This window comes from Alteriqipengyuania sp., assembly GCF_964222115.1.
Lineage (GTDB): Bacteria > Pseudomonadota > Alphaproteobacteria > Sphingomonadales > Sphingomonadaceae > Alteriqipengyuania.
In genome coordinates this window covers 1-57,154 of the sequence record NZ_CAXQBM010000006.1, presented here as the reverse complement: position 1 = coordinate 57,154, position 57,154 = coordinate 1, and the positions used below count along the sequence as shown (strand labels likewise).

General features: G+C 63.3%; 50 protein-coding genes and 2 tRNA genes (1 of these 52 cut by a window edge). 33 read left to right on the top strand and 19 right to left on the bottom strand.

Annotation, left to right across the window (positions count from 1 at the left end; genetic code table 11):
* Both ACEQXE_RS00540 and ACEQXE_RS00535 read right to left on the bottom strand, forming a co-directional pair.
* Nucleotides 1-815, bottom strand: partial view of a polysaccharide deacetylase family protein gene (locus tag ACEQXE_RS00540; protein WP_370176939.1) — the 5' portion only. It extends 175 nt beyond the left edge of the window; only the first 815 of its 990 coding nucleotides appear in the window; the start codon lies at nt 813-815; the stop codon falls past the left edge of the window.
* 39 nt (nt 816-854) lie between these two features.
* Nucleotides 855-2,723 (bottom strand): sensor histidine kinase, encoded by a 1,869-nt coding sequence (locus ACEQXE_RS00535; protein WP_370176938.1) that lies wholly within the window; start codon nt 2,721-2,723, stop codon nt 855-857.
* A gap of 254 nt (nt 2,724-2,977) precedes the next feature.
* Between ACEQXE_RS00535 and ACEQXE_RS00530 the strand changes: the two genes are divergently transcribed.
* Nucleotides 2,978-3,442 (top strand): Lrp/AsnC family transcriptional regulator, encoded by a 465-nt coding sequence (locus tag ACEQXE_RS00530; protein ID WP_370176937.1) that lies wholly within the window; start codon nt 2,978-2,980, stop codon nt 3,440-3,442.
* A 70-nt stretch (nt 3,443-3,512) separates the two neighbouring features.
* Here ACEQXE_RS00530 and ACEQXE_RS00525 read toward each other — a convergent pair whose 3' ends face one another.
* Complete coding sequence (locus tag ACEQXE_RS00525) at nt 3,513-5,696, bottom strand: TonB-dependent receptor domain-containing protein (RefSeq protein ID WP_370176936.1); 2,184 nt, start codon at nt 5,694-5,696, stop codon at nt 3,513-3,515.
* Nucleotides 5,697-6,043: 347 nt separating this feature from the next.
* Here ACEQXE_RS00525 and ACEQXE_RS00520 point away from each other — a divergent pair, with 347 nt between their 5' ends.
* Nucleotides 6,044-6,748 (top strand): class I SAM-dependent methyltransferase, encoded by a 705-nt coding sequence (locus ACEQXE_RS00520; RefSeq protein WP_370176935.1) that lies wholly within the window; start codon nt 6,044-6,046, stop codon nt 6,746-6,748.
* A gap of 115 nt (nt 6,749-6,863) precedes the next feature.
* On the opposite strand, the gene ACEQXE_RS00515 is transcribed toward ACEQXE_RS00520, so the two are convergent.
* The 4 genes from ACEQXE_RS00515 to ACEQXE_RS00500 all read right to left on the bottom strand — a co-directional run bounded on the left by ACEQXE_RS00515 (nt 6,864) and on the right by ACEQXE_RS00500 (nt 10,091).
* Entirely contained in the window at nt 6,864-7,613 is a 750-nt protein-coding gene (locus ACEQXE_RS00515) for a hypothetical protein (RefSeq protein ID WP_370176934.1), read from the bottom strand.
* A gap of 109 nt (nt 7,614-7,722) precedes the next feature.
* Nucleotides 7,723-9,078: an acetyl-CoA carboxylase biotin carboxylase subunit gene (gene accC / locus ACEQXE_RS00510; protein WP_370176933.1), complete on the bottom strand. Its 1,356-nt coding sequence runs from the start codon at nt 9,076-9,078 to the stop codon at nt 7,723-7,725.
* Between the two features lie 11 nt (nt 9,079-9,089).
* On the bottom strand, nt 9,090-9,551 hold the full coding sequence (gene accB, locus ACEQXE_RS00505) for an acetyl-CoA carboxylase biotin carboxyl carrier protein (RefSeq protein WP_370176932.1): 462 nt from the start codon (nt 9,549-9,551) through the stop codon (nt 9,090-9,092).
* Nucleotides 9,552-9,656: 105 nt separating this feature from the next.
* Nucleotides 9,657-10,091: a type II 3-dehydroquinate dehydratase gene (locus ACEQXE_RS00500; protein WP_370176931.1), complete on the bottom strand. Its 435-nt coding sequence runs from the start codon at nt 10,089-10,091 to the stop codon at nt 9,657-9,659.
* Between the two features lie 96 nt (nt 10,092-10,187).
* Here ACEQXE_RS00500 and ACEQXE_RS00495 point away from each other — a divergent pair, with 96 nt between their 5' ends.
* Both ACEQXE_RS00495 and ACEQXE_RS00490 read left to right on the top strand, forming a co-directional pair.
* Nucleotides 10,188-10,427, top strand: coding sequence for a hypothetical protein (locus ACEQXE_RS00495; protein ID WP_370183280.1), 240 nt, complete (start codon nt 10,188-10,190; stop codon nt 10,425-10,427).
* A gap of 457 nt (nt 10,428-10,884) precedes the next feature.
* Complete coding sequence (locus tag ACEQXE_RS00490) at nt 10,885-12,012, top strand: iron-containing alcohol dehydrogenase (RefSeq protein ID WP_370176929.1); 1,128 nt, start codon at nt 10,885-10,887, stop codon at nt 12,010-12,012.
* Between the two features lie 22 nt (nt 12,013-12,034).
* Here ACEQXE_RS00490 and ACEQXE_RS00485 read toward each other — a convergent pair whose 3' ends face one another.
* Together ACEQXE_RS00485 and ACEQXE_RS00480 are read right to left on the bottom strand one after the other, a co-directional pair.
* Nucleotides 12,035-12,616, bottom strand: coding sequence for a hypothetical protein (locus ACEQXE_RS00485; RefSeq protein ID WP_370176928.1), 582 nt, complete (start codon nt 12,614-12,616; stop codon nt 12,035-12,037).
* A 52-nt stretch (nt 12,617-12,668) separates the two neighbouring features.
* Nucleotides 12,669-13,082 (bottom strand): holin family protein, encoded by a 414-nt coding sequence (locus ACEQXE_RS00480; protein WP_370176927.1) that lies wholly within the window; start codon nt 13,080-13,082, stop codon nt 12,669-12,671.
* A gap of 59 nt (nt 13,083-13,141) precedes the next feature.
* Between ACEQXE_RS00480 and ACEQXE_RS00475 the strand changes: the two genes are divergently transcribed.
* From ACEQXE_RS00475 to ACEQXE_RS00420, 12 genes are all read left to right on the top strand, one after another.
* Nucleotides 13,142-13,663, top strand: coding sequence for a MaoC family dehydratase (locus tag ACEQXE_RS00475; protein ID WP_370176926.1), 522 nt, complete (start codon nt 13,142-13,144; stop codon nt 13,661-13,663).
* Nucleotides 13,664-13,831: 168 nt separating this feature from the next.
* A complete protein-coding gene (locus ACEQXE_RS00470; protein WP_370176925.1) occupies nt 13,832-14,155 on the top strand; it encodes a hypothetical protein in 324 nt (107 codons plus the stop codon).
* Nucleotides 14,156-14,360: 205 nt separating this feature from the next.
* Nucleotides 14,361-15,029, top strand: coding sequence for a lytic transglycosylase domain-containing protein (locus ACEQXE_RS00465; protein ID WP_370176924.1), 669 nt, complete (start codon nt 14,361-14,363; stop codon nt 15,027-15,029).
* 10 nt (nt 15,030-15,039) lie between these two features.
* The gene (locus ACEQXE_RS00460; protein ID WP_370176923.1) at nt 15,040-15,342 is read left to right on the top strand and encodes a TrbC/VirB2 family protein; all 303 of its coding nucleotides are present in this window, start codon (nt 15,040-15,042) and stop codon (nt 15,340-15,342) included.
* 21 nt (nt 15,343-15,363) lie between these two features.
* Nucleotides 15,364-15,648, top strand: a complete 285-nt coding sequence (locus ACEQXE_RS00455) for a type IV secretion system protein VirB3 (RefSeq protein WP_370176922.1) — start codon at nt 15,364-15,366, stop codon at nt 15,646-15,648.
* Between the two features lie 28 nt (nt 15,649-15,676).
* A complete protein-coding gene (locus ACEQXE_RS00450; protein WP_370176921.1) occupies nt 15,677-18,103 on the top strand; it encodes a VirB4 family type IV secretion/conjugal transfer ATPase in 2,427 nt (808 codons plus the stop codon).
* Complete coding sequence (locus ACEQXE_RS00445; protein WP_370176920.1) at nt 18,100-19,284, top strand: type IV secretion system protein; 1,185 nt, start codon at nt 18,100-18,102, stop codon at nt 19,282-19,284. The genes ACEQXE_RS00450 and ACEQXE_RS00445 overlap by 4 nt, the downstream gene beginning before the upstream one ends.
* On the top strand, nt 19,281-20,054 hold the full coding sequence (locus ACEQXE_RS00440; protein WP_370176919.1) for a TrbG/VirB9 family P-type conjugative transfer protein: 774 nt from the start codon (nt 19,281-19,283) through the stop codon (nt 20,052-20,054). Before ACEQXE_RS00445 ends, ACEQXE_RS00440 begins: the two co-directional genes overlap by 4 nt.
* Before the next feature lie 38 nt (nt 20,055-20,092).
* On the top strand, nt 20,093-21,247 hold the full coding sequence (locus ACEQXE_RS00435; protein WP_370176946.1) for a TrbI/VirB10 family protein: 1,155 nt from the start codon (nt 20,093-20,095) through the stop codon (nt 21,245-21,247).
* A gap of 82 nt (nt 21,248-21,329) precedes the next feature.
* Nucleotides 21,330-22,310: a P-type DNA transfer ATPase VirB11 gene (virB11, locus tag ACEQXE_RS00430; RefSeq protein WP_370176945.1), complete on the top strand. Its 981-nt coding sequence runs from the start codon at nt 21,330-21,332 to the stop codon at nt 22,308-22,310.
* 126 nt (nt 22,311-22,436) lie between these two features.
* Nucleotides 22,437-24,590, top strand: coding sequence for an RNA degradosome polyphosphate kinase (locus ACEQXE_RS00425; protein WP_370176918.1), 2,154 nt, complete (start codon nt 22,437-22,439; stop codon nt 24,588-24,590).
* Nucleotides 24,590-26,146: a Ppx/GppA family phosphatase gene (locus ACEQXE_RS00420; protein WP_370176917.1), complete on the top strand. Its 1,557-nt coding sequence runs from the start codon at nt 24,590-24,592 to the stop codon at nt 26,144-26,146. The genes ACEQXE_RS00425 and ACEQXE_RS00420 overlap by 1 nt, the downstream gene beginning before the upstream one ends.
* Here the strand turns inward: ACEQXE_RS00420 and ACEQXE_RS00415 are convergent.
* On the bottom strand, nt 26,143-26,889 hold the full coding sequence (locus tag ACEQXE_RS00415; protein ID WP_372524225.1) for a queuosine precursor transporter: 747 nt from the start codon (nt 26,887-26,889) through the stop codon (nt 26,143-26,145). The two genes, ACEQXE_RS00420 and ACEQXE_RS00415, sit on opposite strands and share 4 nt — an antisense overlap.
* 61 nt (nt 26,890-26,950) lie before the next feature.
* Here ACEQXE_RS00415 and ACEQXE_RS00410 point away from each other — a divergent pair.
* The 4 genes from ACEQXE_RS00410 (at nt 26,951) to folE (ending at nt 29,907) form a co-directional block, all read left to right on the top strand.
* Nucleotides 26,951-27,027: transfer RNA gene (locus tag ACEQXE_RS00410), tRNA-Arg, on the top strand.
* A 125-nt stretch (nt 27,028-27,152) separates the two neighbouring features.
* Complete coding sequence (locus ACEQXE_RS00405) at nt 27,153-27,746, top strand: hemerythrin domain-containing protein (protein ID WP_370176915.1); 594 nt, start codon at nt 27,153-27,155, stop codon at nt 27,744-27,746.
* Entirely contained in the window at nt 27,746-29,302 is a 1,557-nt protein-coding gene (locus tag ACEQXE_RS00400) for a phospholipase D-like domain-containing protein (RefSeq protein ID WP_370176914.1), read from the top strand. The genes ACEQXE_RS00405 and ACEQXE_RS00400 overlap by 1 nt, the downstream gene beginning before the upstream one ends.
* Entirely contained in the window at nt 29,299-29,907 is a 609-nt protein-coding gene (gene folE, locus ACEQXE_RS00395) for a GTP cyclohydrolase I FolE (protein ID WP_370176913.1), read from the top strand. The genes ACEQXE_RS00400 and folE overlap by 4 nt, the downstream gene beginning before the upstream one ends.
* Before the next feature lie 6 nt (nt 29,908-29,913).
* Here the strand turns inward: folE and ACEQXE_RS00390 are convergent, their stop codons facing one another.
* Complete coding sequence (locus tag ACEQXE_RS00390; RefSeq protein ID WP_370176912.1) at nt 29,914-30,549, bottom strand: TetR/AcrR family transcriptional regulator; 636 nt, start codon at nt 30,547-30,549, stop codon at nt 29,914-29,916.
* A gap of 111 nt (nt 30,550-30,660) precedes the next feature.
* On the opposite strand from ACEQXE_RS00390, the gene ACEQXE_RS00385 reads away from it, so the two are divergent.
* Entirely contained in the window at nt 30,661-33,093 is a 2,433-nt protein-coding gene (locus ACEQXE_RS00385) for a TonB-dependent receptor (protein WP_370176911.1), read from the top strand.
* 77 nt (nt 33,094-33,170) lie between these two features.
* Here the strand turns inward: ACEQXE_RS00385 and ACEQXE_RS00380 are convergent, their stop codons facing one another.
* On the bottom strand, nt 33,171-33,650 hold the full coding sequence (locus tag ACEQXE_RS00380) for a peroxiredoxin (RefSeq protein ID WP_370176910.1): 480 nt from the start codon (nt 33,648-33,650) through the stop codon (nt 33,171-33,173).
* 331 nt (nt 33,651-33,981) lie between these two features.
* On the opposite strand from ACEQXE_RS00380, the gene ahcY reads away from it, so the two are divergent.
* The 8 genes from ahcY to trxA all read left to right on the top strand — a co-directional run bounded on the left by ahcY (nt 33,982) and on the right by trxA (nt 46,803).
* A complete protein-coding gene (gene ahcY / locus ACEQXE_RS00375) occupies nt 33,982-35,388 on the top strand; it encodes an adenosylhomocysteinase (RefSeq protein WP_370176909.1) in 1,407 nt (468 codons plus the stop codon).
* Between the two features lie 90 nt (nt 35,389-35,478).
* Nucleotides 35,479-37,827, top strand: a complete 2,349-nt coding sequence (locus ACEQXE_RS00370; RefSeq protein WP_370176908.1) for a PAS-domain containing protein — start codon at nt 35,479-35,481, stop codon at nt 37,825-37,827.
* Nucleotides 37,809-38,270 carry a tRNA (adenosine(37)-N6)-threonylcarbamoyltransferase complex ATPase subunit type 1 TsaE gene (gene tsaE / locus ACEQXE_RS00365; protein ID WP_370176907.1) on the top strand — a complete coding sequence of 154 codons (462 nt, stop codon included), beginning with the start codon at nt 37,809-37,811 and terminating at the stop codon, nt 38,268-38,270. Before ACEQXE_RS00370 ends, tsaE begins: the two co-directional genes overlap by 19 nt.
* On the top strand, nt 38,267-39,250 hold the full coding sequence (locus ACEQXE_RS00360; RefSeq protein ID WP_370176906.1) for an aminoglycoside phosphotransferase family protein: 984 nt from the start codon (nt 38,267-38,269) through the stop codon (nt 39,248-39,250). Before tsaE ends, ACEQXE_RS00360 begins: the two co-directional genes overlap by 4 nt.
* Nucleotides 39,247-39,963 (top strand): nucleotidyltransferase family protein, encoded by a 717-nt coding sequence (locus ACEQXE_RS00355; protein ID WP_370176905.1) that lies wholly within the window; start codon nt 39,247-39,249, stop codon nt 39,961-39,963. Before ACEQXE_RS00360 ends, ACEQXE_RS00355 begins: the two co-directional genes overlap by 4 nt.
* Before the next feature lie 8 nt (nt 39,964-39,971).
* Entirely contained in the window at nt 39,972-42,956 is a 2,985-nt protein-coding gene (gene addB / locus ACEQXE_RS00350; RefSeq protein ID WP_370176904.1) for a double-strand break repair protein AddB, read from the top strand.
* On the top strand, nt 42,953-46,435 hold the full coding sequence (gene addA, locus ACEQXE_RS00345) for a double-strand break repair helicase AddA (RefSeq protein ID WP_370176903.1): 3,483 nt from the start codon (nt 42,953-42,955) through the stop codon (nt 46,433-46,435). Before addB ends, addA begins: the two co-directional genes overlap by 4 nt.
* Nucleotides 46,436-46,482: 47 nt before the next feature.
* Nucleotides 46,483-46,803 (top strand): thioredoxin, encoded by a 321-nt coding sequence (trxA, locus tag ACEQXE_RS00340; protein ID WP_370176902.1) that lies wholly within the window; start codon nt 46,483-46,485, stop codon nt 46,801-46,803.
* A 7-nt stretch (nt 46,804-46,810) separates the two neighbouring features.
* Here trxA and ACEQXE_RS00335 read toward each other — a convergent pair whose 3' ends face one another.
* Nucleotides 46,811-47,623: an inositol monophosphatase gene (locus ACEQXE_RS00335; RefSeq protein ID WP_370176901.1), complete on the bottom strand. Its 813-nt coding sequence runs from the start codon at nt 47,621-47,623 to the stop codon at nt 46,811-46,813.
* Between the two features lie 10 nt (nt 47,624-47,633).
* Complete coding sequence (gene argJ, locus ACEQXE_RS00330; protein WP_370176900.1) at nt 47,634-48,860, bottom strand: bifunctional glutamate N-acetyltransferase/amino-acid acetyltransferase ArgJ; 1,227 nt, start codon at nt 48,858-48,860, stop codon at nt 47,634-47,636.
* Between the two features lie 85 nt (nt 48,861-48,945).
* Between argJ and ACEQXE_RS00325 the strand changes: the two genes are divergently transcribed.
* The 3 genes from ACEQXE_RS00325 (at nt 48,946) to ACEQXE_RS00315 (ending at nt 52,871) form a co-directional block, all read left to right on the top strand.
* Nucleotides 48,946-49,212, top strand: coding sequence for a hypothetical protein (locus tag ACEQXE_RS00325; protein WP_370183254.1), 267 nt, complete (start codon nt 48,946-48,948; stop codon nt 49,210-49,212).
* A 99-nt stretch (nt 49,213-49,311) separates the two neighbouring features.
* Complete coding sequence (gene secA / locus ACEQXE_RS00320) at nt 49,312-52,164, top strand: preprotein translocase subunit SecA (protein ID WP_370176898.1); 2,853 nt, start codon at nt 49,312-49,314, stop codon at nt 52,162-52,164.
* Nucleotides 52,128-52,871 (top strand): sulfite exporter TauE/SafE family protein, encoded by a 744-nt coding sequence (locus ACEQXE_RS00315; RefSeq protein WP_370176944.1) that lies wholly within the window; start codon nt 52,128-52,130, stop codon nt 52,869-52,871. Before secA ends, ACEQXE_RS00315 begins: the two co-directional genes overlap by 37 nt.
* A 213-nt stretch (nt 52,872-53,084) precedes the next feature.
* Here ACEQXE_RS00315 and ACEQXE_RS00310 read toward each other — a convergent pair whose 3' ends face one another.
* From ACEQXE_RS00310 to ACEQXE_RS00295, 4 genes are all read right to left on the bottom strand, one after another.
* Nucleotides 53,085-53,423 carry a DUF6804 family protein gene (locus tag ACEQXE_RS00310; protein WP_370176897.1) on the bottom strand — a complete coding sequence of 113 codons (339 nt, stop codon included), beginning with the start codon at nt 53,421-53,423 and terminating at the stop codon, nt 53,085-53,087.
* Complete coding sequence (locus ACEQXE_RS00305; RefSeq protein WP_370176896.1) at nt 53,413-53,997, bottom strand: hypothetical protein; 585 nt, start codon at nt 53,995-53,997, stop codon at nt 53,413-53,415. The genes ACEQXE_RS00310 and ACEQXE_RS00305 overlap by 11 nt, the downstream gene beginning before the upstream one ends.
* Before the next feature lie 171 nt (nt 53,998-54,168).
* Nucleotides 54,169-54,243, bottom strand: a tRNA-Asn gene (locus ACEQXE_RS00300).
* A 68-nt stretch (nt 54,244-54,311) separates the two neighbouring features.
* Nucleotides 54,312-55,103 (bottom strand): NAD kinase, encoded by a 792-nt coding sequence (locus ACEQXE_RS00295; protein WP_370176895.1) that lies wholly within the window; start codon nt 55,101-55,103, stop codon nt 54,312-54,314.
* A gap of 132 nt (nt 55,104-55,235) precedes the next feature.
* On the opposite strand from ACEQXE_RS00295, the gene ACEQXE_RS00290 reads away from it, so the two are divergent.
* Nucleotides 55,236-56,516: an EAL domain-containing protein gene (locus ACEQXE_RS00290; protein ID WP_370176894.1), complete on the top strand. Its 1,281-nt coding sequence runs from the start codon at nt 55,236-55,238 to the stop codon at nt 56,514-56,516.
* Here ACEQXE_RS00290 and ACEQXE_RS00285 read toward each other — a convergent pair.
* On the bottom strand, nt 56,513-57,154 hold a 642-nt coding region (locus ACEQXE_RS00285), incomplete at its 5' end, for a TRCF domain-containing protein (protein ID WP_370176893.1). The two genes, ACEQXE_RS00290 and ACEQXE_RS00285, sit on opposite strands and share 4 nt — an antisense overlap.

The following is a 57,154-nucleotide window of genomic DNA, read 5'->3' as shown; positions in this document are numbered from 1 at the left end:
AGCAGCGGCAGGCCCTGCTTAAGCGCTGCATCGACCGCACGGATCGCAGCGGGCAACGGGGTGCCTTCCGGGGTGAGCGCGATCCGTTCCAGCAGGCCGGTACGGGCGGCGATTGCTCCAGCAAGGGGCAATCCATCCAGAGCAGGAAACAGCTTCGCGCCGTGGCGGGACAGCGCGCCGGTGAACACCGTCGTCAGCGGCAGTTCGAGCAAGGCCTGCTCCGCGCCGATCCAGTATGGCCGGTCGGGAAAGCGGCTGTAGTCCGGGCCATCGCCTGAAGAGTAGTCGTAGGTCGCGCGCACCGAACTATCGACGCAAACGCCCGTCTCGTTCAGCAGCGCCCTGGTCGCCGGGCCAAGGCCGTAACGGCCTGCGCGGTAGATCATCGGCGGGGTGCCGAATGCCTCCTCGATAGCATCGCGCAATGCAGTGAACTTGGCCCGCTCGAGCTCGGGCGGCAGGTTGCCCGCAAAGGAATTATGCGTGGTCACGTCCTCGTCGAACGGCGGGTTCACCCAAGGGTGCAGCTGCACGCCGACTTCGGCAGCGCCGCGCTTCACGGCATTGCCGATGATTTCCTTCGCGCGTTGCGATTGCACGATGGGCCAGTCGACAAGGTAGACAGGCGAAACGCCCAGCTCTTCGCACAAGGCCTGGAACGCGGGCAATCCATCGAGATGCGTCAGGTCGTGCTTGTCGCGGGTGAAAGGCGCGTCCCAGTCGAACCCTTCTTCGGTATCGACCGTCAGCAGCGATGCGGGCGCGAAGCCGGGCGCGAAACTGGCCGCCTGCGATGGCTTTGGCAGTGTGAGCATGCGGTCTTCGCCCCCGTCCCGAGCGCCATGCCGCACGGATCAGGCGACGTGTTCGGGCACTCCGTGGCTCTGCGTAGCGTCGGCCCGATGCGTGGTCAAAGCGGGGAGCGTGAGTATCAACCGCCGGTTTTCACGACGCAGGCTCCCACCGATGGCGCGTGCCTCCGCTCTTGCCAGCCGCAAAGCGAAGCCGGGGCCGAATGGGCCTGCGCTGATCGCGACGGAGAGCGGCTTGCCCCGCGCGGCGAAGATATCCTCGCTGCCATTGAGCGAGGCAGGCAGGTCCGCGACGAACAGCGCATTGCTGCCCTCGTGGTCCAGCGTCAGCGCAAGCTTTTCGCTGGGCGCCGCAGCCGAACCGAGCGTGGCGAGGATGCGCCAGCTGAGCAGCTCCGCCTCGTTACGCGCAAGGTCGACCCGGCAGGTTCCACCAAGCGTGGCGACAAAGCCCGCATTGCGCGGCTGCAACAGGGGGGTGAGCTGGCTGAGATGCTGGCGGAAGATCGCGGCAAGGTCCGCATCGCCGCCGGTCGGGCGCAGGCGCCCGCTTTCGAGGCGGCTGAGGCGCTCCAGATCGTCGAACCCGGCCAGCATGCGCGCACTGTCGCCTGCGATCCCGGCCGCAAGCGCGCGGTAATCGTGCGGGACCGGGCCGACGACCTGCTGCTGGATCACTTCGGCAAAACCCTGCACCGCGTTTACCGGAGTGCGCAGTTCGTGCAGCAATTGCCGCAGGCGGTCGCTCTGGTTGCCCGGTTCTTCGGCCTGCAACGGGCGGCGGAAACCGCCCGCATAGCCCAGGAAGCGGCCATCGGGGCTGGAGAAGCGCGGCTGCGCGTCGAGGATCCATTCGCCCGCGATCCCCGGCCCGCCTTCCAGCACCACCGGCAGGCTGCGCAGCGGCAGCTGGCGTTCGATCGCCCCGGTCAGGTCTTCGGGCAGGATCGTCGGGAGTGACAGGTACATGACCCGCGAGGCCGCGAAGCTGTCTGCCCAGTCGATCGTCCCGGCAGTGTCGGTGGAAAAGCCGAACCCGGTCAGTTCTTCCTGCCGTGTGCTCGAATCGGTGAAGGGCAGGGCGGGTGCGGCAGCATCGGCGGGCGGGCCTGCGGGACGTTCCTCGCGTGCTTTCTGAAACGCATCGATCCGCTGGCGCAGCGCGGCGATTTCGCTCGGCTTTTCGGCGGGCTCGGGTTCGACCTGGGGTTCGGGCTCGGCGCGGGGCGAGGTGCTGGCGGCGGCGACCCCGGCGGCAACAGCGCCGACAGTTACCGCCGCAATTGCAGGGTCGGGGCTGGTGGATGCGGGCTCAGGTTCTGGTTCCGGCTCCGGCGCGGGAGCGACATCGTCCTCCACCTCGGTATATTCGGCATCGACGATATGCTCATCCTGCCGATGGTCAGGTACAGGAGGTGCTTCGGCAGCCTGCGGCTCGGGCTCGTTCTCCACCAGCGGTTCCGGCTGCGGAGGGAGGGGCAGCGCACGGTCGCGCACGCCCAGCCGCTCCAGCAACACTTCGACACGTTCGGGCAAATCGCGGCGCAGGCGCAGGAAGCCGCGTGCACGCACGGGCAGGTCGGGGATCAGGTTCAACCACTCGGCCTCGGTCAGCCGCGCGGACGACAGGGCGGCGGAAGCAATATCCGGCTCTGCCTCTGCAAATTGCGCGACCAGCGCAGGATCGTTCAGCCGACGCCCCTGCTCGCGCACGATCTCTGCCCGCTCCCGCACGGAGATGACCTCGGCCAGCGAATCGAGTCGCAGCCGTGCGGCGGCCAGCAAGCTGGGGTCGCGCCCGGGTTGCGGACGACCGAGCAGGTCGAGCAATTGCCGATATTGCGTGCGTGCGCCCGCACTCGCACTCGCCTTGTGGCGCAGGACTGTGGCGAGGCGGTCGTCGAACTGCATGGCGAGGCGAGGGGGCGAAGCTCCGGCTAGGGCGTGGCGAGATCTGGGCTATCCGCCGTGCCATCCCGACGCGACGTGTATGGTTCATAACCCTTTACCACGGCACAGGAATGACAGTCAGTCCCCACGTTGCAAAGCGGGACATTCGCTGCCATGAACAATAATGTTAGCCGCGTCGATTATTAACCAAGGTGAACCTTTCGCGATTCGCCCACGCGGCGACAGGGATGAACGTGTGAGAGGGGACGGGCCGAATGGCCAATCTGGACGAAATTGATCGGCAATTGCTGCAGGAACTGCAGGCCGAAGGGCGTGTCACCAATGTGGAGCTGGCGCGCCGCGTCGGGCTGACGGCGCCACCGTGCCTGCGGCGCGTGCGCGCGCTGGAGGACGAGGGAGTTATCCGCGGATATCATGCGGATCTCGAACCTTCGAAACTGGGTTTCGCGATCGTGGTGTTCGCGATGGTCAGCCTGAAGAGCCAGGCCGAAGAATCGCTGCGCGAGTTCGAGGCCGCGATGCAGGACCTGGCCGAGGTGCGCGAAGTGCACATGCTCAATGGGGAGATCGACTTCATCCTCAAGATCGTCAGCCGCGACCTGCAGAGCTTCCAGGAGTTCCTGACCAGCAAGCTGACCCCTGCGCCCAACGTGGCGAGCGTGAAGACATCGCTGACCATCCGCACCAGCAAGTACACGCCGGGCGTGCCGCTGAAGTGAGCAGCGCAAGTAACGCTGCACGCTAGCGAAGGAATGGCGGCGCGTCGTTGTGACAGCCGCCACCCCCCGGTCAGAACGAGTGGCGCAGGCCCAGGACAACGCTGCGCCCGCGCAATGGCGACTGATCCTTCACGAAAGAGGTATGCACGTAGGCTAGCTCGTTGGTCAGGTTCGTGCCGCGTGCGTAGAGTTCCAGCTCGCCGCCGCCCGGTATGTCGAAGCGGTAGGCGATCGTGGCGTTGAGCATATCGTAGCCATCGGTCGGCGTCTCGTAGATCGCCACCTTGTCCTGTTCGAACGTGCGGTAGAATTCTACATCGCCCGAGAACGGGCCCCAGTTTCCTTCATAGCGCGCACCCAGCCGGCCCGGCGGAATGCGCGGCAGATTGTCTCCGGTGTTGTCGAGTGTAACGTCCACTTCCTCGCTTACCAGATCGGTGCCGACATAATCGCCAAACACCGTCAATCTCGCGGCCGGTGAGAGCTGATAGCTGATCTGTCCGTCGATCCCATAAAGCTCGGCATCGGAAGCAGTATAGATGATGTAATTATGCGGAACGCCCGTTTCGGTTTCGGTTTCGATCAGGCGTGCAAAGATGTAATCTTTCACATCCTGATAGAAGAGCCCGACCTCGAATCTGAGGGGGCCGCTTGCCTTGCGGAAGGTCAAGCCCGCACTGTCGGTGATTTCCATGACATCGAGACGCGGTTCAGGGAAGCGCGAGGATGCACGGCTGGCCTGCGTGAGGCCGAGCTCATAGCTGTTGGTGGCAAGGTTGTTGCCATAGGCATAGAGTTCGCGGACATTGGGCGCACGCTCCGTACGCGCCAGCGACAGGGCAACGGAATAGTCTTGCGAGAGGTTCCAGGTCGCCCCCAGAGCAACCGAGAGTGGCTCGTGTTCGGTGCCAGGATGGCGCTCGATATAATCAGCTATGTCCATGGCCGGCACGGCTTCCATCCAATCCGGACCGAAGAGACCTTGAAACAACGGGTCGATCAAAGGCGCCAGAGCGTCCGGGATGACGAAACGATATTCAGGCGGCGGGGCATAAAGTTCGCGCCAGTCCTTCCGGGCTGCCAACTCGACATCGACCGGCCCGAAGGAGCGCCGCTCACTGAGGAAAACGCCGATATTGCGGGTGCGGTATTCATAAGGCGGTACGAAGCCCCATTCTGCGCCCTCTGCTGCGGGTCCGTAGAGAAGCTCGAGTATGTCGAGAAGCTCTCCATTCGCGTCGCCAAAGTGCAGATCATTGATGTTCAGGCCGGTAAAGGTGCCATCGGTGTATTGCACGCCCAGCGTTCCGATGAAGCCCAGCAGTGGCTCGTGCGTCAGCTCTATGCGCCCGTCCCACACTTCATTGGTGTAGCGGCTGAACAGGGCCGGGCCGTCGATCTCGTCATGGACGTAATCGGTGTAGGAGCCGCGCAACCTGACACTGGCTACGCCCGGTAGCAGGTCCGTGAAATCCGCGCGTAGATCGGCCCGTTCGCTGCGCAGGTCGATATAGGCCGTATGATCGTCGGACGACCCGAACGGATCGTCATAGGCGCCATGCGCTGCGCAGTGCAGATCGCGGCCGTGCGTGTGGCACACGCCGTTGAGATGGCTGTGGCCGGGGAGGCCGTATTCGGCGTCCTGCCGGGTGTAGGACGCGCCGATATAGCCCTTGTCCGTTACCCAGGACGCACCGAAGGCATAGCTGGAACTGTCTCCGAAGGAATCCTTCAGCCGGTCGCTGCCATAGCTGTCCGGCACTTCGTAATCCTCGCGGTATGACAAGGAACCTTCTGCGTGGAACGCGATCGGGCCGAGCGCTGCGGTGACACGGCCAGCGGTGGACATCTCCTGGTCGGCCGTGCCGTATCGGGCCTCGTAAGCACCGGTAAACCCGCCTGAAGGAAGGGTCTTGGGAACCTTGCTGTCGATGAGATTGACCGCGCCATTTACTGCGCTTCCGCCATAGCGGATCGCCGCTGGGCCGCGCTGCACCTCGATCGCATCGAGCAACAGCGGATCGGTTACAATCGCATGGTCGGGCGAAACGCCGGATGCATCGAAGACATTTCCCCCGTCGGAGAGTATTTCGATGCGCGGCAGGGTCTGACCGCGAATGACCGGACGCGAGGCGCCTGCGCCGAAATTGTCCATATGCACCCCGGGCAGCCCGTCCAGCGTTTCACCCAGAGTGCCGCGACGCCGGTGTGCCAGCTCGTCGCCGGTGAGAACCGCAACGGGCAGCGGGGTCACGTCGTCGGGAGTGCTCAGTGATTGCCCGATGACAACCAGCGTGTCGTTGCCAGCAAGCTTGCGTTTTTCGGATTGGGAATTGTCGGGATTGGGTGTTTCTCTCGTCGCGTCCTGGGCCGTGGCTGCGGCAGCAGCGCTATGGTGGAAACGAACGAAAGCATGCAGGCCTTCGCCCGCGCTGTGTTTACGATGGTCATGAATTAACTCCGATACGATCCGGATGGGGCGGCTAGATACAATATATCATCCTGTCAAACACGGGCCGGGCATGCCAGTGCGAAGCGTGTCGATTTCCCTTTGGTTGAGGGTTGCAATCCCGGGGGCTGCCACTAATGATACATCGTATCATGAGCAAGCACACATCTTTCAGCACGGCCGGGTTCTTCAACCAGGAAATGGCCGACGCCTATGATCGGCGAAATGCCGGTCTCAAGCCGATTTCGGACTGCCTTCATTTCCTGATGGGCCTCACTCTGGAGGGAGTGCCGGATAAGGCGAGGGTGCTCTGCGTCGGTGTCGGGACGGGTGCCGAGATATTCTCGCTCGCCGCCATCCACCCCGACTGGCATTTTGTCGGCGTCGATCCGTCACCCGAGATGCTGGCGGTCGCGCAGCACCGGCTGGATGAGGTGGGGATCATGGATCGCTGCCAACTGGTCCAAGGCTATGCCGAGGATGTCGCGGAGGACGGATTCCACGTGGTCGTGAGCCTGCTTGTGGCGCACTTCATCCAGCGGGCGGAGAGGCCAGCATTCTACCGTGCGATTTATGATCGGCTCAAGCCGGGCGGGCGCTTCGTCAGTGCGGAAATTAGCGGCGATCTGTCCGCTCCGGAGTTCCCCGCGATGCTCGACGACTGGAAGCAGGTGCAGAAGCGAATGGGGGCGACCGAGGAATCGCTCGCATCTCTCGAAGAAATGCTGCGCAACATGCTGGGTGTGGTGACTCCCGCGGAGACCGAGAGCTTCTGGCGCGAAGCCGGTTTTTCGCTGCCAATTCCCTTCTTCCAGGCCTTCATGGTGCGCGGCTGGCACGCACAAAAGCCGCTATAGGCGGCGCTTCCCCTCGGGGCAGGTCATCTCCCCGGCTAGGCACGGCTCGCATTTCGCCGGGCGGTCCATGATCGCCTCACGTAGGGTGAGCATTCCCACTGCCGGACTTTAGCGCTTACTCGGCCATTGCTCCGCTGGAGACGAACATCGTCACCCGCTTGAGATAGCCGACCGTGAAGACGACACCGAGATCCCGATCGGTGTAATCGTCTTGGTAGAGTAGCGGCCGGAACTTTTTGTCCCTCGTGTAATATTGAAACCTGATCTCGGCATCGTCGGGCAGGCCACTCATTGCGCGATACGCCTTTTGCGGAATCGTGAAGGTGGTGAAATATTGCACGCCCGAGGCCGTCAGCTTGGCCCCTTCGGGCACATATCGATCGTAATCGTTCAGGGTGAGAACGATTGGCTCAATGCCCTCGACGAACATCACCAGCCCTGCAAAACCGGCGATCTGTTTCCATCCCGCCTCTTCACTGATGATCTTGTCGAACCCACCGCCAATGGCGATACCGTGCATCTGGCCCGTGCTGTCGACACCCAGAAACATTTCATAGTCGGGCCCAATCGCCGGGCCATCGATCAAGCGCTTGGAAATTGCCACCAGATCGAGTTTTGTTTGGGCGAGCCGCTGGGTGGAACTAATGACTTCCGGATCGGACTGTCGCAGCCGGTAAGAGTACCAATCGGGTCGCTCAAGCAGTGGTATGTCTGCTTCAGCTGAAGGATCGAGCATCGCCACGGGAGACATTTCCGTTCCAGCGGTCTGGGAGGCATTTGCTCCCTGCGCGCTGGCGCTCGAAACCGACGGTATAATGAGCGTCAGCGTAGCGGCACAAAGCAGCGCACCTTTCAGGAATGTCATTGATATCGCCTCACATTCGTCGGAAAAACTGTCCGAGAACCTATTTCCGACAGGCGCATCGTTCAAATGACAAACGCGGTTATGCTTGGCGAGTGCGGATAGTGCGAGGCTAGGTTTCGGCGGTGCGCCCGACGAGCCATTCCTCCAGCCACTTGATCGAATAGTCGCCGTTGAGGATGTCGGGCTCGTGCAGCAGGGCCTGGTGCAGCGGGATATTGGTCTTCACCCCCTCGACCACCATTTCCTCCAGCGCGCGGCGCAGGCGCATGATGCATCCCTCGCGCGTGCGACCGTAGACGATCAGCTTGGCGATCATCGAATCGTAATAGGGCGGGATCGAGTATCCGGCGTACAGCCCTGAATCGACGCGCACATGCATGCCGCCCGCAGCATGATAGGCCGAAACCTTTCCGGGCGAAGGCGCGAAGGTAAACGGGTCTTCGGCATTGATGCGGCACTCGATCGCATGCCCTTCGAAGCGGATATTCTCCTGCTTCACGGAGAGCGGCTTGCCTTCGGCCACGCGGATCTGTTCGCGCACCAGGTCGACGCCGGTGATCGCTTCGGTCACCGGGTGTTCCACCTGCAGGCGCGTGTTCATCTCGATGAAGAAGAACTGCCCGTCTTCCCACAGGAACTCGATCGTGCCCGCCCCGCGATAGCCCATGTCGCGCATGGCCTGCGCGCAGATTTCGCCCATCCGGTTGCGCTCTTCGGACGAGAGCACGGGGGAGGGCGCTTCCTCCAGCACCTTCTGGTGGCGGCGCTGCAGCGAACAGTCGCGCTCGCCCAGATGGACGGCGCCGCCGTTCCCGTCGCCGAACACCTGGAATTCGATATGGCGCGGATTGCCGAGGTATTTTTCAAGGTAGACCGTGTCGTCACCGAAGGCGGACTTTGCTTCGGACTTGGCCTGGCTCATCAGCGTTTCCAGCTGGTCTTCGCTGGGCACCACCTTCATGCCGCGCCCACCGCCGCCGCTGGCGGCTTTCACCAGTACCGGATAGCCGATCTCGGCGGCGATTTCCTTCGCTTCGGCCACGCTTGCGACCGCGCCGGGGCTGCCCGGGACCAGCGGCAGGCCCAATTCGCCTGCAGTGGCCTTCGCGGTCACCTTGTCGCCCATCGTGCGGATATGTTCGGGCTTGGGGCCGATCCATGCGATGTCGTGCGCTTCCACGATTTCCGCGAACTTGGCGTTTTCGCTCAAGAATCCATAGCCGGGATGGATTGCATCGGCGTGGCTGACTTCGGCCGCCGAGATGATGTTGGCGACATTGAGATAGCTTTCGCCCGCAGCAGGCGGGCCGATGCACACCGCATGGTCTGCTAGCCGCACGTGCATCGCATCGGCATCGGCAATGGAGTGCACCGCCACCGTTTCGATACCCATCTCATGAGCGGCACGGTGGATACGCAGTGCGATTTCGCCGCGGTTGGCGATCAGGATGCGGGAAATAGCCATGGCGTGCGTCCTCAGTCGATGACGACCAGCGGCTGGTCGAATTCGACCGGCTGGGCATTGTCGACCAGGATCTGGCGAACGGTGCCGCTGCGCGGCGCGGCGATCGGGTTCATCACCTTCATCGCTTCGATGATGAGCAGCGTCTGCCCTTCGGACACCTTGTCGCCCACGGCGATGAAGTCCTTCGCGCCCGGTTCGGGGGCCATGTACACCGTGCCGACCATTGGGGAGGGGACGGCATTGGCCATATCCGCTCCGCCAGATGCGGGCTGCGGGGCAGCTTCGCCCTGCGGCGCAGCAGCGGGTGCAGGTGCCGGGGGCGCGGCCTGCGGAGCCGGTGCGGCATAGGTTGCGGCCTGTATCTCGCGCGCGACGCGCAGCTTGCGGTCTCCATCCTCGACCTCGATCTCCGTCAAGCCGGTATCGGCGAGGAGTTCGGCGAGTTCGCGGACGAGTTTGATATCGACGTCCATTTTCGATTTGCGACCGGAATTGCGGCTTTGCTCTGCCATATAAGACCTTGATCGAGGGGAAGGGGAAGAGGCGCGTATGCTCCCGCCTGCACGTTCATGCAAGGTTTAGAGAGAGCTAGCCGCCTCGATGGCTTCCAGATAGGACCCTAGCCCGGCGCCCTTGAAGCACGCGACCGCAGCTTCCCCGATGAAGGATCGGTGGCGGAAATCCTCGCGCGTCTGCGGGTCCGAGAGGTGCACCTCGATCACCGGTACCGTGATCGCCTTGGCCGCGTCGAGCAGCGCGATCGAGGTGTGCGTATAGGCCGCTGCGTTGATGATGACGGCTTTCGCGCCAGCTTCCTGCGCCTCGTGCAGCCAGTCTACTAGCACGCCTTCGTGATTGGTCTGTCGGAAGTCGACGCCAACTCCATGCTTGCGCGCCTTCTCGATACACGCCGCCTCGATCTCGGCCAGCGTCGTCGTACCGTAAATCTCCGGCTCGCGCGTGCCGAGCAGGTTGAGGTTCGGGCCGTTGAGGATGAAGAGGGTGCTGGTCATGGACATCGCCTTAGCGGGGGCGACGAGGCGGTGGAAGCGCATGGCCGCCAACGACCGCTATTGCGGACAAGGGTGGCTCGTGTCACTTTCGCTACGATGCGGTTCATTCATTTCGTCCTCCTGCTTGCGGTGGGTTTCACCTGCGTGGGCTGCGCGCAGGACGACGGCGCCAATCAGGAATACGCCAATCAGAAGGCTATCCAGACCGTCGAGATGTCGGTCGAAATGCCAAGAGAAGCACATCCACTCGTCTCTTATGAACGTTACTACGCCCGGCGTGCTGATGGCACGATTATTGGCATCTATACCAATCACGATAAAGAACACCGATACTAAGTTCTGAAATATTGCCAGGGCTTGTCGGACTCGCCCTTTCCCTGTCCGGTCGGCAGCGAAGGTGTCCGACTAGTACAAGCTGGCGAGAGCCTTTGGCTCGATGACCCTCTGGACCTACCTGGCATGAGTGGCGGGGGCTGTGGTCTGGTTACCGTAGAATACGACCCTACATTTGAGCGGTTCGAGAGAGTGGAATGCAACGGATCTTATTAGACCAGTAACTGGTTTGCCCGCCCAATCTCTCTGCCATCCAGCCTCGCCCTCCACGGCAACGACCTCCGCTTGGTGGCAGGTGGCGGTGTAGCCGAAGGGGACAATGAGGATGAGAACGTACAGGCCCACTCAGCCTGACGGGTTGCGCCAGCTCATGACCAGACACCACCCCGCCAACCTTGCCAACCATGCGTGCAACGCACAGGAACATGCGCAAACCTGAGGAAGAGGATTCGCGCGCATCATGGCCACGCTGACATACCTGACCACCACGCATTTCGATTTCGGCGCGCTGGAGCAGTTGTCCAGGGAACTGAAGAAAGCGGGGGTCACGAAGCCCCTGATCGCGACCGATGCGGGGCTGGTGGGTGCAGGCATTGTCGACACGGTAACAGGCGCGCTGGAAGATGGCACGCCGTTCGCGGTGTTCGATGAAACGCCGGGCAACCCGACCGAAGAAGCGGTCAAGACAGCGCTCGACCTCTATAATTCCGAAGGCTGCGACGGTGTGATCGCGCTGGGCGGCGGTTCTTCGATGGATCTCGGCAAGGCGGTCGCGCTGCTCGCCGGGAGTGGCGGTCCGCTCGCCCAGTACGATCCGCTGCTGGGCGGGGCGAAGAATATCAAGTCCGTCGCACCCGTCATTGCAGTGCCAACCACGTCGGGCACCGGCAGCGAAGTGTCGGTCGGGTTCGTCATCATCCTGGAAGACGGGCGAAAGATGACCTTTGCGAGCCCGCTTTTCATCCCGCGCGCCGCGATCTGCGATCCAGAACTGACGATGGGCCTGCCCGCCGGGATGACCGCGGCGACCGGCATGGATGCGATCACCCATTGTATCGAGGCGTTCCTGACCCCGCAGGTCAATCCGCCGGCAGAGGGCGTGGCGCTCGATGGCCTCTGGCGCGGCTGGCAGTACCTGCCGCGCGCGGTGAAGGACGGTTCGGACCGTGATGCGCGCTGGCATATGATGATGTGCTCCACCGAAGGGGCGATGGCCTTCATCAAGGGGCTGGGCGCGGTGCATGCCATGAGCCACGCGGCAGGCCGCATTCGTCGCCTCAACCCGCATCACGGCACGCTCAACGCGGTCTTCCTGCCCGAAGTCCTGCGTTTCAACGAAGGCGCGTGCGAGGCGAAATACGTCCGCCTGCGGCAGGCCATGGGGCTGGAACCGGGCGCCGATCTTGCCAAGGCCGTGGAGGCGATGAACGCCGCAATCGGCATCCCCTCCGGCCTTGCCGAGATGGGCCTGGAGGAAAGCGATATCGCCGAACTGGTGGAATACGCCCAGAAGGACCTCTCCGCCCGTTCAAACCCGCGCCCGGTCACCGCCGAGGATTTCGAAGCAATGGTACGCGCGTCGATGTAGCGAGCCGTGGAAGTGATGGTGCTTAACTGACGCCGAGCACGATCTCTTCAATGATACGCCATTGTCCGTCAGGCCCCTTCTCGTAGGTCATGGATCCAGAGACTCCTGCAAGCCCACCTGCGTATTCGCTGACATAGATGATAGCTTTCGAGGAATTTTTGCTCACCGCTGGCATCGTTAGATTCAAGAGAACAATGGACCATTTTTCCTCTCGCGTGAGCTCGTCGATCTTATTTTCATCGAGCAAGACATCATTCCGTGCGGCCCATTTCCTTACGTTTTCGCATTCGTCTAAGACGCTAACGTCGTCTGCATTAATAGCGATCCTAACCAATTCAAACTCTCCCGGGTCATAAACGGGCGGGTTCTGAGCGGTATACAAATCGAGATCTTCTTGTGTGGGAACGAGGCCTTCCCGTCTGGAAATGACGGCCAGGCGCCGCTCCTCAAAAGGCTCAAAGTTTTCTACTTTTTCAGTGAAATGCTGTGCATAGTGAAGCGCAATCTCGCAAGCCTCCACACTATTTTGAGAGGCTTCCGATGCGCTATACGAACACGATGTCATGACCGCGTAGAGAGCAATAATCTCGTGCCGAGCTTGCATCCGCTGATTGTATCAACGTGATCGCCGATTGCTAAACGGTTTCTTCACTAGCCTACCGCTCCACGCCCTTGATCTTTCCCCACTGGCGCGCAGCGGTGTAGCCGAGGTAGCCCGTGCCGAAGAGCGCGTAGAGTTCCTCGGGCAGGCCGCGCAGGTAGGCGGTCATCCCGTTGCCGATATTCACCGCCATGCGCGGATCGAAGGCGGAGAGCACGCCCATCGGCAGCGCGAACAGGATCATCGCGTACATCACGTAGAGGAAGCTCGGCCGCGCACGGCTGGTCCACGGGTCGGCCGACTGCGCTTCGGCCACGATTGCGGACATCCTCGCTTCGATGGCCTTCAGCTCGTGTGATCCCTCGAGCGCGAGCAGTTCGAGCTTGGCTTTCGCCCGCGCTTCCTTGTCCGGGATAATCTTGTCGATGATCGAGGCGATCGGGCCGATCAGGCTTTCGATGAGGGGCATGGGGGAGACTCCTGCAAGGGGGAGCCGCATCACGTAACCAGACAGGCACGAGTAGGAAAATGGTTTTCCGGGGCGGGGGCGCTCGCTACGCCCGCACCCAAACCTATCGAGGAGAGAAGAGCATGGCCGGGATCTGGTTCGACGAAATGGAAGTGGGGCAGGTGATCGACCATCCGATCCGCCGCACGGTGACCGAAACGGACAATGTCATGTTCACCTGCATGACGCACAACCCGGCACAGCTTCACCTCGACGAGGAATACATGAAGGGTACCGAGTTCGGCACCCGGATCGTCAATTCGTGCTTCACCCTCTCGGTGATGGTGGGCATTTCTGTCAACGACACCACGCTGGGCACCGCGATCGCCAACCTGGGGTGGGACGAGGTGCGCTTCCCCAAGCCGCTGTTCCACGGCGACACCATCAACATCCAGACAGAGATCGTGGGCCTGCGCGAAAGCAAGTCCCGGCCCGAGGCGGGCATCGTCACCTTCGAGCATCGCGCCTACAACCAGCACGGCGACCTTGTGGCGAGCTGCAAGCGCAGCGGGCTCCAGCGCAAGAGGCCGGCAGAGGCCTGATAAAAGACTCTTTTGTTACAGACCTCGCGACGGCTGCTTTTCGTCGAAATGATATAAAATCAGATACTTGCGATCTCTAAATATTTCTAATTTACGACAATGTTACAGAAATGTTGCATTTGAGGGTCGGCAGGTGCATGCTGCGCTCCTGAAAAACAGGAGAGAGACATGCTGGTTCAGGGAATTTTGGCAGCGGCAATGCTGCTCCCGCCCGCGCAGGCGACCGAAGCGGTGGAGCTTCAGCCGATCGCGATGGTCGATGCGCAGGACGATCCGGCCGAACTGATCAATCTCGGCGTCGAACTGGCGCGTGCCGGTGAAACGGAGGCGGCGCGCCGCGCATTCGAGAAGGTTCGTTCGATGCGTGTCGACTATACGCTGGAAACGACTGACGGACGCTACGTCTACCCGGCCGACCTTGCGCGCAAGGGTCTCGAAATGCTCGAAAACGGCGAATTTGCGCGCGAGCGGGACGTTATCGCTTCGCGCTAATCGGGCAGTGTCTACTTTCTGTTGGCAATCGGGTGCTGGTGCATCCGATTGCGTAGTCGCCGCATACGTCTGAAATCCCGAGGAAAAATACGAGCGCTTTCGGCGGCAAGCCGTTGCAAAATCGAGACAGTCGGTGGGAACCGTTCATTCGCGTGTCACTGCGATGTCATGTATGATGCGCAATGGCGACAGGACGGAGGGCTCGATGATTCTCGGGACATCGGGTCGGCTCGCTGTTTTTGCGGTGCTGACCCTGCTTACGGCCCCGGCACGGGCCGATGTAATGGAAATTGGCGATAACGGCGCGCAATGGATTGCAGGGCCGAATGTCGGCATGCCTGCGTCGGGTCTGGAAATGACTGCCGCACAGGCATCGGTTCTCGATATTGCGACAGCCGAAATCGTTTCCCTCGATGGCGAAGAAGCGGTCGAGGGGTTGCCCGCACATGTGACTTCCAACCCGCGCCTGACCGCGCAAGCCGTCCCTGCCGCTTACCAGGCCAAGGTGGCAGAGCTTGCTGCGCGCTTCGACCTGAGCCCGAGCCTGATCGAAGCGTTGGTCTGGCAGGAAAGCCGGTGGCGCGCCAACGCGGTTTCGCCGGTGGGCGCCCGCGGTCTCGCACAGCTGATGCCGGGTACTGCCCGCGATCTCGGCGTGAACCCGGACGATCCCTTCGCCAACCTGGAAGGCGGCGCGCGGTACTTGCGCGAACAGCTAGACCGGTTCGATGGCGACCTCGAAAAGGCGCTGGCCGCTTATAACGCGGGGCCGGGCCGCGTGTTGCGCGCCAATGGCGTGCCGCGTATCCGCGAAACGCAAGTTTACGTGGCGGCCATCATGGGCCGTCTCGCCAATCACTCCCGGAACGACTAAAGGTATCCTCATGATTTCGATTTCTCGCCTTGCGGCGCTGCTCGCGCTTGTGTCGCCCTCCGCGGCGCTTGCGCAGGTGCAGCAGAACGATCCGCAAGGCTCCGGGCCCATCGTTAATGCGCTGGCATGGTTGCAGGGCACGCTGCTGGGCAATGTCGCGACGATGGTTGCGGTGATGGCTGTGGCGGCGGTCGGCTTCATGATGCTGACGGGCCGGATGAATTGGCGCTTCGGTGCGACCGTGATCATCGGTGTGTTCATCCTGTTCGGCGCGGCTTCGATCGTGTCAGGTATCCAGGCCGCCGCAGGCTAGGGCAGGGGAGCAGGGTCGCACATGGATCAGCTCGTCAGACATCCGGTGCACCGCGCGCTGACCCGCCCGCAGATGTTTGCGGGTGTGACGATGAACTACTTCATCATCAATATCGGCGTGACGACAGAGGTGTTCCTGATCACGGGCAGCTGGCTGGCGCTGCCGGTCGCCGCCGTGATGCACGGCATCGGCTATTTCGCATGCCTGCGCGAACCGCGGATTTTCGACCTGTGGATCACCAAGGTGAGCAAGTGTCCGCGCGTCAAGAACTACAAGCGGTGGGGCTGCAACAGCTACGCCGCTTGAGCACAAGCCGACCTAGGAGGGTCGCCGCATGAGCAAATGGATCGGAGCAGCCGCCTGGAGCGCGAAGGAAGCCCGCGTTGGCGACCGGCTGCCCTATGCTCGCCTCGTGGACGAGAACACGTTGCTGCTGCGTGATGGCGCGCTGTTGACTGCCATGCAGGTGCCGGGCCTGCTGTTCGAAACCGAGGATACCGACGCGCTGAACGCCCATGCGGCGACCCGCGAGGTAATGCTGCGCAGCACGCTCGATAGCCGCTTCGTGATGTACCACCACGTGATCCGTCGCCGGGTAGAGGTGGAGCTGGATGCGGAATTTTCCGATCCGCTGGCGCGCCATATCGATGCGCGGTGGAAAGAGCGGCTCGGCTCGGGTTCGCTGTTCATCAACGACCAGTTCGTCACGCTGATCCGCCGCCCCGCACGCGGCAAGGCGGGCTGGGTCGAGAAGGCGAGCAAGGCGCTCAACAAGCGCAAGAAAGACGCGGTCGAGGTCGATCCGAAAGACCTGCGCGCTCTGCGCGCTGCCGCGACCGGCCTCGTCGCCTCGCTGCAGCCCTATGGTGCTTCGCTGCTGGGCGATTACACCGGGCCCAAGGGCTTCGTGAATTCCGAAATCCTCGAGCTGCTGTCGGCGCTCTATAACGGAGAGATGCGGCCCGTGCGCCGCCCTGCCGAAGACCGCGATATTGGCCACTTCCTGCCCTATCGCCGTGCGAGCTTCGGCATCGACGCGATGGAATTGCGCGGATCTGGCGACCCCGATTTCGCCTCGATCCTGTCGCTGAAAGACTATCCCGACGCGACCAGCCCGGGGCTGCTCGATAGCCTGCTGCGACTGCCCTACGAGATGGTCGTGTCGGAAAGCTATGCGCCTTCCGAACGCACCACCGCGCGCGAGCGGATGGACCTAGCGATCCGGCGGTTGCGCTCGGTCGACGAGGAAGCACAGGCCGAACGCAACGACATGATGGCTGCGCGCGATGCGCTGGGCAATGGCGCGGTCGGTTTCGGCGATCACCACCTCAGCGTGTTGGTGCGCGAGAAGACGCTACCACGGCTCGACGATGCCACTGCGGCCTGCTCCGCTGCGCTAGCCGATACCGGCGCTATTGTCGTGCGCGAGGACACCAATCTCGAACCCGCGTTCTGGGCACAGTTTCCCGGTAACGAGCAGTATATCGTACGCCGCGCGATGATCTCTTCCGCCAACATGGCCAGCTTCGGCTCGCTGCACGGCTTTGCGCTGGGTCAGGCCGAAGGCAACCACTGGGGCGAGGCGGTGACGCTGCTGGAGACGACCAGCGCGACGCCGTTCTTCTTCAACTTCCACAATGGCGATCTCGGCAATTTCTCGGTCATCGGGCCGTCGGGTTCGGGCAAGACCGTGGTGATGAATTTCCTCGCCGCACAGGCGCAGAAATTTTCTCCGCGCACCGTGTTGTTCGACAAGGATCGCGGGGCGGAGCTGTTCGTGCGCGGGATCGGCGGGCGCTACGACCGGATCTACGCGGGCGAGCCTTCGGGCTTCAATCCGCTCTCGCTGCCCGACACCCCGGCGAACCGCGCTTTCCTGCGCGACTGGCTGGGCGTGATGCTGAAGGCCGAGGGGCCCGAGGAATTGCAGACCGTCAGCCACGCGGTCGATGCGGCGTACGAAAACGATGCGAGCTTGCGCCGGTTGCGCAATTTCCGCGAGCTGCTCAGCGGTACGCGCCGCCCCGAACCGGGCGATCTGGCAGATCGCCTGTCTGCATGGATCCACGGCGGCGAGCATGCCTGGCTGTTCGACAACGAGGCCGACGAGCTGGACCTCGAGCGCAAGACGCTCGGCTTCGATATGACCGCGCTGCTCGAAAACCCGCGGCTGCGCACGCCGACAATGATGTACCTCTTCCACCGGATCGAGGAGCGGCTCGATGGCGAGCCGACCATGATCCTGATCGACGAGGGCTGGAAGGCGCTCGACGACGAGGTGTTCGCTGCGCGCATCCGCGACTGGCTCAAGACGCTGCGTAAGCGCAATGCGCTGGTCGGTTTTGCCACGCAGTCTGCGCGCGATGCGCTGGAAAGCCGCATCTCCACCGCGCTGGTCGAACAGACCGCGACGATGGTGTTCATGCCCAACAGCCGCGCACGGCCGGAGGATTACTGCGACGGTTTCGGCCTGACGCAGCACGAACTCGCGCTCATCCGCACATTGCCTGCGCACAGCCGCTGTTTCCTTGTCCGCCAGCCCGACGCGAGCGTTGTCGTGCGGCTCGACCTGTCGGGCGCACCCGAAGTGCTCACGATCCTGTCGGGTCGCGAAAGCAGCGTGCGTAGGCTCGATCTGCTGCGCGAGGCCGTGGGCGACAATCCCGCCGACTGGTTCCCCGCGCTCACCGGCCATGCTTGGCCGGGCGGGAAAAGCGACGATGATGGTGGCGAAATTCCGTTCAAGCAGGCGGCGGAATGACACCCAATTCCACCTGCGATCTGGCAATGTCCGAAGCCGCGGGCGGTGTTGCCGCCGCTCTGGAGGCGGTCAATTGCGTTGCGGCGGAAGTGACCGGCGCCACGTTCGCGCGCCTGTTCGCGCCGGGTGGTATCCTGGTCACCGCGCTCACCATCGTCTTGACGCTGTACGTCGCGTTTTTCGCGATCAACCTGCTGACAGGTCGTTCTGTTCTGGGCGTCCGTGCGCTCACTCCGCGCATGATCACGCTGGGTCTGGTGCTGACTTTCGCGACCAGTTGGGTCGCGTACCAGTCGATCGTGTGGGGCGTATTCGTGGACGGGCCGGATTGGCTCGCGAGTGCGCTGACCGGTGACAAGGGCTCTGCCACGCAGACTTTTGCCACCAAGGTCGATGTCGTATTCGCCGCGGTCCAGCAGGCGAGCGAAGGTCAGGAAAATATCGAGACGTTCTCGCCCGCAGGGATGCTGTGGATGGGCGCGCTGCTGTTCATGCTCGGCACGGTCGGCTTGCTGGTGACCACCCGCATCGCGCTTGCTTTGCTGGTCGCGCTCGGCCCGATCTTCGTCGTGATGGCACTGTTCAACGGCACGCGCGGGCTGTTCACCGGCTGGTTGAAGGGCCTGACGATGATGGCGCTCACCCCGCTGTTCGCGGTGCTGGGCGGTTCGATCATGCTGGAAATGTCGGTCCCGATCCTCGCTGCGCTGACCGCGATTCCCGGAGAAATCCCGGCCCGCGCGGCGATGGCCTTTTTTATGATCGGGGCAGTGCATGTCGCGCTGATGGTGATGGTGTTGAAGGTGATGGGCACCATGGTGGGCGGCTGGACCGTGTTCGGGCTCGCCAATCGCGATAATGACAAGGCAGCCGACCGCGCCCCTGCGGCGGCCCCCGCGCCCGCTGCGCCTGCTGCCAACGCCTATAACAGCGCCAATGGATCGCAGCCCGCCGCGTCCAGCGCGGCGCGTCGCACGGCAGTGGTTGCGGCGACCCCGCCGGTCGCGGCCAACGATTCGGGCGGTGGTGGCAACGCGGGGGGCACCCGCGTGACCAAGGTTTACGCTACCTCTTCAGGGAATGGACAGGCCGGTGAGACTAGCAAGGCGGCATCGCGCACCAGCGGACTTGGGTCCCGCTTCAAGAGTGCGCCTGCCCGTCAAACGGAGAAAGTGAAATGATTCGCGTGGCTTTGCCAACGCTCTGCTGCCTCGCCCTGTTCGCGGCGAGCCCTTTGCTTGCCAGCGATCCGCGACTTGTCGAGCGGCTTTACGACCCTGACGAGGTCGTCGTGATCCAGGGCAAGACCAAGGTGCAGGCGACGATCCAGTTCGGCGATGGCGAGTCGATCGAGAATGTCGCGGTGGGCGATTCCGCCGCGTGGCAGATCACGCCCAACCAGCGCGCCAACCTGCTGTTCGTCAAGCCGCTGGCGCCGACCGCGCAGACCAACATGACGGTGGTCACCAATCGCCACACCTACCTGTTCGATCTCGTCGCAAGTCCGCGCGCCAAGCCCATGTATGTGCTGCGCTTTACCTACCCCGATCCTCCGCCGGAGCCTGAGGAAGAGCAGCTGGCAGCTGCTGGCGAGGTGAACGCGCTCGAACTGGCCGCGGCGAACGATCCGCTGGCGGTGATCGATCCGGCAATGCTCAACTTCAAATGGGCCGCGCAAGGCGCCACGCACCTGCTGCCGGACGAGGTCTTCGACGATGGTACGTCGACCTACCTGAAATGGGATGTCGAGCGACCCGTGCCCGCCATCCTGATCGAGAATTACGAGGGCGACGAAGGCCCCGTCAATTCGACCACGCGCGGAGATACCGTGGTCGTCGATGGTGTCCCGGCGCACATCATTCTGCGCTCGGGTCGCGAAAAAGCCACACTGGTGAATAATGGTCCGGTTCGCGCCACCGCGGCGAGCGGGCCGGTGAGCGGCGGCCGGTAGGCACGCCAGTACAGGGAAGCAGAATTATGCGCCTCGCGATGAAAATGCCCAAGAAGGGGCCCAGGTCCGGCGACAGCGATGGCAATTTCGCCAATGACGCGCGCGATGACGATCCGCGCGAGAGCGAAAGTGCGGAGATCATCGATCTCGCCAGCCGCAGTGCCTTTCCCGCGGTTGCCGCCAAGAAGGGCGGCGGCGACGCGATGGGGATGGTCGCAGGTATCGCGATAGTCGGCGCGCTTGGTCTCGTGACGCTGTGGAGCATGAGCAACGCACGCCTCGACGATGGCGAGGGTGGCGACGCAGCGAATACAGCTGCCGCTTCCACGGCAACCCCGACCAAGATCGCGACCGACCCGGCCCCGGCAGCAGCCACCGGCGGCGCATCGCCGCAACCGGTGGTGCGCGCCGATCCGGCCCCGTCGCCCATCCTTTCCAACCAGCCCGGTGCGTCGGTGGGCGTGGCGACCAATCCCTACAACAGCCCGACGATCGTATTCGATTCCTCGGGCAAGGCGGTGGCCAGCGTGCCGACAGCGGCACTTCCCGAAGGCGCTGCAGCGGCTACCGGCGCGCCGGCCTCGGTCGGCGGATCGGCAGGTGACTTCGCAGCGAAAATCGGCGGCGTTGGCGGCGGGCCTGCACAGGCCACGACTATGGCGAACCCGACGACCACGGTCACGCAGGGCACGCTGATCCCGGCGATCCTCGAGACCGCGATAGATACCGATGTTCCGGGCTACGTGCGCGCCGTGGTGAGCCAGGACGTGAAGAGCTTCGATGGCAAGAATGTGCTGATCCCGCGCTCCAGCCGGTTGATCGGCCAGTACCAGTCGGGCCTGCAGGCGGGCCAGAAGCGTGCCTACGTCATCTGGACGCGCGTGATCCGCCCCGATGGTGTCAGCGTGAACCTGCAATCGCCGGGCGTAGGTTTCGACGGGAAGACCGGCCTGCCGGGCAAGGTCGACAGCCGGTTCTTCCAGCGCTTCGGTTCGGCCATGCTCCTGTCGGTCGTCGGGGGGCTTTCCGCCATCGGCACCGGCGGCGCGTCGGTCGTGATCGGTGGTGGCGGACAGGCTGCTGCTGCCGCCGCTGCACAGCAGGATAGCCAGCTCGGCCCGGTCGTGCGGGTGCGCGCGGGTGAGCCGATCCGCGTGTTTACCGCGCGCGATCTCGATTTCTCAGGCGTCTGATCCGGGCAGCGGGGCTGACGTGGACCAGCCGGATATTAGCGCAAACCTGCAATCGGTAGATGCGGCGCAGGCTCCCGAGCCCATGCTCGGGCGTGAGCGCAGCGTCTATCTCGAAGCCTATCTCGCGCCCTTCCGCCAATGGCTGGACCGCGACACGGTGACCGAGATCATCGTCAACCGTCCCGGCGAGGTGTGGATCGAGGATGCAGCCCAGCCAGGCGGCATGCAGCGGATCGAGACCGACACGATCACCGATATCTTGGTGCAACGGCTTGCCGAGCAGGTTGCGCGGGTCAGCCATCAGGGCATCAATCGCGAACACCCGCTGCTCGGCGCGACCCTGCCAGACGGTGCGCGCGTGCAGTTCTGCGGGCCGCCTGCCAGCCGCAAGCATTGGGTGATGGCGATCCGTCGTCACCGGCGGCTGGACCTGCCGCTCGACGCTTATGACACAGGCCCACTGAAAAAGGCGGAGAAGGCGGCCATGCCCGATCCGCAGGCAGAACCGATCGCCTTCCTGCGCGAGGCGATTCTCCAGCGCCAGACGATCCTGATTTCCGGCGGCACCAGCACCGGCAAGACCACCTTCCTCAACGCGATGTTGGGCGAAATCCCAAAGGATCAGCGCGTCGTGCTGGTCGAGGATACGCCCGAACTTCGCCTTCCGGGAGAGAATGGCGTGGGGCTGGTCGCGGTGAAGGGCGAACTGGGCGAGGCAAAGGTCACTGCCAACGAATTGCTGCAGGCCGCGCTTCGCCTGCGCCCGGACAGGATCGTGCTCGGCGAACTGCGCGGGGCGGAAAGCGTCTCGTTCCTGCGCGCGATCAACACCGGCCACCCGGGCAGTTTCTCCACCGTCCATGCAAACTCGCTGCACGGAGCGCTCGAACAGCTCTCCCTTATGGTCATGCAGACCGGCATCGGTCTGACCCGGCCAGACATTATCGCCTATGCAGCCAGCGTGATCGACGTGATCGTGCAGCTCGGCCGCGGGGAAGACGGCAAGCGCGGGATCGCGGAAATCGCGCGCAGCACCGATCTGCTCAAGTCCTCCGACTGGTAGCGCGAAAGCTGCGATAAGCGGGGTGGCCTGACCCGTGCGCAAACGATACAGGCACGGCAAATCTACGCGGCCTGTGCCGTGCAGAATATGGTCAGCTGAACAGACTGAAGCGAGAGCCGAGTGCCGATGGATTCCCCGCTGAGTGCCAGTTCCGATCGTGACTCCAGTCCGCGATATTTCAATCGCGAACTCAGTTGGCTGGCTTTCAACGATCGCGTGCTGGCAGAAGCGTGCAACGCAGATTACCCACTGCTCGAGCGGCTCCGTTTCCTTTCCATCTCGGGCAGCAATCTCGACGAATTCATGATGATCCGCGTGGCGGGCCTGGTCGGCCAGGTGCAGCGCGGGATCGAGAAACCATCGGTCGACGGGCTTACCCCGGCACAGCAGCTTTCCGAGATACGCGACCGGCTCTCGCGGCTGAACGATCGCCAGCAGGAGATTTTTCGCGATCTGCGCGAAATGCTTGCCGATGCGGGCATTCACATGGCGGACGACCGGCGGATCGATCGCGAGGCTCACGAATGGCTGCGCCAGCACTTCCTCGACGAGATCATGCCGGTGATCACGCCGCAGGCGCTCGATCCCGCGCACCCTTTCCCGTTCATCGCGAACGAGGGGCTGGGGGTGCTGTTCACCGTGCGTCGTAAGGGTCAGAAGAAGAAGGCACCCGCCGAAGATCTTGTCGAAATGGTGTTGATCCCGTCCGCACTGCCCCGGTTCCTGCGTGTGCCCGGAGACGAGGCAATCTATATCGGGATCGAGAACCTGATCACGCGTTTCGCAGATCACCTCTTTCCCGGTTTCGAAATGCGCGGCAGCGGCGTGTTCCGTGTGCTGCGCGACAGCGACATCGAGATCGAGGAAGAGGCCGAGGACCTGGTCCGCACCTTCCGCAGCGCGATCCAGCGGCGGAGGCGTGGGCAGGTGATCCAGCTGGAGCTGGAAACCGATTTCAATGCAACGGCCGAGGCATTGCTGCGCGATCGGCTGGCCACGCCCGGCGCGACCTTCGTCAAGATCGACGGGATGCTCGGCATGTCTGGCCTCTCCGACATTGTGAAGGAAGACCGCCCGGACCTGAAATTCGATGCCTATACGCCGCGTTACCCAGAGCGGATTCGCGAACATGACGGGGATTGCTTCGCCGCAATCCGCGAGAAAGACATCATCATCCACCACCCTTACGAAAGCTTCGACGTGGTGGTCGATTTCATTCGCCAGGCGGCGGCAGACCCCAACGTCGTTGCCATCAAGCAGGCGCTCTACCGCGCGGGCACGCAGTCCGAAGTGATCGAGGCGCTGGTGGAGGCGGCAGAGAACGGCAAGTCGGTGACTGCTGTGGTCGAGCTGAAGGCTCGCTTCGATGAGGAGCAGAACCTCTACTGGGCGAACAAGCTGGAACGTGCAGGCGTGCAGGTGATCTACGGCTTCGTCGACTGGAAAACCCACGCCAAGGTCGCGATGGTCGTCCGGCGGGAAGACGAGGGCTTTCGGACCTACTGCCATTTCGGCACCGGCAACTATCACCCGATCACGGCCAAGATTTACACCGATCTCAGCTACTTCACAGCCGATCCCAGGCTGGGCCGCGATGCGGCCAAGCTGTTCAACTTCGTCACCGGTTACGTCGAGCCGCACGGGATGGAAATGCTGGGCATCAGCCCGATCGACCTGCGCGAACGGCTTTATGCCCGGATCGATGCAGAGGCCGATGCTGCGCGCCAAGGCAAACCCTCGGGCATCTGGATCAAGATGAACCAGTTGACCGATCAGGGAATGATCGACCGGCTTTACGCGGCGAGCGAGGCAGGGGTCGAAATCCAGCTGGTGGTGCGCGGCATCTGCAATCTGCGCCCCGGCGTGGCTGGCCTGTCGGAAAATATCCGTGTGAAGTCGATCATCGGGCGCTTCCTCGAGCACAGTCGCATCTATGCCTTCGCCAATGGCGCGCCGATCCCCGGCAAGCAGACGCAGGTGTACATTTCGAGCGCGGACATGATGGAACGCAACCTCGACCGGAGGGTGGAACAATTGGTGCCGATTGAAAACCAGACCGTGCACGATCAGGTGCTGCAGCAAGTGCTGCTGGCCAATCTGCTCGATAACGAACGCAGCTGGATCCTGCAGCCCGATGGCACTTACGAACGCGCAGAACCAGGCGCCAAGCCGTTCAACTGCCATCGCTACTTCATGACTAACCCTTCGCTCTCCGGGCGCGGAGGTGCGCTGGAAGCGGGCGATGTGCCGAAACTGGCGTTTGCAAGGAGTGCTGCCTGATGGGACGCAAGAACAAGCGTGATCGCGGGCGAATTTCTGGCTCGGAGCCGCTCGGCGCGATTATCGACATCGGGTCTAACACCGTTCGCTTGGTCATTTATGGCGGTCCGCCGCGCGCACCCACCACTTTGTTCAACGAGAAGGTGACTGCACGGCTCGGGCGCGATCTCGATGAGAACGGGCTCCTGGCTGACGACGCGATCGATCTGGCGATGGGCGCGCTGGAACGTTTCGCACTCTTATTGGCCGATCTCCATGTGAAAAACGTCGATACGGTCGCCACCGCAGCGGTTCGCGATGCGAAGAATGGCAAGGAGTTCCTCTCGCGCGTCACATCGCTCGGGCTTGAACCGCGGCTGCTTAGCGGCACCGACGAAGCGCGGATCAGCGCCGAGGGCGTGCTGGGAGCATTTCCCTCGGCGCGTGGAATTGTTGCGGACCTGGGTGGTGGCAGCCTTGAGCTGACGCCCGTGGCAGACGGTGAAGCGGGCGAGGGGTGCAGCCTGCCCGCCGGGACTTTGCGTCTGCCCAGTCTTGGCGGCGGTGACCGTGCGAAATTGCGCGACAAGCTGAAGAAGATGGTCGGCAAGGAAGGCCCGGAGATCGCTGCGGGAGGGGATCTCTATCTGGTCGGCGGCACTTGGCGCGCGCTCGCGGTGTTCGCGCGGGAAGAAGCCGGGTTCGCGCTGACCGATCCGCACGGCTTCATCCTGAACCGGGAAGATGCGGCCGCGCTGATCAAGACGGTATCGCGCACCGATATCGACCGGATCAGGGCGATCCCCCGCGTCACGTCGTCGCGTGCCGAATCGCTGCCCGAAGCGGGCCAGTTGCTGCATGTCCTGCTCAAGCATTATGACCCCGACCGCATCGTCGTTTCCGCATGGGGTTTGCGCGAAGGGCTGATGATGCGGCGGCTGGACCAGTATCAGCTTGCGCAGGACCCGCTGCTGGCAGGCGTGGTGGATTTCGCAGAAAGCCGGGGTGCGTCGCCTATGCAGGCGACCCGCATCGCGGGATGGACGGTCGAGACGGTCAGTTCGCTCCGGCCCGGTGCAGAACGGCTTCGCCTCGCGGCGATCATGCTTGGTTGGGCGGCGATGCAGACCGAACCCAATCTGCGCGTGGGGCAGGGCGTCGACTGGGCGCTGCACAAGCGCTGGATCGCGGTTTCGCCGGAAGGGCGGGGGATGCTGGCCGCGGCGATATGCGCCAATTCGAACGAGCTCGATCTTCCCGGCTCAATCACCGATCTCGCCAGCGGGGACGCGCTCGAAGAGGCGGTCACCTGGGGCCTCGGCCTGCGACTGGCGCGGCGACTGGGGGCCGGGTCGGCGCGTTCGCTGGAGGCGACACGATTGACGCGTGAGAAGAAGTCGCTGGTCCTCACCCTCGCGAAAAGCCACGCATCGCTTTACGGCCAACCGACCGAACGCGATCTCGCGCTGCTCGCCACACACTTGGGCCTCGAACCCGTGATACGGGTGAAGGGGGAGAAAAAGCTGCCGGAAAAGGGCGAGGCTGCGCTGCTGCTCGACGAGCCTATGAAGAGCTAGCGCTGTTCCGCTGCAAAGGGTGAGAAATCGGTGTTGGTGTCGAATATCTCGAAACCTTCTTCCCGCTTGAGCCAGTTCACCACGATGTAGGTGAGCGGGGTCAGCACCGCCTCCCATACGATCTTCAGCACCCAGTTGGTGATCATCACGATCATGACATCGCGCGTATCCCAGATGCCGAGGAAGGCGATGGGGTAGAACAGCAGGCTGTCGACGCCCTGGCCCACCACGGTAGAACCGATCGTACGGCTCCACAGTGCATTCCCCTTGGTCCAGATTTTCATCTTGGCCATGACGAAGGAATTGACGAACTCGCCAGCCCAGAAGGCGACGATGGATGCGAGCACGATGCGCGGGACCAGCCCGAACACCTGATTGTAGGCATCCTGCCCGTTCCAGCTCGCGGCCGGCGGCAGGCTGACGACGACCCAGCTCATGAATGCCATAAAGATCATCGCGGCAAAGCCGGTCCAGATCACACGCCGCGCGCGGGCATAGCCGTAAACCTCGGTCAGCACGTCTCCGATCACGTAGCTGACCGGGAAGAACAGGATGCCCGCGCCATAGATGAACACGCCGTCCGGCGCGGGCCACCATCCATCAGGCCAGAAGGGTACGGATACGGAGGTAAGTTTGGCCGCGCCGATAATGTTGGACAGCAACAGGATTGCCACGAAGGCCGCCATCACGCGGTCGAAGTGCTTGAAGCGCATCGGCGCAGCCTGTGTCCTGCTATCCCCCATTGCGCTGGCATAACCCGGTTTTGAGTTTGCGAAAAGGCGGCTATGCGCCGGGTGGCGATGCGCGCCCTTAGCTCAGCTGGATAGAGCGCGGGACTTCTAATCCTGAGGCCGCAGGTTCGAATCCTGCAGGGCGCGCCAACACCGTTCACGCAAAAGTCCCTCGCTCCGCTCAGTGTACTTTTGAGTGGAAGTTTGGAGCCGACCATCCTTGGGGCGGCCCGGCGGACGGTCGGCGTGTATCTGATTGGGTTTATCCTGCCAGAATGGACATCCTGCCCGTTCGGATTCCTTCACGCCTTTCGCAAGTGTGGAACCGGCTTCGCGAGTTCCGGTTTAAGGGGAAAGCATTTCCAGGGAGAACCACGATGAGTTCCGCCGAAGCCATTTTCGAACGCCTCAAGGAAGATCACGATAGGCATCGTGAGCTGCTCGACAAGCTGCTGGCCACCCATGGGGATAGCGCCGAGCGCGAGAGCCTTTTCGAAGAACTGACCAAGGAGCTGAAAAGCCACGCGGCAGCCGAGGAGCAAGCGCTGTATTCCACCATGATGCGCAAGCCCCCGACCACCGGCGAAACACGCCACTCGGTCGCCGAACATCACGAAATCGAAGAGATGCTCAACGATCTCGCCGCGACCGATATGAGCGAGGGGGCGTGGCTGCAGAAGCTCAAGGCTCTCGACCATGATTACCGCCATCACATAAATGAGGAGGAGGAAGACCATTTCCCGGACTTCAGGGATCATCTCGACCAGAAGGATATCGAACACATGGCAAAGGTGTTCGAGCGCCGAAAAACCGAGGAAAAGGCCGACGCCGAAGTGACCCCCGAAAAACAAGAAGACGCCAAGGAATAGTGTCCGGGGCGGGGGGCAGCCCTGAGCTCGAACGGGCCATCGCGGGCGGCGAAGGGGCAGACGCGTCCGAAGAACCGGGCATCTGGCGTTACGCGATCGCCGAGAGCATGGCGGTGGTCATCGATGGCGAGAACTATTTCACCCATGTTCACAACGCGATGTACAATGCGCAGACCCAGATCATCCTGATCGGATGGGATTTCGATACGCGTATCTCTCTCAGGCGCGGCGAGGAATGGGAAAACGGCGATACCGATCGTCCCTCCCGGCTTGGCGACTACCTTCCGTGGCTGGTTCATAATCACAACGGGCTGGATATCCGCATCCTCAAATGGGGACTCTCTTGGGTTCAGTTCTTCAAACGCGGTCGAATGGCTTACGACATCGCGCGCATGTGGATGGTCGACGGGATCAGCTTCCGGTTCGACAGCAAGCATCCGCCCGGCTGCAGCCACCACCAGAAGATCGCCGTGTTCGACCGGCAGCTGGCGGTGTGCGGCGGGATCGATCTGACCTATGATCGGTGGGATACCCGCGAGCACCTGGAAGACGATCCACGCCGGGTGAACTGGCCGGGCAATGTCCATGGCCCGTGGCACGACATTACCGTGATGATGACCGGCCCGATCGTCGGCGCGCTGTTTGACCTGTGCGATACGCGCTGGCAGGTGGCGGGCGGCAAGCCGCTGGATCGGCCGGTACGCCCGGCGAGGAAGCCATGGCCCGAACAACTGCAGGCCGATTTCGAGGATGTCGAGATCGGCCTCTCCCGCACGCGAACCGCAAATGGCGATGTAACCGAGGTACGCGAAGTCGAAGAACTGTTCCTGGCGCATTTCGCACGTGCCAAGCGGTTCATCTATATCGAGAACCAGTACTTCACCTCGCGCAAGATTGCAGAAGCTATTGCCGCGCGATTGAGTGAGCCCGATCCACCGGAAATCGTGATCGTCCATCCACGCAATGCCGACGGCTGGCTGGAGCAGCAGGCGATGGACCATGCGCGCGATCTGGTTGCCGAAGCGGTCGAAACAGCCGACGCGCACGACCGGTTCGAGGTGTATGTTCCCTACACCGGCAAGACGCCGATCTATGTGCATGCCAAATTGATGATCGTGGACGACGAGGTGCTGCGGATCGGATCGGCCAATCTTAACAACCGGTCGCTGGGGCTGGATAGCGAATGCGATACGGTACTCGATGCAACACGGCCGCATAATGCGGGGCGCGGGCTGGAAAACCGGATCCGGGCGATCCGGGTGTCCTTGCTGGCCGAACACTGCGGTGCCAGCGAGGGAGAGATGGAAGCCGCGCTCCACGAACACGGGACGATGCAGCGGGCCATCACTGCGCTGGGTTCCGTAGGGCGCAGAACGCTAAAACCCTACGTCCCGCCAACCAAGACCGAATTCGAGGAATGGCTTGCCGAATCGGCGATGCTCGACCCGGAAAAACCGTCGGGAATCCTCAGGCCATTTGCGCAGGGCGGACTTTTCGGCAAAGGCGGGCGGCTCAGGCGATTGCGCGACACGGCAAAGAGGAAATTTCTGAAATGAGTAGTCTGGTAGGCCCCGACGAGGACCGGGAAGACGGCAAGCTGCCGGTGCCCGAAAATGTCCAGGCTGCGGTTCGTACCCTTATTGAGTGGGCGGGGGACGATCCTGCGCGCGAGGGATTGCTGGATACGCCCGCGCGCGTGGCTCGCGCGTGGAAGGAATATTGTCAGGGCTATGACGAAGACCCGGCAGTGCACCTCAGCCGCGTGTTCGAAGAGGTAGGCGGTTACAACGATATCGTGCTGCTGAAGGACATTCCGTTCCAGTCGCATTGCGAACATCATATGGCCCCGATCATCGGGGTGGCCCATATCGCCTACCTGCCTACCGATTTCGTCGTCGGCATTTCTAAGCTGGCGCGTGTGCTGCACGGGTACGCCCGGAGGTTACAGGTGCAGGAACGCCTCACCGCCGAGGTGGCGGAATGCATCTGGGACAATCTGAAACCTGAGGGTGTGGCGGTGGTCATCGAAGCGAGCCATGCCTGCATGACCGCGCGCGGCGTTCGCACGCCTGGCGTCACTATGGTCACCAGCCGGATGATGGGCGTGTTTCGCGATGACGAACGCAGCCGGGAAGAAGTGCTTGGCCTGATGGGCCACTAAAAGCGCTCAATCGCGCTTGGAAGGCCCGATACCGTCCGAAAGAATGGTGTTGGCCGCCTGTACGGCCCGCTCGGCAGCGCCGGACGTATTGTCGCTTTCGTTCCATACGGCGTAACGAAGGCCGAGGAACACATTCATGCCCATGATTGCCCAGGCATGCGCCTCTTCCAGGTCATTGCGCAACTCGCCCGCTTCGGCACCCGCGCGCAAGCGACCGAGTATCCGCTCGGCCGTCTTTTCGTAGTGTGCGCGATAGCTATCGGGGTCGACGAACTCGGACTCGTCGATGATGCGGTAGATTTCCTTGTGGTCGCGCGCGAACGCCATGAATGCGGCAAGTGCCGCCCGTTCGGTGTCCAGCGCATCGAGATCGCGTTCGGCCAGGCGCTGTGCTGCGGCGAGGCGGACGCCATCGCTCAGATCGCGCACCAGGTCTCGGAAGATCGCCTCCTTGCTACCGAAATAGGTGTAGAAGCTGCCCAGCGCCACACCTGCGCGTCGGGTGATCGAGGCAATCGAAGCCTCGTGAAACCCGCGTTCCCCGAATTCGATCGTCGCTGCATCCAGCAGCTTGCGGCGCGTGCGTCGCCCGCGCTCGGTCGCGGGTGGAGCAGGGCTGGTGTCGAGATCGGTGCGCGCCATGATTGCCACACCTATGGAAATCTTTTGCGGCGGACAAGCGATAACTTGAAACATGGTTCAGGTTTCAATATGGAGGCTGCCATAAGAATTTAACGGAGAGGGAAATTTGAGATGCGTAGCTCCAAGAGAAGCAGTGTTGCCGTTCGTGCGGGCCTGATGGCCGGCGCGGGATTCGCCGCGTTTATGGCTGTGCCGGCTGCGGCACAGACCGCTGGTGACGAAGAAGCAGATGCGGAAGCAGCCGCTACCGCCGCGGGCGAAACCGGCAATGGCAACCTGATCACCGTCACCGCACGGCGGCGTGAAGAGCGCCTGATCGATGTGCCGATCTCGGTCACCTCGTTCTCGGGCGACCAGCTCGAAAATCTCGGTGCGGTCGACATTACCGAAGTTGCGCAGTTCACGCCCAACGTGACGCTGGAGCCGAGCCGCGCGACGAACTCCACGCTGTCCGCCTTTATTCGCGGCATCGGCCAGCAGGATCCCGTGTCCGGTTTTGAACAGGGTGTCGGCATCTATCTCGACGACGTTTACCTCAACCGTCCGCAGGCTGCGGTGCTGGAAATCTACGATGTCGAACGGATCGAAGTCCTCCGCGGGCCGCAAGGGACGTTGTATGGTCGCAACACCATCGGTGGCGCGGTCAAGTATGTGAGCCGCCGCCTGCCGCAGGACGCCGCGTTCAAGGCGAAGGCAAGCTACGGTACCTACAACCTTGCTGAGGGTGTCGTTACGGCATCGGTCCCGGTCAACGATCTGATCCGCGTCGGTGGCTCGGTCGCGCGCCTTTCGCGTGGTGGGTTCGGGGACAACCTCACGCTGGGTGTCGAGAACTATAATAAGGATATCTGGGCGGGCCGGGCCAGTTTCGAAATGGGTGGCTACGGGGAGCCCGGCTTTATCCGCATTCAGGGCGATTACACCAAGGACAAGAGCAACCCGCGCGGCGGCCATCGTCTGATCACCGGCTACGTCACCGGCGCGCCGGTGCTCGACAATGTTTACGATACGCGCGGCGGGCTTGCCGATCCGGAACAGGAGGTCGAATCCTACGGTGTTTCGATGCAAGCTGAGCTTGAGCTGGGTGGCGGCTTCACCTTCCGCTCGATCTCCGCATGGCGCAAGGACGACAGCAGCACGCCGATCGATTTCGACGCGCTGGCGACGGTCGATTTCGACGTGCCAGGTGTGTACCTGAACGAGCAACTGAGCCAGGAACTGCAGGTCCTGTATGACAATGGTGGCCCGCTGACCGGTCTTATCGGCGCGTACTATCTCGATGCCCAAGCCGATACACTGTTCGAGAGCCGCCTTTATACTTCGCTGCCAACCTTGTTGCCGCAGCTGACCGGCTTCACTGCTGCACTGGTCGATACGGAAACCTATGCGGTGTTCGCCGACGCCACGCTCGATATCACCGATCGGATTTCGATATCGGCAGGCGGTCGCTACACCTGGGATCGGCGAGATGCCGATATTACGAAGCAGAACTACATCCTTGGCGGATCGGGTGCGTTCGGTGCCCAAGGCATTGTGATCGGTACCGACACGGATTTCGAAGGATCGGCCGAATTCGAGAAGTTCACGCCGCGCGCATCGATAAGCTTCAAGCCGACGCCCGACCACAACATTTACGCGTCTTATTCGAAAGGCTTCAAGGGTGGTGGGTTCGACCCACGCGGGGTCGGTGCTAACGCGCCCGATCTCAATAGCGATACGATCGTTTCCGACGATGAAGTCGCAGCCTTCCTGAGCTTCGAACCTGAACAGGTCGACAGCTACGAAATCGGCTACAAGGGGAGCCTCGCCGATGGACGCGTAAGCATCGCGGTGGCGGGTTTCTACGCCGACTACACGGACGTCCAGATTCCCGGTTCGGAAGCGTGTGTGGTCGCAGGCGTGCCGACTTTCTGCGGCACTGTTACCAATGCGGGCAAGGCCACTTTCAAAGGTATCGAATTCGAAGGCAGCGCCCGCCTCGGCGCTGGCTTCAGCCTGTCTGGTTCGGTCGGCTACATTGATGCCGAGTACGACGAGTACATCACCAATATCGGTGCGACGCCGACCGATGTATCCCAGTACCGCGAAGTACAGAACACACCCAAGTGGACGGGCAGCGCAACCCTTGCCTACAATGCCCCCATCGGGAATGGCGACCTCTACGCTGGCGCTTCCGCCACATATCGCGGCAAGACCTTCCAGTTCGAAATCCCCAATCCCTACCTGGACCAAGATGGTTTCGCGCTGTTCAACGCCGATATTGTCTATACGCTGCCGGGTGGCAGGGTGACGATCGGCCTGCACGGCAAGAACCTGTTCGACAAACGCTACAAGACTTCGGGCTACCCCTTCATGGCGGCCGACCCGACGACCGGCGAGCTCTTGCCGCTCACGGCAGCAGCCGCTCCTGTGCTGGCCGCGACGTGCCCTGCAGGTACTTACACTGTGGGTGAGATCTATCCGGCACTCGGTTGCGAAGGCACGCTGACGACGTTCTACGGCAACCCGCGCGAGGTGTTCCTGACGGTCGGCTTCAAGCTCTGATCTTCGGGACCAACTGATACGGAAAGGGGCGCGCCTTCAGACGAAGGAGCGCCCCTTTTTCATGATGGTGTCCAGCTTCAGAGCTGGCCGAGCATATGCTCCGCGCTCGAAACGCTGAAATCGCCCGGCGCTTCGACGTTGAGCTTGCGCACTTCGCCATCGACAACCAGCATCGAATAGCGCTGGCTGCGGGTACCCATCCCGAAGCCCGAACCATCCATGGTAAGGCCGATCGCCTTGGCGAAATCGCCATTGCCGTCGGCCAGCATGGTCACATCCTTGCTGCCGTCTGCCTTCTGCCACGCGCCCATCACGAAGGGATCGTTGACGGAGATGCAGGCGATCTCGTCCACGCCCTTGGCCTTCAACTCACCTGCCTTTTCGGTAAAACCGGGCAGGTGCTTGGCCGAGCATGTGGGCGTGAAAGCCCCCGGTACGGCGAACAGCGCCACGGTGCGTCCGGCGAAGAATTCTTTCGATTCGACCGGCTCCGGCCCGCTTTCGCCGACCTTGGAAAGAGTGACCTGGGGTAGCTTGTCGCCTTCGGAAATCTGCATTGTCTGTATGTCCCGCTGGTTGGTGTCCGTCGCGTCCTCTGGCCTGTGATGTCAGCCGGGGCAAGATGCTTGCTTGCTCGCATGACGATGCAGACCAGTGCACCACCTCTACGAACCGGACCCGCGATCTTTCCCGGAAATGCCTGAATCCCAGGCCTCCGGTCGAATGTCTTGCACGGTTTGCGCAGCGATCGGCACGATCCTACTTGAAGATATAAAGAAGTCTTTATATGGGCTGCGTCACGGATGCGGCGACCCCTTCGCCGCACGTCATTTTCCGGGTTCCCTGCGCCCCTGCCGGCGTATGCCCACCAAAGCCCAAGGAGCAAGCATGGCTACCCTCGCATCCGAGAAGCAGGACTATATCGTCAAGGACCTCGGCCTCGCCGACTATGGTCGTAAGGAAATCGACATCGCCGAAACCGAAATGCCCGGCCTGATGGCATTGCGTGAGCAGTACGGTGACAGCAAGCCGCTGACCGGCGCGAAGATCGCCGGTTCGCTGCACATGACGATCCAGACCGCGGTGCTGATCGAAACGCTCGTCGCGCTCGGCGCCGAAGTGCGCTGGACCACCTGCAACATCTATTCGACGCAGGATCACGCGGCCGCCGCGATTGCCGAACAGGGCATTCCCGTGTTCGCCATCAAGGGCGAAACGCTGGCCGACTACTGGGATTACGTCGCGAAGATTTTCGACTGGGGTGACGAGCCCTGCAACATGATCCTCGACGATGGCGGCGATGCCACCATGTTTGCGCTGTGGGGCGCACGGATCGAAGCTGGCGAGGAAATGCCCGCGCCGACAAATGAGGAAGAGCGCGAAATGCAGCGCGCGCTCAAGGAATTCGTCGCGCGCAAGCCCGGTTACCTGACCAAGACGGTCGAAACGATCCGCGGCGTGTCGGAAGAAACCACCACCGGCGTCAACCGTCTCTACCAGCTGGCAAAGGCAGGCAAGCTGCCGTTCCCGGCGATCAACGTGAACGACAGCGTCACCAAGTCGAAGTTCGACAACAAGTACGGCTGCAAGGAATCGCTGGTCGATGGCATCCGTCGCGGCACCGACGTGATGATGGCGGGCAAGGTTGCCTGCGTTGCGGGCTACGGCGATGTCGGCAAGGGCTCGGCTGCTTCGCTCGCCGGGGCCGGTGCCCGCGTGATGGTCACCGAGATCGACCCGATCTGCGCGCTGCAGGCGGCGATGGACGGGTACGAGGTCGTGACGATGGAAGAGGCGACCAAGCGTGCCGACATCTTCGTCACCACCACCGGCAACAAGGACGTGATCACCGTCGACCACATGCGCGCGATGAAGGACATGGCGATCGTCGGCAATATCGGCCACTTCGATAACGAGATCCAGGTCGACGCGCTCGCCAACATGAAGTGGACCGAGATCAAGCCGCAGGTCGATCTGGTCGAATTCCCCGATGGCAAGCGCGTCCTGCTGCTTTCGAAGGGCCGCCTGCTCAACCTCGGCAATGCGACCGGCCACCCCAGCTTCGTGATGAGCGCCAGCTTCACCAACCAGGTGCTCGCGCAGATCGAACTGTTCACCAAGGCCGACCAGTACGACAACGCCGTGCACGTGCTGCCCAAGCACCTCGACGAAGAGGTCGCCGCGCTCCACCTCGCCAAGCTCAACGTGCAGCTGACCGAGATGAGCAAGGAACAGGCGGACTATATCGGCGTGCCGGTGGAAGGTCCGTTCAAGCCCGAACATTACCGCTATTGATCGCAAATCTGCGATAGGGCGGGGAAACCCGCAACAATGCGAGGCCCGGGGTGGTTGCCAATTGGCCACTCCCGGGCCTAGCTGATTCTTATGGACCTCGGCTCAACCGCGCTGGCGCTACTCGGCTTGCTGCTCGCGGCGTGGACTGCCGGTGCAGCATGGCTGATGATCGCAGCCGGCGCGCGTTCGCGCGGGGCCGATGCGGCGCGGCTTACGGCGAAGCGCCTCAACCGCTTGCTGGACGAGGCACCGACAGCGGCCTTGCTGGTCCGCAGCGACGGGCGGCTGGAAGGATCGGAGCGGCTGGCGCACTGGCTCGGGCTGGAGGAATTGCCGCAATTCCTCAGCGAACTGGCGAAGCATCCCGATCGCGGACTGACATCCGAGCAGCTCGACGAACTGACCGAAAAGGTGCGGCTGGCGCAGAAATCCGCTGCCCCGTTTCGCATGGCAGTAACTTTGCCCGGTTCCTCCCGAAGTCTTGCCTTGCGCGGCAGCCTTGCCGACCCGCAAGTCTCGCCGGGTGGAGCGGCACTGATCTGGGTGTTCGACTTCAGCGAAAGCGAGCGCGAACTGGCAAAAATGCGCGAGGAAACCACGCGCGCCAAATCCGATTTTGCTGCGCTGGTGGGGCTCATCCAGGCGGCGCCCATGCCGATGTGGTTTCGCAACAAGGATATGCGGCTGCAGATCGTGAACCAAGCCTATGTCTCTGCGGTCGGTGCACAAAGTGCGCAAGAGGTCGTCGATCAGCAGGTAGAACTGGTCGAGGCGGTCGACGGTACGCATCCCGGCGCCATTGCTCAGCAGGCCTCCGATACGGGCGAACCGATAGAGCGCATCGTCTCCGTCACCAGTGTGGACGGCATGCGGCGACGGTTTCGTGTTTCCGACCTGCCCCTGAGCGACGAGGGCGTTGCCGGATACGCGGTCGACATCCAAGAGCAGGAGGATCAGGCGCGCGAGCACCGCGCCTATCGCGAGGCGCAGCGCAGCATGCTCGATCGCCTGTCGGTGGGCGTGGCGCAGTTCGACGGGCAACGCAGGCTCACCTTCGCCAATCAGCCGTTCCGGCGCCTGTTCGCGGTGCGCCCAGGGGCGGGGGCTCTGGGCACGTCGTTCGAACGGCTGTTATCGGATGCGCGGGACGAGGGGCGCACGCCCGAGGTGCGCGACTTCCCGAGCTGGCGCAAGGAGCACATCGCGTGGTTCGAAGCGGGCGGCACGCAGGACGAGGACTGGCCGCTTTCGGACGGCACGCATCTGTCGGTCGTCGGCCAGCCCATGCCCGATGGCGGGCTCGCGCTCATCCTCGAAGACCGGACCGAGCAGCTTTCCATCGCCGCCAACCGCGACACCCTGTTGCGGACTCGCACCGCGATGCTCGACAGCCTGTTCGAGGCGCTGGCGGTGTTCGCGCCCGATGGGACGCTGCAATTGTGGAACCACAGTTTCCCCGAAACCTGGGGTCTGGAACCGGAAGCGCTGGATCGCCACCCCTCGGTCGATACGCTGCTGACCCTGATCCAGCCCAATCTTGCCCGGCAAAAGCAGGTCAAAGGCGTTGGCGAGGTCATTCGGTCCGCCACGCTGGACCGCAAGGAGCGTGCAGGGCGGCTCCAGATGGCCGACGGGCGGACGATCGAATTTGCGGGCATTCCCTTGCCCGACGGCAACGGGCTGCTGACCACGCTGGACGTCACGGCCAACGAACAAGCGGAGACCGCGCTGCGCGACCGTGCGGAGGCGCTGGAGCAGGCGGACAAGGTCAAGACGCGCTTCCTCGCCAACATGTCCTACGAATTCCGCACGCCGCTGACTTCTATCGGCGGGTTTGCCGAGCTGCTGGAAGCAGAGGTTGCCGGGCCGCTGACCGATGGTGCGAAGGAATATGTCGCGGCGATCCTGGAATCGGTGGCACGGCTGACCGACCAGGTGGAAAACGTGCTCGATCTCTCGCAGAGCGAAGCAGGCCTGCTACCCATAGCACCGCGCGAATTGTCGCTGCTGGCATTCGTCGCCGGGGTCGCGCGGGCGCGCGAGGATGCGGTCGAGGCGAAAAGCATTACACTCGACCTGAAGGGCAGCCAGTCGCTCATCGTTTCGGCCGATCCGCGCCAGCTTGGTCGTGCCATCGGGCAATTGCTCGACAATGCGATAGAGGCCTGCGGGGAGAGCGGGCGGATCCTCGTCGATCTGGGCAAGTATGAGGATGGTGTCCGCATCGTCATCTCGGACGACGGGCGCGGAATGGACGAGGCCGAACTTGAACATGCGCTCGATGGAATGCGCGAAGCGAGCGGACCTGATACGTCGCGTCGCCAGGGGCTGGGCCTGCCGCTCGCCAAGCAGCTGGTCGAAGCGCATGGCGGGCGGTTCGATATCCAGTCGCGCAAGGGTGAGGGGACAAGCGTTTCGCTATGGCTGCCGAAGCGGTGAACCCGAGCCTCATCGACCTGCCCGACCTCGCGGCCATGGAAGCATTCGGTACGCGAATCGCGGCGAACATGCGCGCGGGCGATGTGATTGCGCTGAGCGGATCGCTGGGCGCGGGGAAGACGACGCTCGCCCGGGCGATCCTGCGTGCCGCCGGTCACGAGGGCGAAGTCCCGTCGCCGACCTTTACCCTGATCGAAACTTACGACGCACTGCAGCCACCGGTCGTCCACGCAGATTTTTATCGGTTAGACAATCCGTCCGAAGTGCAGGAGCTCGGGCTTGACGATTATCGCGATGGCGCGGTGCTGATCGCCGAATGGCCCGACCGTGCTGGCGGCTTCACCCATGAAACGGGGTGCCTCGCCATACATGTCCAATTTGCCGAAAGCGGTCGCAAGGCGATTGTCGAATCCGGCGCAGGTTGGCTAGGACGCGCGCCATGAGCACTTTGCCTCCCGGTATTCACGAATTTCTCGACGCAGCCGGCTGGGCCGGGGCGGAGATTGCCCCGCTGACCGGGGACGCGAGCTTCCGTCGTTATTTCCGCATTCGCAAGGCCGATGGACGGGCCATGCTGATGAACGCCCCGGCGGACGAGAAGCCGCAGGAATTCCTCGATGTCGCGCGCTGGCTCCTGGATCACGATATTCGTGCGCCCCGGATTTTCGCAGAAGATCTCCAGAATGGCTGGATCCTGATCGAGGATTTCGGCGATGCGCGGATGCGCGACTGGCTCGACGAGAATCCCCATGCGGAGGAAGCGGCCTATGCCGCCGCCATCGACACGCTGGTCGATTTGCATACCAAGCCCGCTGGCCCTTTCCCGCCCTATGACATGGCGACCTACCTGCGCGAGGCGAAGCTGTTCACCGAATGGTATTGCCCTGCCTTGGGCCTCGATGTGGATGGGCATGGGTTCGCTAATGCATGGCGCGAGGTGCTGGCCCCACTTGCCGGCAACCCGCATCCCGATGTGGCCGTGCTGCGCGACTACCACGCCGAGAATATCATGCTGTTGCGTCCGCAGGATGGTCCCGGTGCGCAGGGTGTGATCGATTTCCAGGATGCTCTCGTCGGCCACCCGGCCTACGATCTTGTCTCGCTGTTGCAGGACGCGCGCCGCGATGTGTCGCCCGAACTGGAGGCGAAGATGCTCGCGCGCTATCGCGAATGTGCGCAATGCAGCGACGGGTTCGACGCGGACTATGCGCGGCTCGGTGCGCAGCGAAATACCAAGATCGTCGGCATCTTCGCGCGGTTGAACCAGCGTGATGGTAAGCCGCGTTATCTCGGTATGATCCCGCGCGTGTGGGAAGCGCTGGAGCGCGATCTCGCCCATCCCGAACTCGCCCCTGTCGCTCAATGGTTCGACGCCAATATTCCGACGGAGCTGCGCGCACGGCATGGCGCGGTCGACGCATGAGCACGCTGGTCACCGACACCGCGATGGTCATGGCGGCAGGGCTAGGCAAGCGGATGCGTCCGCTCACCGCGACGATGCCAAAGCCGATGGTACGCGTGGCGGGCAAGCCGCTGATCGACCACACGCTGGACCGGCTGGCCGAGGCGGGCGTCGCGCGCGCTGTGGTCAATGTTCATTACCTCGCCGATGCGCTGGAGGCGCACCTTAAGGAACGTGCCGACCTCGCGGTCGACATATCCGACGAGCGCGAGATGCTGCTGGAAACGGGCGGCGGGATGATCAAGGCGCAGGACAAGCTGCCAGACCCGTTTTTCTGCCTGAACTCTGACAACATCTGGCTCGACGGGCCGCGCAATGCCTTCGCGGAGCTTTCAGCCCGCTGGGACGACAGCGCGATGGACGCCCTGCTGCTGGTGGTGCCGCACAAGCGTGCGGCCAATTTCAACGGCCCCGGCGATTTTCATCTCGATTCGGCGGGTGGAGTGACACGCCGCAAGTCGGGCCGGATCGCGCCCTTCATCTATACCGGCATCCAGCTGGTGTCGCACCACCTGCTGCGCGATGCCCCCGAGGGCAAGTTCTCGACCAACATCCTGTGGGATCGCGCAATCGAGGAAGGTCGGCTGTTCGGACTGCCCTTCAGCGGCGACTGGTTCGAAGTGGGCACGCCCGATGCCGTGCGCCTGACCGAGGATGCGCTTTCGCGTGGCTGAGGCGCCGGGTGGCTGAAGCAGGACCGCCACAGGTCTATTCGATCGCGGCCCATCGCGGGTTCGCGGATGCGCTGGTGGCAGGCCTCGTCCCGCGATATGCCGAAGAGGGGCTGGGCCTCGCGCGGCTGACACTGCTGCTGCCAAGCGGGCGCGCGATCCGCACCGTGAGCGAGGCTTTCGTTCGCCAGCTGGGCGAGAGTGGCCAGCAGGGTTTGCTGCTGCCGCGCATGGTGACGATTGGCGATTTGTCGCTGGACGAGGCACTAGGCCCCCTACTCGATCCGCTGGGCGCGAATGCAATCCCCCCTGCGGTTGACCCGACCTATCGCTGGCTGAGGCTGGCCGCTCTGTTGGCGGAAGAAATGGGTGCAGATGCCCCACAAGGTCCGCCGCTGTTCCGGCAGGCGCGGATGATTGCCGAGACGATGGACCGCCTGCTGGTCGAGGAAATCGCGCCAGAGGACCTGTTGGGCGAACGCGTGCTCGATGTCGTTGGTTCTGTCGCCGGGCACTGGCAGAACAGCCTGCGCCGGTTCGCGCGGGTGCAAGCGCGCTGGCTCGTGGAACTGGCCGAGACGGGCCGGGTCGATGCCGCTACCCGCCGCAACCTGCTGTTCCGCCATGCCGCCAAGGCCTGGCGTGATAATCCTCCCGAAAGCCCGATCGTCGCTGCCGGGGTCACCAGCGCAGCGCCTGCGCTGGCTCGCTTGTTGCGGGTGGTGAGCGAACTCCCGCAGGGTACCGTGATCCTGCCCGATCTCGACCTTTCGTTATCCAGCGAAGCATGGGATGAACTGGGGCGGGCGGGCGCATCCGATAGTGCCCAGGGCGAAAGCATCGGCAGCGACGATGCACCCACGCATCCGCAATATCACCTCAAGCTGCTGCTGAACCGCATGGGTGTGAACCGGGGCGAAGTGCAGCAGTGGCACCGGCGCGGGATCGGCGCGGCACCGCCTGAGCGTACCCACGCCGTCAGTGCGCTGTTCCTCCCGCCCGAGGCCAGCAAGAGCTGGATCGACCTGCCCTCGGAGAAACGGCGGCTCGCGGGTGTGCGGCTGCTCGAAACAGGCAATCCCGACGAGGAGGCGCAGGCCGTGGCGCTGGCGGTGCGGCAGGCGCTGGATGGGCGTGAGCGTCGCGTGGCGGTCGTCACCCCTGATCGCGCACTGGCGCGTCGCATCACCCACCACTTGCGGCGGTGGGATATCGAGGCGGATGATTCCGCGGGCATGCCGTTGAACGAGACACCGGCAGGCCGTGCGCTACTGTTGCTGGCACAGGTCGTGGCGGAAAAGGCTGCGCCGGTGCCGCTGGTGGCGTTCCTGGGCCATCCGGCGGTGGGTGTTGCGGGAGCCGAAGACGAAGCAAGGGCGCGCGCCGACTGGCTCGATGCCCTGCGCGCTTTCGAGGATCGCTTGCGCGGTCCGCGCCCGGCGCCGGGGCTTGCTCCGCTGCGGCCGGTTGCGGCGACGGCCGATGTTTCTGAGTGGTGGAGCAGGGTTGCCCAAAGGCTCGATCCGCTGATGGCGCTGTCGGGCGAAGTGCCGCTGTCCGACCTGCTGAGTGATACGGCGCGCGTGCTGGAAGAGTTCTGCGGAGAGGGTATCTGGTCGCGTGAGGATGGGCGCGCGCTCGGCGCTTTCGTTGACGATTTGAGCCAGCAGGCCGGTGCTGCCGCGACGCTGCTCGAACCGGATGACCTGCACGCTATCCTGTCCGACGCGATGCAGCGGGTTGCGGTGCGCCCCGCCTATGGTGGGCACCCACGCGTGGCGATTTACGGCCTGCTCGAAAGCCGGATGGCGCGGGCGGACCTCGTCATCTGCGCGGGGCTTAACGAGGGGACATGGCCGGGCGGTGCCTCGCCCGATCCGCTGCTCGCCCCGCCGGTGCTGCGCGCGCTGGGCGTACCGGGCGTGGAGTTTCGTATCGGGCTTGCCGCGCACGATTTGGCAGGAGCGCTGGGCGCGCCTGAAGTCTTGCTGACACGCGCTGAACGCGATACCGATGGGCCCGCGATTCCGTCACGTTTCTATCTGCGAATCAAGGCCTTGCTGGGTGACCTTGCGTCCCGGCATGAGGAAAGCGAGCTGCCCCGGCTGGTCGACGCCTTGCGCAATGCCGAGGCGGCACCGCCTTATCCGATTCCCGAGCCATCTCCGCCTGCAAATGTGCGCCGCGTCAGCATCAGTGCGACCTCGCTCGACCGGCTGCGGTCGGACCCATACCAGTTTTACGCCCGATCGATCCTCTTCCTCGAGGAGAAGGACCCGCTCGACGCCGAACCTTCGCCCGCGTGGCAGGGCACGCTGGCACACGCGATCCTGGAGGAATGGCACAAGCAGGGCGGCGCGCTGACCGATCTGGCCGCCAAGCACCTGGCCGAGATGGATGCGCACCCGCTGACGCGCGCCTTGTGGGAGCCGCGGCTGATGGCCGCGCTCGAATGGATCGCCAATCAGGTCGGCTCCGAGCCGCAGCGCCAGATCGTAGCGGTCGAGGAGAAGGGCGCGCGGGTTATCCAGGGCATCGAAATCACCGGCACCGCCGACCGCATCGACCGTCTGCCGGACGGCAGTTATGCCATCGTCGATTACAAGACCGGCGGGCCGCCTTCGAAGAAGATGGTGCAAGAAGGTTTCGCGCTCCAGCTAGGCACGCTGGGCGTATTGCTCGCCGATGGCGCCTATGCGGATCGGGGGATCACAGGCGTGCCCACGCGCTTCGAATACTGGTCGCTGGGGCGCGATGCGAAATCGGACACGGGCTTTGGCTATGTAACGACGCCGCTGAAGGTTGGCGCTGCACGTACAGGCATAGAACCGGAAGACTTCCTCCCCGAAACGCGCCGCTTTCTGCACGATGCGCTGGAAACGTGGATCACAGGTGATGCGCCGTTCACCGCGCGGCCCAACCCCGACCTGAAGCTCTACGCCACCTACGACCAGCTTATGCGGCTTGAAGAGTGGCTCGGGAGGGAGAGCGAATGAGCAAGCTTTACGACCTCCTGACAGAACAGGCGCGCGCGGCCGATCCGAGCCATTCGGTATGGCTCTCCGCCAGCGCGGGCACCGGCAAGACGCAAGTGCTCTCCGCCCGGGTGCTGCGCCTGCTGCTGCAACCAGGGGTGGAACCGGGTTCGATCCTGTGCCTCACCTTCACCAAGGCGGGCGCGGCGGAGATGGCGACCCGCGTCAACGAAACGCTCGCACGCTGGGTGCGGATGAAGCCCGATGCGCTCGCTGCCGATCTCAAGGCCATTGGCGCAAAGTTCGACCCGGTATCGCAGGCGCGGGCTCGCACATTGTTTACGAAAGTGCTCGATTGCCCGGGCGGTGGCCTCAGGATCGATACGATCCATGCCTTTGCGCAATATCTGCTCGCCGCTTTCCCGGAGGAAGCGGAACTCGAGCCGGGCACGGTCGCGATGGACGACCGGACGCGCGAGTTGCTCGCCCGCGAAGTGCTGACCGATCTGGTCACCGGGGCCAACGAGGATGATCGCAGCGCGCTCGCCATGCTGTCGCTCCGGTTAGGACCGGATGGCGCGAAGGCTTGGCTGATGGCCTGCGCCAAGGCGCGCGAGCTGTGGGCCGATGCGGGCGGCTGGCGCAGCCCGATGCGCGCGCAGGTGCTGCAATTGCTGGGCCTGCCGAGCGATTTTTCCGAAGCTGATCTGGCGCAGGAGTGCGCGGACGGTGCGTTCGATACTGCATCGCTCAACGCCTGCCTCGCGACCTTGCGCGAGTGGGACACCAAGGGCGGGCGCGAGGGGGCCGAGGCAATCAATGTCTGGCTGGCGGGCGATCCGCAACAGCGTCTCGCGGACCTCGGCAGGTTCAACGGCACGCTGTTCGTCGCAGATGGGTCGAAGGCGAAGAATCTCACCCACATCCTCAAGCGCGATCCGGCTTATGAGGGCCATATCGAGGCGGTCCGCGCCTGCTGCGATGGCATCCGCGAAAAGGTCGCGCTGCTTGCGCTGGCCGAGTATCTCGCGCCTGCACTCGAACTCGGTCGGCGCTTCGCATTGCAATGGGACGAGGCGAAGCGCACCCGCGGGCTGGTGGATTTCGACGACCAGATTGCGCGGGCGGCCAGGCTGCTCGCCAATTCCGAGATGGCGCAATGGATCGGCTACAAGCTGGACCGCGCCTTCGACCATATCCTGGTCGACGAGGCGCAGGACACCAATGCCAGCCAGTGGGCGATCATCGATGCGCTGACGCAGGATTATTTCGACGGGTTGGGCGCAGCAGGCGCGCGGCTGCGCACGGTGTTCGTCGTGGGCGATTACAAGCAGGCGATCTTCGGCTTCCAGGGCACCGAGCCGCAGCTATTCATCGCCAAGCGCGAGGAATACGACGCGCGGATCAACGCCGCGATTGCGAATGCCGAAGCGCTGGCGCTGGAGACGCGCGAGAAGCCGTTGGTGCCGCTTTCCCCGCTCGAAAAGCTGGGGCTGGAGCGCAATTTCCGCTCCTCGCAGACGATCCTCGATTTCGTCGACCGCGCAGTGGCGCAGGTCGGGGCAGAGGCGATGGGGATGGAGCCCGGAGAGATCAGGCACAGGGGCGACGAGAAGGTTCCGGGCCGCGTCACCCTGTGGGCGCCCATCGGCGCGGAAGAAAGCGACGATCCCGAGGCGGTGGAGGAAGACGGCGCCGAAACCTGGTTACCTGCTCCCGAGAGGCGCATGGCTGACCGGATTGCCGCGCAGGTCAAGCAATGGCTCGATGACGGCCATCCCCTGACCAAGGGTGGCAATCGCCGCGCCACGGCGGGCGATATCATGATCCTGGTGCGTAAGCGCCGCGCGCTCGCCGGGCTGATCGTCGCGCGGCTTCATGCCGCCGGCGTGCCGGTGGCGGGTGTCGACAGGTTGCGGCTCGGGTCTCCGCTGGCAGTGAAAGATCTGCTGGCTGCGTTGCGCTTTGCCACGCAGCCGCGTGACAGCCTTAGTCTAGCGAACTTGCTGGTCTCGCCGCTTGGCGGCTGGTCGCAGGACGACCTGCTGGAACATGGCCTGCGCGACAAGAAGGTGACGCTGTGGGACCATATCCGCCGCAGCGATGCCCCTCTGTGCATGGAGACCGCCGAGCGGCTGCGCGCGCTTCTCGCCAAGGTCGATTACGAACCGCCACAAGCGCTGTTGCAATGGCTGCTGACCGGCCCGTGGGATGGACGCCGCAAGCTCGTCGCGCGGTTGGGGCGCGAGGCGAATGACCCAATCGACGAGTTGATCGGCGCGGCCTTCGCCTATTCCGCCGAGCATACGCCGAGCCTGCAGGGCTTCCTCAACTGGTTCGATGCCTCGGACGAGGAATTGAAACGGGAAGCTGCCGGCAGTGGCAATGCCGTGCGGGTGCTCACTGCGCATGGGTCCAAAGGGTTGCAGGCACCTATCGTTATCCTCGCCGATGCGACGGGCAACCCGGATCGCGGCCCTGTGAGGGCAGGGGAGTTGGCAACGGACGATGGCCGTGTGGTGCCGCTGCCGAGCATGCCGAAAGAGGCCAAGGCGGGCCCGGTGGTCGCTGCCGAGGAAGCGAAGAAGGCGCGCGAACGCGAGGAACACTGGCGGTTGATGTATGTCGCGATGACCCGCGCCGAGGAAGCGCTCTATATCGGCGGTGCCCTCATGCCGAGCGACAAGGAACTACCCGAGGCCAGCTGGTATGCGGTTGCACAGGCGCTGTTCGATGACGAGGGCGTGGCCGACCCGATCTGGAGCGAACGGCACGACGTCGGAGCACTGGGCGATCTGCAGGCGCCCGGTGCCGATGCTGCGAACGGCTCGTCCAGAATTGAATTGCCGGAATGGGCTACTCGCCCTCCGCCGTCCGAGCCCAAGCCGTTGAAGCCGCTTGCGCCGTCTGCCCCGGGCGAGGACCTTTCGCCCAATCCGCCGGGGCTCGCGCAGGGGAGTGAAGCGGCGCAGCGCGGGACGCTGATGCACCGGCTGCTCGAACGCCTGCCCGATATCGCGCCCGAAGATCGCGCATCGCGCGCGCGCGCATGGCTGGAGGCTCAGGCTGGCGAACTTGGTGAAGCGACCCGCGCAGAAATGGTCGACCGGGCGCTTGCGGTTCTCGACGATCCCGACTTTGCAGACCTGTTCGTGCCGGGTGCGCTGGCCGAAGTTTCGCTCGCCGCGACGGTCGAAGGGCAGGTGGTCACGGGCAAGCTCGACCGGCTGTGCGTGGGCGAAGACGAGGTTCTCGTGGTCGATTACAAGACCACTCGCCGCCCACCGCACTCGGCTCAGCAGGTCCCGGTCGCGACGCTCAGGCAAATGTCGGCCTATGCCCATGCGCTCGCGGCGATCTATCCCGGACGACGCATTTCCGCGGCGTTGCTCTATACGCAGACACCGCAGCTTATTGCGCTTCCCGATGATTTGCTCGCTTTGCACAAGCCCGGCTTGGGGGACAAGCAGCAGGACTTGTCCGCAGCCGACTTTGCGTGAGGCGACAGACTTCCTAGATACTGCCCCAGAATACAGGAGATTGCCCCATGGCCACCAAGACCGTCACCGATGCCAGCTTCCAGTCCGACGTGCTCGAGAGCGACAAGCCCGTGCTTGTCGATTTCTGGGCCGAATGGTGCGGCCCGTGCAAGATGATCGCGCCCGCGCTGGAGGAAATCAGTGACGAACTGGCCGACCAGGTGACCATCGCGAAGATGGATATCATGGAGAATACGGATACGCCGGGTAAGCTGGGCGTGCAGGGCATCCCCTATCTGGTGCTGTACAAGAATGGCGAGCGTGCTGCCGAACTGACCGGCGCACGTCCCAAGAGCCAGCTCAAGGCGTGGCTCGAAGGCGAGCTGTGACTTCCACTCAGGTGGCGGGCTGGTAGCCCGCTGCCGCGAGCCGCGCGACCAGTTGATCGTACAGCTCGCGGTTTGCTGCGCCGATCATCCCGCGTCGGCCATCGTCCACCCGGTAGGGCGTCCCGTCGAGCCTGAGGCAGGTGCCGCCCGCCTCGTTGAGGAACAGCGATCCCGCTGCGTGATCCCACGGTAGCGTGCGTTCGTAGATCGCCACATCGTGTTCTCCCAGTACGGTCAGCGGATATTGTTCGCACGCCGCACCGGGCGCCTTCACCAAAGTGTAATTCGGCGCGATCTGCGCCTTGAAGCGCTGGCGTTGGCCGTGCGCCATGAACTTCGTCATCGCGGCGAGGCGCGGTGGATTGGCGCCGGTGGGACGCGCGGTAACCTGCTCCCCATCGATCGTCGCACCCTGCCCACGATGCGCGGCACACAGCCGATCCCGTTGCGGGTCATAGATCCACGCGCCTTGCGCAAAGCCTTCGTCCGCCAAGGCGATCATGATCCCGAAATGACCTTTGCCGCTGGCGAAATTGCTGGTCCCGTCGATCGGGTCGATGATCCAGCAGGTGCGGGTCAGGCGATCCATCACGGTTGGATCGGCGTGCGCCGCTTCCTCGCCCACGATGTCCGCTTCGGGATGCAGCCTGGCGAGCCCATCGGCCAATGCGACTTCCGCCTCGCGGTCGGCGATGGTGACGAGGTCGTCGTCGGCTTTCTCGATAATCTCGGTGGCTTTCAGCGCGCGATGGCGCGGCATGATGATGCGGATTGCAACGTCGCGCATCAGCGCCAGGATTTCGCGGTCGAGCGTGCTCACAGGTGTCCCTTCACGATCGATAGTCCGCGTTGATATCGATATATCCGTGCGTGAGGTCGCACGTCCACACGGTGGCGCGGCCATCCCCCATGCCCAGGTCGACAGCAATATCGATCTCCTGCCCCTCAAGGTGCTTCGCTACCGGTGCCTCTTCGTAGTCCGCGACTGGCTGGCCATCGCGCGCAGCCCAGTGCCCGCCGAACCCAATGGAAAGCGTGTCGCGATCCGCAGGCTCGCCCGCCTTGCCCACCGCCATCACCACGCGGCCCCAGTTTGCATCGCCGCCCGCAATCGCGGTCTTGACCAGCGGCGAGTTACCGATGGCGAGGCCGACGCGCCGGGCGCTGTCGTTCGACACTGCGCCGGTTACTGTGACGGCAATGAACTTCTGCGCGCCTTCTCCGTCGCGCACCACGAGCTGCGCGAGCTGGCGGCAGACGTCCTCCAGCGCGGCGGCGAAGGCATCCGCGCCCGGATCGTCGAACGAAGCGATACGCACATGGCCCGCCTTGCCCGTCGCGCACACCAGCACGGTGTCGCTGGTCGAGGTATCGCCGTCGACCGTGATGCAGGAGAATGTCCGGGTGTTGATATCGCTCAGCAGCGTCTGGAGGAACGTGGGCTCTATAGCGGCGTCGGTGAACACGTAGCCCAGCATGGTCGCCATGTCGGGCGCGATCATGCCCGATCCCTTGATGATCCCGCCGATCTCGACCCGCGTCTCGCCCACCATGGCGCTCGCATGAGCGCCCTTGGCGAAGGTATCGGTGGTGCCGATGGTATGGGTGCCATCCTCCCACCCGCACGGCTCTGCGGTGAGCACGGCTTCCACCCCGACGCGCGCCTTGTCCTTGGGCAGGGGCACGCCGATGACGCCGGTGGATGAGACCAGCACCTGCTTCGGGTCGCAGTCGAGATGCGCGGCGACCTGTCCCATGATCTGCTCCACCGCCTCGCGCCCGCGATAGCCGGTGAAGGCGTTGGAATTGCCCGCATTGACGATGATCGCGCGCGCGCTGCCCGTGGCCACGCTTTCACGCCCCAGCTCAACCTCGCTCGAACAGCACACGTTCTTCGTGAACACGCCTGCCACGCTGGTGCCCTCTGCCAGTTCGACGAAGGTCAGGTCGGCACGGTCCCACTCCTTGTAGCGTGCCCGCGCCACGCGGAGCGTCACACCCGCGATGGGCGGGATGTCGGGGAAGGGTATGGCGAGCGGAGAGCGGGCGAGGTCCATGATTGTGCCGGTAGCGCGCCGTACCGGGCACGACAATCGCTTGCGGCTGGACGTGCGCCTCGCGCGACCTTATGTGTCATGCTCGATGCTTCGCAAACTCCTCATGCTGATGGCCCTGCTGAGTGGCCTTACCGCAATGTACGCGCCGGAGCGTGCGCTTGCGGCGCAGAGTTCTGTGAGCGGAACAGCCGCCGAAGTCTGCGATGCCAAGAAAACCGACGCCCGCTGCGAGTGCCACACGGCGATCAGCCTGCGGGACTGGCGGATCGTGGTCGAAAAGATTTGCCGTCCGCGCTCCTCGGTTATCTACGTGCCGACCGTGTACCTCGGTGTCGACCGCGCTTACGAATAGCGCGACCTACAGAAAATCCGTTCCCAGACCCGTTTCGCCCGGCACCCGATGTGCGCGGGCGCTCACCAGTATAATCCGCTTATTTTCGAGGCTTAGCCCATGTTCCAGTCCGTCATGAAGTCCGTCTTCGGATCGTCCAACGATCGCTACGTCAAGTCGCTCGGCAAAATCGTCAACCAGATCAACGATCTGGAGCCTGCCATGCAGGCACTGTCCGATGCAGACCTGCAGGCCCAGACGGGCAAGCTGCGTGACCAGCTGGCTGCAGGCGCGAAGCTGGACGATATCCTGCCGGAAGCCTTCGCCACCGTGCGCGAAGCTTCCGTGCGCGTGTTCGGCATGCGGCACTTCGACGTGCAGATGATTGGCGGGATCGTGCTGCACCGGGGCGAGATTGCCGAGATGCGCACGGGCGAGGGCAAGACGCTGGTCGCCACGCTGGCGACCTATCTCAACGCGCTGGAAGGCAAGGGTGTGCACGTCGTTACCGTCAACGACTACCTGGCCAAGCGTGACGCGGAATGGATGGGGCAGCTGTACAAATGGCTCGGCCTGTCGGTCGGCGTGATCGTGCCCAACCTCAACGAGTTCGAACGGCGCGAGGCCTATGGCTCCGACATCACTTACGGCACGAACAACGAGTTCGGGTTCGATTACCTGCGCGACAACATGAAGCACGAGCGCACTCAGATGGTGCAGCGTCCGTTCAATCACGCGATCATCGACGAGGTCGACTCGATCCTGATCGACGAAGCGCGGACCCCGTTGATCATCTCGGGCCCGACCGACGACAAGACCGAAATGTACGTCACCATCGACGAGGTGGTGAAGAAGTTCGTCGCCGATCACGAGGCGCTGCCCAACGGCGGCGAAGATGGCGAAGGCTATTACGACACGGACGAGAAATCGCGCACCGTTTCGCTGACGGAAGATGGCGCGGAAGAGATCGAGCAGCGGCTTGCTGCAGCAGGCCTGCTCGAAACCGACAATCTCTACGATGTCGAGAACACGCAGGTCGTCCACCATATGAACGAAGGCCTGCGCGCCAACCTGATGTTCAAGCTGGACGACCAGTATATCGTAAAGGACGACAAGGTCGTCATCATCGACGAGTTTACCGGCCGCATGATGGAAGGGCGTCGCTGGTCCAACGGCTTGCACCAGGCGGTGGAGGCCAAGGAGGGCGTCAAGATCGAGCCCGAGAACCAGACGATGGCCTCGATCACGTTCCAGAACTACTTCCGCATGTATCCCAAGCTTTCCGGCATGACCGGCACCGCCGCCACCGAAGCGGCAGAATTCTGGGACATCTACAAGATGAACGTGGTGGAGATCCCCACCAACGTGCCGGTCCAGCGGATCGACGAGGAAGACGAGTTCTACAAGAACACGCTCGACAAGTTCCAGGCGATTGCCAAGGCGATCAAGGAAAAGAGCGAGATCGGCCAGCCCGTGCTGGTCGGCACGGTCAGCATCGAGAAGTCCGAACTGCTCAGCCAGTTCCTCGACAAGGAAGGCGTGAAGCACGAGGTGCTCAATGCGCGCCAGCATGAGCGTGAGGCGCATATCGTGGCGCAGGCCGGTCGCCCTGGCGCGGTGACCATCGCGACGAACATGGCGGGTCGCGGTACCGACATCCAGCTGGGCGGCAATCTGGATTTCCTCGTCGAAGATCAGGTCGGCGACATGCCCGAAGGGCCGGAGCGCGAACGGGCGATCGAGAAGATCAAGGCGCAGGTTGCCGAGGACAAGGCCAAGGTGCTCGAGGCGGGCGGCCTCTTCGTGCTCGGCACCGAACGCCACGAAAGCCGCCGCATCGACAACCAGCTGCGCGGCCGCTCGGGCCGGCAGGGCGATCCGGGCCTTTCGCGCTTCTACCTGTGCCTTGAAGACGACCTCCTGCGCATCTTCGGGCCGGACACGCTGTTTTCGCGCATGATGAACTCCAACCTCGCGGATGGCGAGGCGATCGGTTCCAGGTGGCTTTCCAAGGCCATCGAAACCGCGCAGAAGAAGGTCGAGGCGCGCAACTACGACACCCGCAAGCAGGTCGTCGAATACGACGACGTGATGAACGACCAGCGCAAGGTCATCTACGAACAGCGCGCGGAAATCATGGATTCCGAGGCGGTCGACGATGTCGTGGTGGACATGCGGCACGATACCATCGCGGCCATCGTCAACGAAACCTGCCCGCCGGGTTCTTACCCCGAACAGTGGGATATCGAGGGCCTGAAGGAGCGCACGCAGACGATTCTGGGCCTGACCCCGCCGATCGACGAGTGGCTGGAAGAGGATGCGGTCGAACCCGAACTGTTCGAGGAACGGCTGCGCGAACAGGCCGACGAGGTGATGGAGCGCAAGATCGCGCAGCAGGACCCGCAGCTCTGGCGCCGGGTCGAAAAGGGCATCCTGCTCGAACGGCTCGACCATTTCTGGAAGGAACACCTCGCCACGCTCGATGCGCTGCGCCAGGTCGTGTTCCTGCGCGCCTATGCACAGAAGACGCCACTCAACGAGTACAAGCAGGAGGCATTCGGCCTGTTCGAGAAGATGCTCGACACGCTGCGCGAGGATGTGACGCAGATCCTGCTGACGCGTGAGCTGCGCATTGCCCCGCCGCAGCGGTCATTGCCCGACCTGCCCGATTTCCTCACCGGCCATATCGACCCGCTGATGGGCATCGACGACAGCAATGACGGCGATGGTTCGCGCGGCAAGGAGGCGATGTTCGGCTCCTTCGCCGGGTCGCCCAATTCGGAGGCATCCCACGGCGGTGCCATTCGCGAAAACCCGTATGCGCACCTTAACATCAGCCGCAACGCGCAGTGCCCCTGCGGATCGGGCCTCAAGTACAAGCACTGCCACGGTGCGCCCGGCATCCCCCCAGTGGCCGCGCCTGTCGGAGATGAGGGATCGGCTTCCTCGGCCTCCTCGCCGCGTTCTGCATAACCGCGCTGCTCTACGCGTCGGTCGGCTTTGGCGGCGGATCGACGTATAGCGCGCTGCTCGCACTGTGGGGGATGGACTACCGGCTGCTGCCGGTCGTCTCCCTCCTGTGCAACCTGGTGGTCGTCATCGGAGGCTCGATGCGGTTCGCCCGTGCCGGGATCACGCCGTGGCGCGGTGCCCTGGCGCTGACCGCCATTGCGGCACCTGCTGCGCTGCTGGGCGGGCTCACTCCGATTGGAGAGCGCGCCTTCCTGATGCTGCTGGGTGCGAGCCTGTGCGTCGCGGGGCTGGCGCTGCTGCTGCCGAAGCGCGGGGTGGCTGTAGGGCCGGCCGGAGGAGGGCGAGCGATGCTGTTCGCCGCTGCGCCGCTGGGCTACCTGGCGGGGCTCGTCGGGATCGGCGGAGGCATCTTCCTCGCCCCGCTGCTCCACCTTGTGCGGTGGGACAATCCGCGCGCCATCGCCGCCACCGCGAGCCTGTTCATCCTCGTCAATTCGCTGTTCGGGCTGGTCGGCCAGCTGGTGAAGAACGGCACCGGCATGCTCGGCGCGGCGGCACAGACCGGCCTGCCGCTGATGATTGCAGTAGTGATCGGCGGCCAGATCGGCAGCCTGTTCGCGGTGCGCCTGTTCAAGCCGCAGCTGATCGCGTGGCTGACCGCCGCGCTGACCATTGTCGTGGGTGCGCGGTTGCTGCTGGGCGTCTAAAGCCTGTAATTGCGCCCTTCGGAGCGCTTCGAGCGGCGAAGCCTGACACACCTGACACAGTGTCTTAGTGGAGAAAACCTCTCCGCCTGTGTCCCTCTCACTGCATGGCCGCTGGATGCGGCATGGGGAGGGGTGTGCACGCGCCATCGCGCAAGGGCTTAGCGCTGTGTGGGGGAGTAGGAAAATGGTGACGTAACTACGCCTGACAATCAGCTATTCGTCGTCTGCAGACCTTGCGATATCCTTTGTTCGGCTGGTCCTAAGCAACCCGATGATTACGACTAAGGCAGTCACCAAATTCACAGCAGACCAAGTGTCTCGATCAAGAGGCAATTTCAAAATTGGGTTATAAACCACAGCAGTTATTCCAAACACCCACGCCGTCATCTTCTGTTTATTTTCGATCGCAACCCAAGCTGTCCATCCGGCATAAATAGTCACCGCTAGCCTGAGCAGTTGATAGTAACCGTAGGGCCAATCTACCAATGCAACAACGCAAGCTCCGGCCAAAACGAGGCCAAGCCAAAATGGGGGGTGACGTTCAGAATTCATGACGTCTGGTCCGGGTATCAACCCAAACCAACAAGAGTTGGGCAACTAGGCCCAGACCCAATACCGGCAAGAACCAATATGCGAGCCGTTCCATGTCTGTGTCGCTCGGCTCTAACCAGCAAGCCACAATCATTGCGATCGCGCCAATCTGGACAAAGAACGAGACGGTGGCTCCGGCGTCATTTCCAGCTTCAGCATCTTTACGAGCAAGGAATGACCACGGTGCAGTTACGAGGGCATAGGCCCACAGCCAATGGAAGAAGCCGGCTTCAGGCAGAGAGGCCACCATCGAGAAAATATAGATGCTGGATGCCGCGACCAGAAAGTAGGTCCACAAGACGTTGGGAATTGAGGCAGCAATGAGCATCGGGAGGCTTTCTCGCCTCATCGCCCAATCCGCGAGCGGCATGAATGCCATTGCTGGCAACATGGCTATCGATATCGCAAATGGTGACAGAATCATCCATCCAATACCGAGGAGCACCAAACTCCATTCACCTAAAAAAAGCAGGCCTACCCCAGCAATAAGGCCGCCAAACATGTTTAGTATTATCAACGGTATTGCAAAAGCCATTCGCCCGCAACTTGAGGTGCTACCTCAAGCTCCCACCCAATTAATCGCTGGATATATGCAACTTCAAGAACCGAAGATGCAAGATGTTTCCCAACGCAATCAAGCACCCCACCCAACGTGGTTGGAGATCAGGTCAAATCGCGGATAGCGCGCTAGCGACTCTGAAAAAAATGGCTCCCCGAGTTGGATTCGAACCAACGACCAAGTGATTAACAGTCACCTACTCTACCGCTGAGCTATCGGGGAGCAGCCAGATCGGCAGGCCCGGGCCTATATGGGGGGGCTTAAAATTTCGCAAGCCCCCCAAATGCAAATCAGACAACAAATTGTTCGGCCACGATCCGGTCGTCCAGCGAATGGCCCTTGTCGAACAGCAGGGTCAGCTCGGAATCGCGGGCGATTTCCACGTGAACCTCGGCCACGTCGCGCACTTCCTTCTGGTCCGCGACAGCAGCAACGGGGCGCTTTGCAGGCTCGTTGATACGGAAGGTCACCTTCGCACGTTCGGGCAAAATGGCACCGCGCCAGCGCCGCGGGCGGAACGCGCTGATCGGGGTCAGGGCGAGCAATTGGGAATCGAGCGGCAGGATCGGCCCATTGGCAGAAAGATTATAGGCGGTGGAGCCTGCGGGCGTCGCCACTAGCACACCGTCCGCCACCAGTTCCTCTATCCGCGTCTTGTCGTCGACCAGGATCTCGATCTTGGCGGTCTGGCGCGTCTCGCGCAGCAGAGAAACCTCGTTCAAGGCGCATTCGACGCGCCGGTGCCCGTCCTGCGTCACCGCCTCCATGCGAAGCGGCGAAATGCCCACCGGGCGGCTGCGATTGACCCGGTCGATCAGCGATGCGCCCCTGGGCCTGTGCTTGTTCATCAGGAAGCCCATCGTCCCACGATTGACGCCGTAGACCGGCAGCACGCGCCCGGTATCGAGCATCCTGTGCAGGGTTTGCAGCATGAAGCCATCGCCGCCCAGCGCGACCACCGCATCCGCTTCGTCCTGCGGCACCCAGTCATGCGCGTCTTCCAGCGCCCGCGCTGTATCCTGCGCCAGTGCGGTGTTCGAAATGGCGAGTGCTAGGCGTTCGTATGTGGGCTGCCCGGCCATCAGGCTCCTCTCCTTGGCTCGGGTACCGACCTATGGAGCATGGGGCCGCTTGGCAATGAGTGCGTGCTCGATACCTGGCATTGCGTGGCGGGCGGGCTTCCCGGACCGCGCGGGCCTTGCAATAGTGCGGGCATGAACGACGACCGCGATCATGACCAGCTGACGGGCCTCGCGAGCGGGGCCGCAGCGCGCGCGACGCTGCGTGACTGGCTGAGCGAGGGCGATACCCGCGTGCACGCCCTGCTGCTGGTGCTTGGCCGGTTCGACAGCGTCAATCTCGCCCACGGGGCCGAGGCGGGCGATTATGCGCTGGCCGAGGTGGCGCGGCGGATCACGCATTTCGGGCAGGACGAGTTTGCGCAAGGATCATGGTTTGCCGCGCGGCTCGATGGCGGGAAGTTCCTGCTCGCCACGCGTGAGGAATGCAGCCGGGAGCGGTGGCAGTTCCTCGCCGAGGCGCTGGCCGACGGAATCGCGCAGCCGCTGGCCGGATCGAGCGCAGGCCTGCCGCAGCTGTGGCCGCATATCGCGTTGATCCGCGCGCTCGCGGGGGACGATCCCGCGGGCATGCTGGGCCGGTTGAGCGATGCGCAGATCGCGCTGAAGGGAGAGCCGGGCCGGCGGGTGGTGTGGATCGATCGGGAGGATGCTCCTGCCGGGATCGACGCGACCGAAGTCGAATCCGCATTGCGCCGCGCGCTGGATCGGGGCGAAGTCTCGCTCAAGTTCCAGCCGCAATTCGCACTGGTCGATGACCTGCTGATCGGCGCCGAAGCGCTTGTGCGGTGGGAGGAGCCCTTGCTCGGCTCGGTCGGTGGCGAAGCGCTGCTGCGCGTGGCGGCGCGCGCGGACCTGACCACGCAGCTGACGCGCAAGGTGGTGGGCGCGGCGCTGCATGCGGTGCTGGCCTGGCCCGAAGAGCTCAAATGCTCGATCAACGTCACCGCCGCCGACCTGGCGGTGGCGCGTTTTCCCGGCGAGATACTGGACATGGTGGGCGACATGGGCGTCGATCCTGCGCGGATCACGCTCGAGATTACCGAGCAGGCGTTGCTCGGGGACTTGGACCTTGCCGCCCGCTCGCTCGGCATGCTGCGCGATGCGGGGATGCGGATTGCGCTGGACGACTTCGGCGCAGGGTTCTGCAATTTCGGCTATCTCAAGTACCTGCCGCTCGACACGATCAAGCTCGATCGCATCATGCTGGACGGGGTGGCGGATCATGCGCGCGATCGGGCCGTCCTGCGCGGGGTCATCGCGATGGCGAAGGCGCTCGATCTGGAGGTGATCGCAGAGGGGATCGAGACCGAGACCCAGCGGCAGATCGCAGCAGACGAGGGCTGCGTTTCCTATCAGGGCTTCCTGCGCGCGAAACCGCTGACGCAGGAAGACTTCCTGAAACTGGCCAGCTAGGCCGCCGCCTTCTCCTTCTTCGCGCCGCGCTTCGCAATCGCGCTGAGCCCCTTGGTCAGCTGGAACAGCCCGTTGAGGCGGCTTTGCGGATCGCCCCAGGCGCGGTTGACCACCAACTTCATGTCGGGCCGCAGCTTCACCGCCTCGGCGCGCTTGTCCACGTAGGCGAGGAGGCCGACGGGATCGGGGAAATCGTCCTTGTGGAAGGTGACCAGCGTGCCGCGCGCGCCGACATCGATCTTGGCGATGTTTGCCTCGATCGCCTGGTGCTTGATCTCGATCAGGCGGACGAGGTTCTGCGTGGCGGAGGGCAGTTCGCCGAAGCGGTCGATCATCTCGGCGGCCAAGCTTTCGATCTCGGCCTTGTCGCGCGCCTGGTTGAGGCGGCGATAGAGCGCCATGCGCACCGCCAGATCGGGCACGTAGTCTTCGGGGATCATGATCGGCGCATCGACCGTGATCTGCGGGCTGATATCTTCCGGCGGCTTCTCCAGCCCCATCTCGCCCGCCTTGGCGGCAAGGATCGCGTCCTCCAGCATCGACTGGTAAAGCTCGAAACCGACCTCGCGGATGTGGCCCGACTGTTCGTCGCCCAGCAGATTGCCGCCGCCGCGCTGGTCCAGATCGTGGCTGGCCAG

Coding starts and splice junctions, on each gene's coding strand:
- ACEQXE_RS00535 (WP_370176938.1), bottom strand. CDS start 2,723: ATGCAGTTCGACGACCGCCTCGCCACAGTCCTGCGCCACAAGGCGAGT.
- ACEQXE_RS00530 (WP_370176937.1), top strand. CDS start 2,978: ATGGCCAATCTGGACGAAATTGATCGGCAATTGCTGCAGGAACTGCAG.
- ACEQXE_RS00520 (WP_370176935.1), top strand. CDS start 6,044: ATGAGCAAGCACACATCTTTCAGCACGGCCGGGTTCTTCAACCAGGAA.
- ACEQXE_RS00515 (WP_370176934.1), bottom strand. CDS start 7,613: ATGACATTCCTGAAAGGTGCGCTGCTTTGTGCCGCTACGCTGACGCTC.
- accC (WP_370176933.1), bottom strand. CDS start 9,078: ATGGCTATTTCCCGCATCCTGATCGCCAACCGCGGCGAAATCGCACTG.
- accB (WP_370176932.1), bottom strand. CDS start 9,551: ATGGACGTCGATATCAAACTCGTCCGCGAACTCGCCGAACTCCTCGCC.
- ACEQXE_RS00500 (WP_370176931.1), bottom strand. CDS start 10,091: ATGACCAGCACCCTCTTCATCCTCAACGGCCCGAACCTCAACCTGCTC.
- ACEQXE_RS00495 (WP_370183280.1), top strand. CDS start 10,188: ATGCGGTTCATTCATTTCGTCCTCCTGCTTGCGGTGGGTTTCACCTGC.
- ACEQXE_RS00490 (WP_370176929.1), top strand. CDS start 10,885: ATGGCCACGCTGACATACCTGACCACCACGCATTTCGATTTCGGCGCG.
- ACEQXE_RS00485 (WP_370176928.1), bottom strand. CDS start 12,616: ATGCAAGCTCGGCACGAGATTATTGCTCTCTACGCGGTCATGACATCG.
- ACEQXE_RS00480 (WP_370176927.1), bottom strand. CDS start 13,082: ATGCCCCTCATCGAAAGCCTGATCGGCCCGATCGCCTCGATCATCGAC.
- ACEQXE_RS00475 (WP_370176926.1), top strand. CDS start 13,142: ATGGTTTTCCGGGGCGGGGGCGCTCGCTACGCCCGCACCCAAACCTAT.
- ACEQXE_RS00470 (WP_370176925.1), top strand. CDS start 13,832: ATGCTGGTTCAGGGAATTTTGGCAGCGGCAATGCTGCTCCCGCCCGCG.
- ACEQXE_RS00465 (WP_370176924.1), top strand. CDS start 14,361: ATGATTCTCGGGACATCGGGTCGGCTCGCTGTTTTTGCGGTGCTGACC.
- ACEQXE_RS00460 (WP_370176923.1), top strand. CDS start 15,040: ATGATTTCGATTTCTCGCCTTGCGGCGCTGCTCGCGCTTGTGTCGCCC.
- ACEQXE_RS00455 (WP_370176922.1), top strand. CDS start 15,364: ATGGATCAGCTCGTCAGACATCCGGTGCACCGCGCGCTGACCCGCCCG.
- ACEQXE_RS00450 (WP_370176921.1), top strand. CDS start 15,677: ATGAGCAAATGGATCGGAGCAGCCGCCTGGAGCGCGAAGGAAGCCCGC.
- ACEQXE_RS00445 (WP_370176920.1), top strand. CDS start 18,100: ATGACACCCAATTCCACCTGCGATCTGGCAATGTCCGAAGCCGCGGGC.
- ACEQXE_RS00440 (WP_370176919.1), top strand. CDS start 19,281: ATGATTCGCGTGGCTTTGCCAACGCTCTGCTGCCTCGCCCTGTTCGCG.
- ACEQXE_RS00435 (WP_370176946.1), top strand. CDS start 20,093: ATGAAAATGCCCAAGAAGGGGCCCAGGTCCGGCGACAGCGATGGCAAT.
- virB11 (WP_370176945.1), top strand. CDS start 21,330: ATGCTCGGGCGTGAGCGCAGCGTCTATCTCGAAGCCTATCTCGCGCCC.
- ACEQXE_RS00425 (WP_370176918.1), top strand. CDS start 22,437: ATGGATTCCCCGCTGAGTGCCAGTTCCGATCGTGACTCCAGTCCGCGA.
- ACEQXE_RS00420 (WP_370176917.1), top strand. CDS start 24,590: ATGGGACGCAAGAACAAGCGTGATCGCGGGCGAATTTCTGGCTCGGAG.
- ACEQXE_RS00415 (WP_372524225.1), bottom strand. CDS start 26,889: ATGGGGGATAGCAGGACACAGGCTGCGCCGATGCGCTTCAAGCACTTC.
- ACEQXE_RS00405 (WP_370176915.1), top strand. CDS start 27,153: ATGGACATCCTGCCCGTTCGGATTCCTTCACGCCTTTCGCAAGTGTGG.
- folE (WP_370176913.1), top strand. CDS start 29,299: ATGAGTAGTCTGGTAGGCCCCGACGAGGACCGGGAAGACGGCAAGCTG.
- ACEQXE_RS00390 (WP_370176912.1), bottom strand. CDS start 30,549: ATGGCGCGCACCGATCTCGACACCAGCCCTGCTCCACCCGCGACCGAG.
- ACEQXE_RS00385 (WP_370176911.1), top strand. CDS start 30,661: ATGCGTAGCTCCAAGAGAAGCAGTGTTGCCGTTCGTGCGGGCCTGATG.
- ACEQXE_RS00380 (WP_370176910.1), bottom strand. CDS start 33,650: ATGCAGATTTCCGAAGGCGACAAGCTACCCCAGGTCACTCTTTCCAAG.
- ahcY (WP_370176909.1), top strand. CDS start 33,982: ATGGCTACCCTCGCATCCGAGAAGCAGGACTATATCGTCAAGGACCTC.
- ACEQXE_RS00370 (WP_370176908.1), top strand. CDS start 35,479: ATGGACCTCGGCTCAACCGCGCTGGCGCTACTCGGCTTGCTGCTCGCG.
- tsaE (WP_370176907.1), top strand. CDS start 37,809: ATGGCTGCCGAAGCGGTGAACCCGAGCCTCATCGACCTGCCCGACCTC.
- ACEQXE_RS00360 (WP_370176906.1), top strand. CDS start 38,267: ATGAGCACTTTGCCTCCCGGTATTCACGAATTTCTCGACGCAGCCGGC.
- ACEQXE_RS00355 (WP_370176905.1), top strand. CDS start 39,247: ATGAGCACGCTGGTCACCGACACCGCGATGGTCATGGCGGCAGGGCTA.
- addA (WP_370176903.1), top strand. CDS start 42,953: ATGAGCAAGCTTTACGACCTCCTGACAGAACAGGCGCGCGCGGCCGAT.
- trxA (WP_370176902.1), top strand. CDS start 46,483: ATGGCCACCAAGACCGTCACCGATGCCAGCTTCCAGTCCGACGTGCTC.
- argJ (WP_370176900.1), bottom strand. CDS start 48,860: ATGGACCTCGCCCGCTCTCCGCTCGCCATACCCTTCCCCGACATCCCG.
- ACEQXE_RS00325 (WP_370183254.1), top strand. CDS start 48,946: ATGCTTCGCAAACTCCTCATGCTGATGGCCCTGCTGAGTGGCCTTACC.
- secA (WP_370176898.1), top strand. CDS start 49,312: ATGTTCCAGTCCGTCATGAAGTCCGTCTTCGGATCGTCCAACGATCGC.
- ACEQXE_RS00310 (WP_370176897.1), bottom strand. CDS start 53,423: ATGAATTCTGAACGTCACCCCCCATTTTGGCTTGGCCTCGTTTTGGCC.
- ACEQXE_RS00305 (WP_370176896.1), bottom strand. CDS start 53,997: ATGGCTTTTGCAATACCGTTGATAATACTAAACATGTTTGGCGGCCTT.
- ACEQXE_RS00295 (WP_370176895.1), bottom strand. CDS start 55,103: ATGGCCGGGCAGCCCACATACGAACGCCTAGCACTCGCCATTTCGAAC.
- ACEQXE_RS00290 (WP_370176894.1), top strand. CDS start 55,236: ATGAACGACGACCGCGATCATGACCAGCTGACGGGCCTCGCGAGCGGG.